Origin of the sequence: Halomonas sp. A29 (genome assembly GCF_046723295.1) — a bacterium.
Classification (GTDB): domain Bacteria; phylum Pseudomonadota; class Gammaproteobacteria; order Pseudomonadales; family Halomonadaceae; genus Halomonas.
Genome location: NZ_JAXQPR010000014.1, coordinates 1 through 57,022 on the forward strand (window position 1 = coordinate 1; position 57,022 = coordinate 57,022).

At 64.7% G+C, this 57,022-nt stretch carries 53 protein-coding genes and 2 tRNA genes (1 of these 55 cut by a window edge); 25 read left to right on the top strand and 30 right to left on the bottom strand.

The annotated features are described in order from the left end of the window. Positions 1-222 precede the first annotated feature (222 nt). Positions 223-1,422, bottom strand: a complete 1,200-nt coding sequence (gene tyrS / locus SPH52_RS20485; RefSeq protein WP_411796894.1) for a tyrosine--tRNA ligase — start codon at positions 1,420-1,422, stop codon at positions 223-225. Positions 1,423-1,534: 112 nt separating this feature from the next. Between tyrS and SPH52_RS20490 the strand changes: the two genes are divergently transcribed. Beyond that, positions 1,535-2,665 carry an anhydro-N-acetylmuramic acid kinase gene (locus SPH52_RS20490; RefSeq protein WP_411796895.1) on the top strand — a complete coding sequence of 377 codons (1,131 nt, stop codon included), beginning with the start codon at positions 1,535-1,537 and terminating at the stop codon, positions 2,663-2,665. 5 nt (positions 2,666-2,670) lie between these two features. Here SPH52_RS20490 and SPH52_RS20495 read toward each other — a convergent pair whose 3' ends face one another. Both SPH52_RS20495 and SPH52_RS20500 read right to left on the bottom strand, forming a co-directional pair. Further along, complete coding sequence (locus SPH52_RS20495) at positions 2,671-3,813, bottom strand: PilT/PilU family type 4a pilus ATPase (protein WP_411796896.1); 1,143 nt, start codon at positions 3,811-3,813, stop codon at positions 2,671-2,673. Positions 3,814-3,841: 28 nt separating this feature from the next. Continuing rightward, on the bottom strand, positions 3,842-4,876 hold the full coding sequence (locus tag SPH52_RS20500) for a type IV pilus twitching motility protein PilT (protein ID WP_411796897.1): 1,035 nt from the start codon (positions 4,874-4,876) through the stop codon (positions 3,842-3,844). A 78-nt stretch (positions 4,877-4,954) separates the two neighbouring features. Here SPH52_RS20500 and SPH52_RS20505 point away from each other — a divergent pair, with 78 nt between their 5' ends. The 7 genes from SPH52_RS20505 to SPH52_RS20535 are packed head-to-tail and all read left to right on the top strand — an operon-like array spanning position 4,955 to position 9,804. Further along, entirely contained in the window at positions 4,955-5,665 is a 711-nt protein-coding gene (locus SPH52_RS20505) for a YggS family pyridoxal phosphate-dependent enzyme (RefSeq protein WP_411796898.1), read from the top strand. Between the two features lie 60 nt (positions 5,666-5,725). Beyond that, a complete protein-coding gene (proC, locus tag SPH52_RS20510) occupies positions 5,726-6,550 on the top strand; it encodes a pyrroline-5-carboxylate reductase (protein WP_411796899.1) in 825 nt (274 codons plus the stop codon). A gap of 60 nt (positions 6,551-6,610) precedes the next feature. After that, a complete protein-coding gene (locus tag SPH52_RS20515) occupies positions 6,611-7,201 on the top strand; it encodes a YggT family protein (RefSeq protein WP_411796900.1) in 591 nt (196 codons plus the stop codon). A 31-nt stretch (positions 7,202-7,232) separates the two neighbouring features. Continuing rightward, positions 7,233-8,390, top strand: coding sequence for a homoserine O-succinyltransferase MetX (gene metX, locus SPH52_RS20520; RefSeq protein WP_411796901.1), 1,158 nt, complete (start codon positions 7,233-7,235; stop codon positions 8,388-8,390). Continuing rightward, positions 8,390-9,016 (top strand): methionine biosynthesis protein MetW, encoded by a 627-nt coding sequence (metW, locus tag SPH52_RS20525; RefSeq protein WP_411796970.1) that lies wholly within the window; start codon positions 8,390-8,392, stop codon positions 9,014-9,016. Before metX ends, metW begins: the two co-directional genes overlap by 1 nt. Next, positions 9,010-9,471, top strand: a complete 462-nt coding sequence (locus tag SPH52_RS20530; RefSeq protein WP_411796902.1) for a DUF4426 domain-containing protein — start codon at positions 9,010-9,012, stop codon at positions 9,469-9,471. Before metW ends, SPH52_RS20530 begins: the two co-directional genes overlap by 7 nt. Before the next feature lie 3 nt (positions 9,472-9,474). Beyond that, positions 9,475-9,804, top strand: a complete 330-nt coding sequence (locus SPH52_RS20535) for a Rieske (2Fe-2S) protein (RefSeq protein ID WP_411796903.1) — start codon at positions 9,475-9,477, stop codon at positions 9,802-9,804. Here the strand turns inward: SPH52_RS20535 and sfsA are convergent. Further along, positions 9,763-10,521 (bottom strand): DNA/RNA nuclease SfsA, encoded by a 759-nt coding sequence (sfsA, locus tag SPH52_RS20540; RefSeq protein ID WP_411796904.1) that lies wholly within the window; start codon positions 10,519-10,521, stop codon positions 9,763-9,765. The genes SPH52_RS20535 and sfsA overlap by 42 nt on opposite strands. 10 nt (positions 10,522-10,531) lie before the next feature. Beyond that, on the bottom strand, positions 10,532-11,692 hold the full coding sequence (locus SPH52_RS20545) for an aminotransferase class I/II-fold pyridoxal phosphate-dependent enzyme (protein ID WP_411796905.1): 1,161 nt from the start codon (positions 11,690-11,692) through the stop codon (positions 10,532-10,534). A gap of 226 nt (positions 11,693-11,918) precedes the next feature. Between SPH52_RS20545 and dksA the strand changes: the two genes are divergently transcribed. The 11 genes from dksA to SPH52_RS20600 all read left to right on the top strand — a co-directional run bounded on the left by dksA (position 11,919) and on the right by SPH52_RS20600 (position 24,082). Then, entirely contained in the window at positions 11,919-12,356 is a 438-nt protein-coding gene (dksA, locus tag SPH52_RS20550) for an RNA polymerase-binding protein DksA (protein WP_111415238.1), read from the top strand. Between the two features lie 88 nt (positions 12,357-12,444). Further along, positions 12,445-13,323 carry a tRNA glutamyl-Q(34) synthetase GluQRS gene (gene gluQRS, locus SPH52_RS20555; protein ID WP_411796906.1) on the top strand — a complete coding sequence of 293 codons (879 nt, stop codon included), beginning with the start codon at positions 12,445-12,447 and terminating at the stop codon, positions 13,321-13,323. A 9-nt stretch (positions 13,324-13,332) separates the two neighbouring features. Continuing rightward, complete coding sequence (locus tag SPH52_RS20560) at positions 13,333-13,509, top strand: hypothetical protein (RefSeq protein WP_197448823.1); 177 nt, start codon at positions 13,333-13,335, stop codon at positions 13,507-13,509. Then, a complete protein-coding gene (locus SPH52_RS20565) occupies positions 13,499-16,456 on the top strand; it encodes an ATP-binding protein (RefSeq protein ID WP_411796907.1) in 2,958 nt (985 codons plus the stop codon). Before SPH52_RS20560 ends, SPH52_RS20565 begins: the two co-directional genes overlap by 11 nt. After that, a complete protein-coding gene (locus SPH52_RS20570) occupies positions 16,434-17,825 on the top strand; it encodes a sigma-54-dependent transcriptional regulator (protein ID WP_411796908.1) in 1,392 nt (463 codons plus the stop codon). The genes SPH52_RS20565 and SPH52_RS20570 overlap by 23 nt, the downstream gene beginning before the upstream one ends. A gap of 864 nt (positions 17,826-18,689) precedes the next feature. After that, on the top strand, positions 18,690-20,090 hold the full coding sequence (gene pcnB / locus SPH52_RS20575) for a polynucleotide adenylyltransferase PcnB (protein WP_411796909.1): 1,401 nt from the start codon (positions 18,690-18,692) through the stop codon (positions 20,088-20,090). After that, positions 20,087-20,590 (top strand): 2-amino-4-hydroxy-6-hydroxymethyldihydropteridine diphosphokinase, encoded by a 504-nt coding sequence (folK, locus tag SPH52_RS20580; protein ID WP_411796910.1) that lies wholly within the window; start codon positions 20,087-20,089, stop codon positions 20,588-20,590. The genes pcnB and folK overlap by 4 nt, the downstream gene beginning before the upstream one ends. Before the next feature lie 109 nt (positions 20,591-20,699). Then, entirely contained in the window at positions 20,700-21,491 is a 792-nt protein-coding gene (gene panB / locus SPH52_RS20585) for a 3-methyl-2-oxobutanoate hydroxymethyltransferase (protein ID WP_411796911.1), read from the top strand. Between the two features lie 29 nt (positions 21,492-21,520). Then, positions 21,521-22,369 carry a pantoate--beta-alanine ligase gene (gene panC, locus SPH52_RS20590; protein WP_411796912.1) on the top strand — a complete coding sequence of 283 codons (849 nt, stop codon included), beginning with the start codon at positions 21,521-21,523 and terminating at the stop codon, positions 22,367-22,369. A gap of 36 nt (positions 22,370-22,405) precedes the next feature. Further along, a complete protein-coding gene (gene panD, locus SPH52_RS20595; RefSeq protein WP_411796913.1) occupies positions 22,406-22,786 on the top strand; it encodes an aspartate 1-decarboxylase in 381 nt (126 codons plus the stop codon). 120 nt (positions 22,787-22,906) lie between these two features. Beyond that, a complete protein-coding gene (locus tag SPH52_RS20600) occupies positions 22,907-24,082 on the top strand; it encodes an acetyl-CoA C-acetyltransferase (RefSeq protein WP_411796914.1) in 1,176 nt (391 codons plus the stop codon). Positions 24,083-24,170: 88 nt separating this feature from the next. Here SPH52_RS20600 and pnp read toward each other — a convergent pair whose 3' ends face one another. From pnp to rlmE, 15 genes are all read right to left on the bottom strand, one after another. Then, positions 24,171-26,303, bottom strand: a complete 2,133-nt coding sequence (pnp, locus tag SPH52_RS20605) for a polyribonucleotide nucleotidyltransferase (RefSeq protein WP_411796972.1) — start codon at positions 26,301-26,303, stop codon at positions 24,171-24,173. A gap of 204 nt (positions 26,304-26,507) precedes the next feature. Next, entirely contained in the window at positions 26,508-26,777 is a 270-nt protein-coding gene (rpsO, locus tag SPH52_RS20610; protein ID WP_263581617.1) for a 30S ribosomal protein S15, read from the bottom strand. Positions 26,778-26,879: 102 nt separating this feature from the next. Then, a complete protein-coding gene (gene truB, locus SPH52_RS20615; RefSeq protein WP_411796915.1) occupies positions 26,880-27,797 on the bottom strand; it encodes a tRNA pseudouridine(55) synthase TruB in 918 nt (305 codons plus the stop codon). Continuing rightward, positions 27,797-28,213: a 30S ribosome-binding factor RbfA gene (gene rbfA, locus SPH52_RS20620; RefSeq protein ID WP_411796916.1), complete on the bottom strand. Its 417-nt coding sequence runs from the start codon at positions 28,211-28,213 to the stop codon at positions 27,797-27,799. The genes truB and rbfA overlap by 1 nt, the downstream gene beginning before the upstream one ends. Before the next feature lie 18 nt (positions 28,214-28,231). Then, positions 28,232-30,760, bottom strand: coding sequence for a translation initiation factor IF-2 (infB, locus tag SPH52_RS20625; RefSeq protein WP_411796917.1), 2,529 nt, complete (start codon positions 30,758-30,760; stop codon positions 28,232-28,234). A 27-nt stretch (positions 30,761-30,787) separates the two neighbouring features. Continuing rightward, positions 30,788-32,281, bottom strand: a complete 1,494-nt coding sequence (gene nusA / locus SPH52_RS20630; RefSeq protein ID WP_411796918.1) for a transcription termination factor NusA — start codon at positions 32,279-32,281, stop codon at positions 30,788-30,790. 56 nt (positions 32,282-32,337) lie between these two features. Further along, positions 32,338-32,799 (bottom strand): ribosome maturation factor RimP, encoded by a 462-nt coding sequence (rimP, locus tag SPH52_RS20635; protein WP_411796919.1) that lies wholly within the window; start codon positions 32,797-32,799, stop codon positions 32,338-32,340. Positions 32,800-33,011: 212 nt separating this feature from the next. Beyond that, positions 33,012-33,088 (bottom strand) — tRNA-Met (locus tag SPH52_RS20640). Between the two features lie 138 nt (positions 33,089-33,226). After that, positions 33,227-33,313 (bottom strand) — tRNA-Leu (locus tag SPH52_RS20645). 25 nt (positions 33,314-33,338) lie between these two features. After that, complete coding sequence (gene secG / locus SPH52_RS20650; RefSeq protein ID WP_411796920.1) at positions 33,339-33,698, bottom strand: preprotein translocase subunit SecG; 360 nt, start codon at positions 33,696-33,698, stop codon at positions 33,339-33,341. Positions 33,699-33,702: 4 nt separating this feature from the next. Further along, positions 33,703-34,452 carry a triose-phosphate isomerase gene (gene tpiA / locus SPH52_RS20655; protein WP_411796921.1) on the bottom strand — a complete coding sequence of 250 codons (750 nt, stop codon included), beginning with the start codon at positions 34,450-34,452 and terminating at the stop codon, positions 33,703-33,705. A 72-nt stretch (positions 34,453-34,524) separates the two neighbouring features. Next, positions 34,525-35,874, bottom strand: coding sequence for a phosphoglucosamine mutase (gene glmM / locus SPH52_RS20660; protein WP_411796922.1), 1,350 nt, complete (start codon positions 35,872-35,874; stop codon positions 34,525-34,527). After that, positions 35,867-36,661, bottom strand: coding sequence for a dihydropteroate synthase (gene folP, locus SPH52_RS20665; protein ID WP_411796973.1), 795 nt, complete (start codon positions 36,659-36,661; stop codon positions 35,867-35,869). The genes glmM and folP overlap by 8 nt, the downstream gene beginning before the upstream one ends. Before the next feature lie 154 nt (positions 36,662-36,815). After that, positions 36,816-38,825 carry an ATP-dependent zinc metalloprotease FtsH gene (gene ftsH / locus SPH52_RS20670; protein ID WP_411796923.1) on the bottom strand — a complete coding sequence of 670 codons (2,010 nt, stop codon included), beginning with the start codon at positions 38,823-38,825 and terminating at the stop codon, positions 36,816-36,818. 202 nt (positions 38,826-39,027) lie between these two features. After that, positions 39,028-39,705 carry a 23S rRNA (uridine(2552)-2'-O)-methyltransferase RlmE gene (rlmE, locus tag SPH52_RS20675; protein WP_411796924.1) on the bottom strand — a complete coding sequence of 226 codons (678 nt, stop codon included), beginning with the start codon at positions 39,703-39,705 and terminating at the stop codon, positions 39,028-39,030. 164 nt (positions 39,706-39,869) lie between these two features. On the opposite strand from rlmE, the gene yhbY reads away from it, so the two are divergent. Next, the gene (gene yhbY / locus SPH52_RS20680; protein ID WP_411796925.1) at positions 39,870-40,196 is read left to right on the top strand and encodes a ribosome assembly RNA-binding protein YhbY; all 327 of its coding nucleotides are present in this window, start codon (positions 39,870-39,872) and stop codon (positions 40,194-40,196) included. An 81-nt stretch (positions 40,197-40,277) separates the two neighbouring features. Here the strand turns inward: yhbY and greA are convergent, their stop codons facing one another. The 4 genes from greA to dapB form a co-directional block, all read right to left on the bottom strand. Beyond that, a complete protein-coding gene (gene greA / locus SPH52_RS20685) occupies positions 40,278-40,754 on the bottom strand; it encodes a transcription elongation factor GreA (protein WP_411796926.1) in 477 nt (158 codons plus the stop codon). Further along, on the bottom strand, positions 40,751-43,996 hold the full coding sequence (gene carB, locus SPH52_RS20690) for a carbamoyl-phosphate synthase large subunit (RefSeq protein ID WP_411796927.1): 3,246 nt from the start codon (positions 43,994-43,996) through the stop codon (positions 40,751-40,753). Before carB ends, greA begins: the two co-directional genes overlap by 4 nt. A 51-nt stretch (positions 43,997-44,047) precedes the next feature. Continuing rightward, complete coding sequence (gene carA / locus SPH52_RS20695) at positions 44,048-45,193, bottom strand: glutamine-hydrolyzing carbamoyl-phosphate synthase small subunit (protein WP_411796974.1); 1,146 nt, start codon at positions 45,191-45,193, stop codon at positions 44,048-44,050. Positions 45,194-45,456: 263 nt separating this feature from the next. Beyond that, the gene (dapB, locus tag SPH52_RS20700; RefSeq protein WP_411796928.1) at positions 45,457-46,260 is read right to left on the bottom strand and encodes a 4-hydroxy-tetrahydrodipicolinate reductase; all 804 of its coding nucleotides are present in this window, start codon (positions 46,258-46,260) and stop codon (positions 45,457-45,459) included. Positions 46,261-46,392: 132 nt separating this feature from the next. Between dapB and SPH52_RS20705 the strand changes: the two genes are divergently transcribed. Both SPH52_RS20705 and SPH52_RS20710 read left to right on the top strand, forming a co-directional pair. Next, positions 46,393-47,940, top strand: coding sequence for a Clp1/GlmU family protein (locus SPH52_RS20705; RefSeq protein ID WP_411796929.1), 1,548 nt, complete (start codon positions 46,393-46,395; stop codon positions 47,938-47,940). Next, on the top strand, positions 47,886-48,356 hold the full coding sequence (locus tag SPH52_RS20710) for an MBL fold metallo-hydrolase (protein ID WP_411796930.1): 471 nt from the start codon (positions 47,886-47,888) through the stop codon (positions 48,354-48,356). The genes SPH52_RS20705 and SPH52_RS20710 overlap by 55 nt, the downstream gene beginning before the upstream one ends. On the opposite strand, the gene SPH52_RS20715 is transcribed toward SPH52_RS20710, so the two are convergent. The 5 genes from SPH52_RS20715 to grpE form a co-directional block, all read right to left on the bottom strand. After that, positions 48,335-49,267: a DMT family transporter gene (locus SPH52_RS20715; RefSeq protein ID WP_411796931.1), complete on the bottom strand. Its 933-nt coding sequence runs from the start codon at positions 49,265-49,267 to the stop codon at positions 48,335-48,337. The genes SPH52_RS20710 and SPH52_RS20715 overlap by 22 nt on opposite strands. Next, positions 49,264-49,545 (bottom strand): DUF2218 domain-containing protein, encoded by a 282-nt coding sequence (locus tag SPH52_RS20720; RefSeq protein ID WP_411796932.1) that lies wholly within the window; start codon positions 49,543-49,545, stop codon positions 49,264-49,266. The genes SPH52_RS20715 and SPH52_RS20720 overlap by 4 nt, the downstream gene beginning before the upstream one ends. 184 nt (positions 49,546-49,729) lie before the next feature. Next, positions 49,730-50,881, bottom strand: a complete 1,152-nt coding sequence (gene dnaJ, locus SPH52_RS20725) for a molecular chaperone DnaJ (RefSeq protein WP_411796933.1) — start codon at positions 50,879-50,881, stop codon at positions 49,730-49,732. A 105-nt stretch (positions 50,882-50,986) separates the two neighbouring features. Beyond that, entirely contained in the window at positions 50,987-52,918 is a 1,932-nt protein-coding gene (gene dnaK / locus SPH52_RS20730) for a molecular chaperone DnaK (protein ID WP_411796934.1), read from the bottom strand. 122 nt (positions 52,919-53,040) lie between these two features. Beyond that, positions 53,041-53,667: a nucleotide exchange factor GrpE gene (grpE, locus tag SPH52_RS20735; protein WP_411796935.1), complete on the bottom strand. Its 627-nt coding sequence runs from the start codon at positions 53,665-53,667 to the stop codon at positions 53,041-53,043. 221 nt (positions 53,668-53,888) lie between these two features. Between grpE and recN the strand changes: the two genes are divergently transcribed. Then, positions 53,889-55,565, top strand: a complete 1,677-nt coding sequence (gene recN / locus SPH52_RS20740; protein WP_411796936.1) for a DNA repair protein RecN — start codon at positions 53,889-53,891, stop codon at positions 55,563-55,565. Positions 55,566-55,632: 67 nt separating this feature from the next. Here recN and fur read toward each other — a convergent pair whose 3' ends face one another. Continuing rightward, on the bottom strand, positions 55,633-56,079 hold the full coding sequence (gene fur, locus SPH52_RS20745; RefSeq protein ID WP_228579209.1) for a ferric iron uptake transcriptional regulator: 447 nt from the start codon (positions 56,077-56,079) through the stop codon (positions 55,633-55,635). 72 nt (positions 56,080-56,151) lie between these two features. Between fur and SPH52_RS20750 the strand changes: the two genes are divergently transcribed. Both SPH52_RS20750 and SPH52_RS20755 read left to right on the top strand, forming a co-directional pair. Continuing rightward, positions 56,152-56,637, top strand: a complete 486-nt coding sequence (locus tag SPH52_RS20750) for an outer membrane protein assembly factor BamE (RefSeq protein WP_411796937.1) — start codon at positions 56,152-56,154, stop codon at positions 56,635-56,637. Positions 56,638-56,933: 296 nt separating this feature from the next. Beyond that, on the top strand, positions 56,934-57,022 hold the beginning of the coding sequence (locus SPH52_RS20755; protein ID WP_411796938.1) for a TRAP transporter small permease. Its footprint extends 406 nt past the window's final position; 89 of the gene's 495 nt are visible here — the first part of the coding sequence; it begins with the start codon at positions 56,934-56,936; its stop codon lies beyond the right edge, outside the window.

Sequence of the window (57,022 nt, forward strand, 5' to 3'; positions counted from 1 at the left end):
TCGGATGCCCCGCAAGGCCTTCCTGTAAAAAAGTTTCAGGCACGTGACGAGGCCGTGACGGGCCAAGGCAGGCAAGCTGTCCACCGGCGTTCTCCACAGGCCCGAACGGCGAGGGCCTGTGGATAGAAAACAGGAGGGGCAGAGACGACAACGCCCGCGCGCGGCGGGCGTTGGCAGGGCAACTGACTTGTCATCAGTCGCTCTGGGAGCTAGTGGAATGACTCAGCGTAGCGTCACCCGGGCATAGCGCTTCTTGCCTGCCTGGATCACGTAGCTTTCGCCGGTATCGAGCATGAGATCCTTGGCCGCTACTTCACCGTCGACCTTGACCCGACCGTTGCCGAGCATGTCCTTGGCCTGGGCACTGTTGTTGGCCAGGCCTGCCCGGTTGAGCACTGCCGCGATGGGTGCCTGGGTACTGCCTTCGAAGTCGACTTCCACCTCGGGCAGGTCTTCGGGCAGCTCGCCATCGGCCAGGCGGTTGCCAGCCGACTTGTGTGCGCTGGCCGCGGCTTCTTCACCGTGATAACGCCCGATCAGCTCACGCGCCAGGACCATCTTGATGTCGCGCGGGTTGGCTCCGGTCTCGACGTCACGCTTGAGCGCTTCGATCTCCTCGTTCGACTTCAGCGAAAGCAGTTCGAAGTAGCGCCACATCAGGCTGTCGGGAATGGAAACGAGCTTGTTGAACATCGAGCCTGGCGCCTCGTCGACGCCAACATAGTTGCCCAGCGACTTCGACATCTTCTGCACACCGTCGAGCCCTTCGAGCAGCGGCATGGTAATGACCACCTGGGGCTCCATACCGAAGTGCTTCTGGATCTCACGCCCCATCAACAAGTTGAACTTCTGGTCGGTGCCTCCCATCTCGATGTCGGCATCGAGGGCCACGGAGTCGTAACCCTGCACCAGCGGGTAGAGAAACTCATGAATGGAGATCGGCTGACCGGATTTGTAGCGCTTGTCGAAGTCGTCGCGCTCGAGCATGCGCGCCACGGTGCTCTGGGCCGCCAGCTCGATCATCTTGGCCGCGGTTAGCTCGCCAAACCATTCGGAGTTGAAGCGCACCTCGGTCTTCTCTGGATCGAGGATCTTGAACACCTGCTCCTTGTAGGTCTGGGCGTTGGCACGCACTTCGTCCTCGGTGAGCGGCTTGCGGGTGACGTTCTTGCCGGTGGGGTCGCCGATACGTCCGGTGAAGTCGCCGATCAGGAAGATGATCTGGTGACCGAGATCCTGGAACTGACGCATCTTGGTCAGTAGAACGCTATGGCCGAGATGGAGATCGGGAGCCGTGGGGTCGAAGCCCGCCTTGATGCGCAGCTTGCGGCCGGACTCGAGCTTCTTGATCAGCTCCTCCTCCAGCAAAATCTCCTGGGTGCCTCGCTTCAGCAGCGCCAGTGCGCTTGCGACATCACTCATCTTCTCCCACTCCAAATACGTTGTTCGCCCGTGCGGGCAGGGGCCATTAAATGGGGCACGATGTTAGCATGACTTGACGCCCCGCGGGGCGACCACGTTAGGGAGAGAAAAGATGGCACTGTTCGTGGGCTTGATGTCCGGCACCAGCCTGGATGGCATCGATGCCGCCTTAGTGGAAATTGATGCAACAAGCCCGCCGCGGCTGCTCGCCACACATGCGGTAGCGATGCCCGAATCTCTGCATGAGCGGCTGTTGCAACTTTGCCAGGCCGAGCGAGTTGCCTTCGCCGGACTGGCCAGCGCCGAGGATGCCTTCAGCCGGCTGCAGGCCGCTGCCGTCCTGCAGTTGCTCGAAGCCAAAGGCATCGCTGCCGAGCAAGTCACCGCCATCGGCAGCCACGGCCAGACCATCGAGCACGCTCCCTGGGGTCACGCCGAGGGCCCCGCCTATACGCTTCAGCTCGATAACCCCAGCCTGCTGGCCGAGCTGACCGGGTGCCAGGTCGTGGCGGACTTCCGCCGGCGCGACCTGGCCGCCGGCGGTCAGGCCGCGCCCCTGGCACCGGCCTTCCACGAAGCGCTGTTCCGTCGTACGGGACAGTGGCAGCTGGTGCTCAACCTGGGCGGCTTTGCCAACCTGACGCTGCTGCCGCCAGCCGAAAGCGAAGTCGCGGTAATCGGCTTCGATACCGGACCTGCCAATGCCCTGCTCGATGCGTGGCATGCCCGTCATCGTGGCGGGCGTTTCGACACCAACGGAGATTGGGCGGCATCGGGCCAGGTAGATGAGGCGCTCCTGGAACGCCTATTGAGCGAGCCTTTCTTTCATCGCCCACCGCCACGCAGCACCGGCCGGGAGCTGTTCCACCTAGACTGGCTCCAAGGCCACCTGAGAGGCAAAGAGAACCCCGTTGACGTACAGGCAACCCTGGCGGAACTGACCGCCACCAGCGTCGCCCTGGGTATCGAAATGGCGCGGGAAATCACCGCCGCACCAGCGGCCTCAGCGCTGATTCCCTGTGGCGGCGGTGCGCGCAATCACGATCTGCTCGGCCGCCTGGCCCGCCACCTGCCCGAGACCGCCCTGGTGCCCAGCAGCGACTGGGGCTGGCCGGCCGATTGGCTGGAGGCCGGTGCCTTCGCCTGGCTCGCCTGGCGCCGTCTAGAGGGGCTGCCCGGCAACCTACCCAGCGTCACCGGCGCCGCCGGACCACGCGTACTCGGCGGCGTCTATGCCCCCTGATCGCTCTAGAAGTCGTCGTCGTTGCGTAGCGATAACCGCTGGGCACTACTCTGAGCCTTGGCCAGCACGTCGCTCTTTTCGTCGCCGTACTTGATCATCATGCGCAGCTCATTGGCCGAGTCGGCGTGCACCATGGCCACCTCCTCGCTGATCTTGCCCGCCTTGTAGAGGTCGAACAGTGCCTGGTCGAAGGTCTGCATGCCCTGGTCGCGCGAGCGGGCCATGACGTTCTTGATCTCACCCACATCGCCCTTGCGAATGAGGTCGGCGATCAGCGGCGTGCGCAGCAGGATCTCGATGGCCGGGCAGCGCCCGCCGTCACGGGTGGGCAACAGTTGCTGGGCAACGATGGCATGCAGGTTGAGCGACAGATCGAGCCAGATCTGCTCGTGCCGCTCATGGGGGAAGAAGTGAATGATGCGGTCCAATGCCTGGTTGGCGTTGTTGGCGTGCAGGGTCGCCAGGCACAGGTGACCCGTCTCGGCGAAGGTCAGGGCGTGCTCCATGGTTTCGCGGGTGCGCACCTCGCCGATCAGGATCACGTCCGGCGCCTGGCGCAGGGTGTTCTTCAGCGCTACCTCGAACGATTCGGTATCGATGCCCACCTCGCGCTGGTTGATGATCGCCTTCTTGTGCGGGTGCACGTACTCGATGGGATCCTCCACGCTGATGATGTGACCACCCACGGTCTCGTTGCGTTGCTGGATCATCGATGCAAGGGTGGTCGACTTGCCGGTGCCGGTGCCGCCGACCACGAACACCAGGCCGCGCTTCATGTTGGCCAGCTCGCCCAGTTGCGGGGGTAGCGAGAGTTCCTCGAGATGAGGAATCTCGTAGGCGATGCGGCGGATGACCATGGCCCACTGGTTGCGCTGCTGAAAGGCACTGACCCGGAAGCGCCCACGGCCGGAGAGGCTCAGCGCAAAGTTGGCCTCGCGCTCCTGCTGAAAGCGCTCCCTGAGCCCCTCCGGCAAGGCCACGTTGACCAGCTCGCGGACCTGTTCCACCGAGAGACGCTGATCGCCAAGAGCGGTGAGCTTGCCGGCGGTCTTGATCGTGGGAGGCGCCTGCACCGAGATCAGCAGGTCCGAGGCCTCCTGGCGGGCCATGATATCGAGCAACTGCTCCAACCATTCTTGTGCTTTCATCTCCCGCTCCTCTCCGATAGCTTGGTGCTCAACCGGTCAGCGCACTCTTGGCGCGGGCCTGGGCCTCATCGCGATTGACCACATTCTCGGCCACCAGCTTGGCCAGGGCAGCGTCGAGGGTCTGCATACCCTGGCTGCCACCAGTCTGGATAGCCGAGTAGATCTGCGCCACCTTGTCTTCACGAATGAGGTTGCGCACCGCTGCATTGGCGACAAGGATCTCGTGGGCCGCCACGCGGCCGCCGCTGCGGCGCTTGAGCAGCGTCTGGGAAATCACCGCCTGCAGCGACTCAGAGAGCATCGAACGCACCATGGCCTTCTCCTCGCCAGGGAAGACGTCGATGATACGGTCGATGGTCTTGGCCGCCGAGGTGGTATGCAGGGTGCCGAATACCAGATGACCGGTTTCCGCCGCGGTGAGCGCCAGACGGATGGTCTCGAGGTCGCGCATCTCGCCGACCATGATCACGTCGGGATCCTCGCGCAAGGCGCTGCGCAGCGCCTGGGCGAAGCCATGAGTGTCGCGGTGCACTTCGCGCTGATTGATCAGGCAGCGCTTGCTGCGATGCACGAATTCTACCGGGTCCTCGATGGTGAGAATATGGTCGTATCGGTGATCGTTGATATAGTCGATCATGGCAGCCAGGGTCGTGCTCTTGCCCGAGCCGGTGGGACCGGTGACCAGCACCAGGCCACGCGGCAGCAGCGCCAGGCGGCGGAAGACATCGCCCAGCTCCAGGTCTTCCATGGTGAGCACTTCGCTGGGGATGGTACGAAATACCGCGCCTGCCCCACGGGCCTGATTGAAGGCGTTGACCCGGAAGCGCGCGACACCGGGGACCTCGAAGGAGAAGTCGGTCTCGAAGAACTCTTCGTAGTCACGGCGCTGGCGGTCGCCCATGATGTCGTAGATCAGCTTGCGGACTTCACGGTCTTCCATGGCCGGCACATTGAGACGGCGGATGTCGCCATCGACCCGAATCATCGGTGGCAGGCCGGCCGACAAATGCAGGTCGGAGGCGTTCTGCTTTGCCGAGAATGCCAGCAGTTCGGTAATATCCATGCGATTCCCCTGCTCCCCGGTTAAGGTTCTTGCGAGTATGACAGACCTTATGAACATGACGGACTTCATGTGGATGAGATGACGGATACCATGCTTTCCGAGTCGCTGGCCAGTGCCCGCAGGCGTCTGTCAGAGGCGTTGGCGGCGGCTGGGCGACCGGCCGATGCGGCCAGGCTGCTTGCGGTCAGCAAGACCAAGCCCGCCGGTATGGTCCGTGAAGCCTGGCAGCTGGGCCAGCGCGAGTTCGGCGAGAACTACGTGCAGGAGGCGCTGGAGAAGCAGGTCGAGCTTGCCGACCTGGACGATATCGTCTGGCACTTCATTGGCCCGCTGCAGGCCAACAAGACCCGCGCCGTGGCAGAGAGTTTCGACTGGGTACACAGCGTCGATCGCGAGAAGATCGCCCGGCGCCTGAATGACCAGCGCCCCGAAGGGTTGGGTCCGCTCGAGATCTGCCTGCAGGTCAACGTCAGCGACGAAGCCAGCAAGTCGGGTGTCGCTTTCGAGGAGCTGGAAGACCTAGCGAAAGCGGTACTCTCGATGCCCAGGCTACGCCTGCGCGGGCTGATGGCCATTCCGGCCCCGGCCGCTGACCTGGCAAGCCAGCGAGCGCCCCTGGCACGACTGCGCCAGGCCCTAGAGACGCTGCGCCAGCGCTTCCCCGAGGCACGACTGGATACCCTGTCGATGGGGATGAGCGACGATCTGGAAGCCGCCGTGCTCGAGGGCGCCACTCTGGTGCGGCTGGGCACGGCCATCTTTGGCGCACGGAGCTCCTCGCATCACTGAACGGCGCATCCGCACCGGTCCAATGCCGGGCGCACGATAACAGCAAAAGGACAGATCGCAATGGCCAGCAGAGTCACTTTCATTGGCGCCGGCAACATGGCCAGCGCCATCATCGGCGGCATGATCGACAACGGCCATCCGGCCACTGCCATCACTGCCACCTCGCCCAGCGATGCCTTCCTGGCACCGATCCATGAGCGCTTCGGTATTCGCACCAATACCGACAACGCCACAGCCGTGCGCGATGCCGATATCGTGGTGCTGGCAGTTAAGCCCCAGGTGATGCGCGACGTCTGCGAAGGGCTGCGCGATACCCTGCAGCGTCAGCGCCCATTGATCATCTCGGTGGCCGCCGGACTCACCGCCGAGTCGATGCAGGCCTGGATGGGCGGCGGCCTGCCACTGGTGCGCTGTATGCCCAACACGCCTTCACTGGTGGGTTGCGGCGCTGCCGGCCTGTTCGCCACGCCCGAGGTCAGCGCCGAGCAGCGCGACCAGGCCACCGAGCTGCTCGAGGCCGTGGGCCTGGTCGAGTGGGTGGAAGAAGAAGGCCTGCTGGATGCGGTCACCGCCGTCTCTGGCAGTGGCCCGGCCTACTTCTTCTTGATGTTCGAGGCCATGGAGGAAGCCGGGGTCAAGCTCGGCCTGCCGGCCGAAACCGCGCGGCGCCTGGCGATACAGACGGCCCTGGGCGCGGCCCGCATGGCACAAGAGAGCGAGCTGACCCCGGATCGCCTGAAGCGCAACGTGATGTCGCCCGGCGGCACCACCGAGCGCGCCGTGGAACATCTCGAGCAGGCCGGCCTGCGCAGCATGATGGCGGAGGCCATGGATGCCTGCGCCGCCCGTGCTCGCGAGATGGCAGAGGAACTCGGCAAGCGTTAGCCTTTCAGGCCGCTCGCGGTTCATCGGGAGCGGCGATCTTGACGACATGGAGGAGCCCACATGGGCCAAATGGGAAATGCCGGCCTGCTGCTGGTCAACACCCTGATCAATATTTACCTGTTCCTGATGATGCTGCGCTTCCTGCTGCAGGCATCCAAGGCCGACTACTACAATCCCATCAGCCAGTCGGTAGTGAAGATCACCCAGCCGGTGGTGCGGCCCTTCCAGGGCTTCCTCGGTCCGGTGATGGGACGCTTCGACCTGGCGACCCTGGCCGCGGCCTTCGTGCTCAAGGCGGTCAGCATCGTGGCGATTCTGCAGATCGCCGGCATCGGCATGCCACCGATCACCCAGGTGGCGATCGGTGCCGTGGCCGCCATTGCCAATGCCATTCTCAAGATCTATTTCTTCGCTCTGATCGTGATGATCATCCTGAGCTGGGTTGCCCCCAACGCGAGCCACCCCGGAGCCCTGCTGGTCATGCAGTTGGTCGAGCCGATCATGGCACCGGTGCGTAAGGTCATCCCACCGTTGGGCATGATCGATCTGTCACCTATCGTGGTCTTCATCGCCATCAGCATCATCGATGGTGTCGTGGTCGGCGCACTGACTCGTTCCGCCGGCATCGCCGGCGCCCTGGTAGGCCTGTAGGCGACCCCAACGACAGGACGTAGAACGACACATGCCCGAGTTTCCCGATGACTCGGTCGGCCTGGTGACGCCGCAGACGGCGCACTTCGACGACCCCCTGGCCCTTGCCTGCGGCAGGACCTTGCCAGCCTACGATCTCGTCTACGAGACCTATGGCTCACTCAACGCCGAGCGCTCCAACGCGGTGCTGATCTGTCACGCGCTGTCGGGGCATCATCATGCCGCCGGCTATCATGACGCCGACGAGCGCAAGCCAGGCTGGTGGGACGCCCATATCGGCCCGGGCAAGTCCATCGATACCAACCGCTTCTTCGTGGTATCGCTGAACAACCTGGGCGGCTGCCACGGCAGTACCGGGCCGATCAGCGAGAACCCCGCCACCGGGCGCCAATGGGGGCCCGACTTCCCCATGGTCACGGTCAGCGACTGGGTGCACAGCCAGGCACGCCTGGCCGAGCGCCTGGGCATCGAGCGCTTCGCAGCGGTGGTCGGTGGCAGCCTGGGCGGCATGCAGGTGCTGCAGTGGACCCTGGACTACCCCGAGCGGGTCGCCAACGCCGTGATCATCGCTGCCACCCCCAAGCTCTCGGCACAGAACATCGCCTTCAACGAAGTGGCACGCCAGGCGATCCGCTCCGACCCCGATTTCAACGACGGCTGGTATGCCGAGCATGGTACCGCCCCGCGCCGCGGCCTCAAGCTGGCGCGCATGGTGGGGCACATCACCTATCTCTCGGAAGATGCCATGGGCAGCAAGTTCGGCCGCGATCTGCGCAGCCAGGATCTCAACTTCGGCTATGACGTCGAGTTCCAGGTCGAATCCTACCTGCGCTACCAGGGAGACACCTTCTCCACGACTTTCGACGCCAACACTTACTTGCTGATGACCAAGGCGCTGGACTATTTCGACCCGGCCGCAGAGCACGAGGGCGTACTGGCCGACGCCGTTGCGCCCTGCCAATGCCCCGTCCTGGTGGTGAGCTTCACCAGCGACTGGCGCTTCCCTCCATCGCGCTCCCGCGAGCTGGCCAATGCCCTGACCCGCGCCGGCAAGCCGGTGAGCTACGTCAACATCGACTCGCCCCACGGCCACGACGCCTTTCTGCTGCCGGAGCCGCGCTACCAGGCGGTGTTCGCCGCCTTCATGGCGCGCGCCGCCCGTGAGCTGGGCCTGGAGGAGACCGCATGATGCGCGCCGATCTCGAGCTCATTCATCGTTGGGTACCCGAGGGCGCCCACATTCTCGATCTGGCCTGTGGCGACGGTACCCTGCTCGAGGCCCTGGCACGCGACAAGGGCGTCAGCGGCTACGGCCTGGAGATCGACCCGGACGGCATCACCGCCTGTATTGCCAAGGGGGTCAGCGTGCTCGAACAGAACCTCGACGAGGGCCTGGTCAATTTCGAGGATGATACCTACGACCTGGTGATCATGACTCAGGCGCTCCAGGCGCTGCGCCGCCCCGACCGCATGCTCGACGAGATGCTGCGTGTCGCCAAGGAGTGCATCATCACCTTCCCCAACTTCGCCTACTGGCGGCATCGGGTACACTTGGGCATTCGCGGCTACATGCCGGTCTCCAAGTCGTTGCCCCACGCCTGGTACGATACGCCCAACATCCACCTGTCAACCTTCAACGACTTCGAGCACCTGTGTCGTGAGAAGGGGCTCAGGATCACCGACCGGGCCGTAGGAATCGGCGATCACGAGGGTCACTGGGCCACGCGGCTATGGCCCAACCTGTTCGGCGAGATCGCGATCTTTCGCGTCGAGCGCCAGGACCGGCAGCCTAGTCAAGGAGAGCGTCAATGCTGACATGCATTCCCTTGTTCCAACGTGCTCTAGCGGCTGCCCTGCTGCTGGGGCTGATGCCGCTTTCGGGCCAGGCCCAGCAGTTTGAACAGATCGGCAATTATCAAATCCACTACAGCGCCGTGAGCACTGGCTTTCTGCCCCCGTCGGTGGCCGAGGCCCACGGCATCCAGCGCAGTCCGGCCATGGCGCTGCTCAATGTGAGCGTGCTCGAGGAGGTCGATGGCGAGCTGCGACCGGTCAATGCACCGGTCAGCGGCACGGTAGGCGAGGTTCAGGGCAACGAGCGGACACCGCTGGACTTTCGCGCCCTGCGCGAGGGCAACACTCAGTCCCAGGTGGCGGTCTTCCGCATTCGTGACGACGAGCCGATGCACTTCGCGCTCGAGGTACGCTACGACCGCAACCGTGAGCCGGCCGAGGTGAACTTCATCCAGCGCTTTCATATCGATCGTTGAACCGTGCCCGCCATTCTCGCCCATCTGCAGGATTTCGATGACGCCCCCTCACGGGGCGTTAAGCTAGCCGATGGCAGAAACGCCTTCCTCGTGCGTGTCCACGGACGGGTCAGCGCTTTCGTCAATCGCTGCCCGCACCAGCGGGTACCGCTGAACCTGCCGGATGGCCACTTCCTCGAACCGGGTGGCGAGCTGATCCAGTGCGGCATGCACGGCGCACTGTTCCTGCCCGAAAGCGGCGAATGCGTGTTCGGTCCCTGTCAGGGGCGCTTCCTGGAGCCGCTGGCAATATCAATCGACACCGAGGGCAATATCTACTTGGCGAGTGAGTGATACCGCAAGCTGGCCTCCCAGCGTGATCGACACCGGCTGCCCGTCGTGCCAGCCGACCTCGCAGCCATGGGCCACCACTTCCACCCCGCGTTCGGCTACCGCCTTGAGCGTCGCGGCATAGGCCGGATCGAGATGCGCCGCCGGCGCCACGTCGCGAATGCCGGTATGCGCCACGCAGAACAGCAGCACCGAGCGCTGGCCTTGCTCCGCCAGGGCCGCCAGCGCCAGCAGGTGCTTGCGCCCACGCTCGCTCACCGCATCGGGAAAGTAGCCATGGCCGTCCAACTCCCTGAGCGTCACCTGCTTGACCTCGACGTAGGCCGTGCCCTTATCGGCATCGTCGAGGCGAAAGTCTAGTCGCGCGCCCTCCACCTTGGCCTCGCGCTTGAGCGTGGCGTAGCCGACCAGCGACGGTACACGCCCGGCGTCCAATGCCTCCTCGACGATGCGGTTGGTGCGTCCGGTATGCACCGAAGCCAGCGCCACCCTGCCGTCGGGCTGGGTCAGCTCGATCAACTCCCAGGTCCAGGCCAGCTTGCGCGCCGGGTTGTCGCTCGGAGCCAGCCACACGCGGCAACCGGGGACGTTCACCGCCCGCATCGAGCCGGTGTTGGGGCAGTGCGCCACCACTTCACGGCCGTCGTCGAGAAGAATATCGGCCAGGAAGCGCTTGTAGCGGCGCAGCAGCACACCAGGCACCAGAACAGGATAATTCACGGCTTGCTCCCTACAGTCGTGCCAGGAAACGCTCGAGCCGGCTCACCGCCTCCTCCAGACGCGCGATGCCGGTGGTAAAGGCGATGCGCACGTGGTGCTCTCCACCGCTCACGGCAAAGTCGATCCCGGGCGTGATGGCGACGTTCTCCTCCTCCAGCAGGCGCTGGCAAAAGGCCTGGCTGTCGCGGCTGTAGCGCGAGATGTCAAGCCACAGGTAGAAGGCTCCCTGGGGTGGCAGCGACGGCACCAGGCCCAAGCGAGCCAGCCCGGCCAGCAGCGCATCGCGACGGCGTCCCAGTTCGTGGCGACGCTCCTCGAGCAGGCCTCTGCATTCGGGCGTGAAAGCCGCCAGCGCCGCGTGCTGGGCTGGCGTCGGTGCCGCGAGGAAGACATTCTGCGCCAGCCGGGTCAGCGGCTCCACGGCCTCCTGCGGTGCCAACAGCCAGCCCAGGCGCCAGCCGGTCATGCCGAAATACTTGGAGAAGCTGTTGACCACGAAGGCCTCGCTTGCAAGCGAGGCCACCGACAACGGCTCAATGTCATAGCTGAGCCCCTGGTAGATTTCGTCCACCAGCAGATAACCGCCCTTGGCTGCCACCGTATCGGCCACACTCTTTAATTGTGCCGCATCAAGCATATGGCCGGTGGGGTTGGAAGGCGTCGCCAGCATCGCCAGCCGAGTGGTCTCGCGCCAGTGACGTGAGACGAGATTGGCGTCTAGCTGCCAGCCGCTCTCCAAGCCGACAGGGACGGTGTCCACTTCGGCGCCGGCCAGGGCCATGAAGTGCCGGTTGCAGGGGTAGTTGGGGTCGGCCATCAGGACCCGGTCACCGGGGCCGACCAACAGCTGGCTGGCCAGCAGCAGCGCGCCGGAAGCCCCCGGCGTGACCAAGACGCGCCGGGGGTCGACGTCGGCGCCGAAGTGCTCGCCGTAGTGGCAGGCGATTGCCTCACGCAGTGCCGGCAGCCCCGCGGCCGGGCTGTAGCGCGTGTAGCCTGCCGCCAGCGCCGCCTGCCCGGCCGTCAATACCGGCTCCGGCGTAGGGAAGTCAGGCTCGCCCACTTCAAGGTGGATGACGTCGTGGCCGGCCGCCTCGCGTGCCTGGGCGGCCTCCAGCAAGCTCATCACACGAAAGGGGGCGACGCGGTCAACGCGTGGGTTCCACGACATGTCAGAGCTCCTGAACGCTAGATACATGACCGCCATTGGGCACTTTTTCCATTTCAGCGGTCAAAAAACCATACCATCGTTTCGCCCCTCGGGGAGGCCCCGGCCGTTTTCGTTGGGTATTGCAAAATCTGCCGAATTCCGATAAACAAGCATGCCTTTGGCGTGAGATACCTTGCACGATGGCGCAGGTATTGATCAGCAGTCACTCAAGTAATGAGGCAGTCCCATGCCAGTAGCAGACAAGAAAGCGGAAGCGCCCAAAAAATTCACCCCGTACGAGGCGGCACCGGGTGAAGAGTACATGAACGAGCAGCAGCTTGAGCACTTCCGACAGATCCTGCTGGGCTGGAAACAGGAGCTCATGGAAGAAGTGGATCGCACGGTGCGCCACCTACAGGAAGAGGCGAACAACTACGCCGACCCTGCGGATCGGGCCACCCAGGAAGAGGGGTTCAGCCTGGAGCTGCGCACCCGCGACCGCGAGCGCAAGCTGCTCAAGAAAATCAACGAGACGCTCGAGAAGATCGATGAGGACGACTATGGCTTCTGCGAAGCCTGCGGCGTCGAGATCGGCATTCGCCGGCTGGAGGCTCGCCCCACGGCCACCTTGTGCGTCGACTGCAAGACCCTGGCCGAGCTCAAGGAAAAGCAGCTCGGCGGCTGACGCCCACTCGCTGAGCATCGGCTCTCTGCGCAACGGGCACCCCTGGGTGCCCGTTTGCATGTCAGCCCCCCACGGTCAGGAGCCAGCCATGACCGGCTATCGCGGCCGTTTCGCCCCGACGCCTTCCGGCCCGCTGCACTTCGGCTCGCTGATTGCCGCCCTGGCCAGCTTTCTCGATGCGCGACGGGCCGGTGGCGAGTGGCTGCTGCGCATCGAGGACATCGACCCGCCGCGCTGCCCCGCCGGCGCGGCCGATGTCATTCTGCGCCAGCTCGAGGCCTTCGGCCTGCATTGGGACGGCCCGGTACTGTGGCAACATGACCGCGATGCAGCCTATGCCGCGGCGCTTGAGAAGCTCGAGGCGCTGGGTCTGGCCTATCCCTGCAGCTGCTCGCGCAAGCAGTGGCGCGAGCACTCGGTCTATCCCGGTTGGTGCCGCGAAGGCGTGCGCGAGCCGGAAAAACCCGTGGCCTGGCGGCTGCGCAGCGACCTCGGCCTGCGCCCGGTGGTATGGCAGGATCGTCTTTTCGGTGTGCAGCGCTTCGACCCGGCCGACCTCGGCGACGTGGTGCTCCAGCGCAAGGATGGCCTGTGGGCCTATCAGCTCGCCGTTGTGGTGGACGATGCCGACCAGGGCATCAGCGACGTGGTCCGCGGCTTCGACCTGCTCGACAACACGCCCTGGCAGCGCCAGTTGCAGCATGCGCTGGGATTGCCCGAGCCGCGCTACCTGCATTTGCCCTTGATCGTCAACCGCGACGGCCAGAAGCTATCCAAGCAGAATCTGGCCCCGGCGTTGCCATTGGAAGATCATGTTGTGCGGCCACTACTCCATCGCGCTCTGGTGGCACTCGACCAGACGCCACCCGCCGAGCTGGGCACAGCGCCGGTAGCGGAGCAGCTCGCATGGGCCAGCGGCAACTGGGAGCCGCAGCGCATCCACGCCGAGGCCCACCGCAGGGAGTGAGGAGCGCCAATGTACGTCTATCGCATCATGCTGTTTCTGGTCTTTGGCGGCTACCTGCTGTCACCGCTGCTGATGAGCGGCTGGTCGAGTCCGGGCGTCGCCTGGTATCGCCCCTTCGCCATCTGGGGCGTGCTGATTGCCTTGACGCTGTGGCTGGAGCAGAAGAGGAAACTCGATGAACGCTAGTCTTGCCAGCGTTTTTCTCCTCGGCACCGGCTACCTGCTACTGATGTTCCTTTGCGCCCTGGCAGTGGAGCGGGGCTGGCTCAGCCGCAGGGTGACGCGCCATCCTGCCGTCTACACCCTGGCACTCGGCGTCTATGCCAGCGCCTGGGCGATCTATGGCAGCCTGGAGCTGGCTGCCAGCTCGGGCTATGGCTATCTTGCCTACTACCTGGGCGCGGCGGGTGCCTTCCTGTTGGCGCCGGTACTGCTGGTGCCGATCCAGCGCATGGCTCGCACTCACCAGTTGGCCTCGCTGGCCGACCTGTTCGCCTTCCGCTTCCGCTCGCGCTGGGTCGGCACCCTGATCACCGCGATCAGCCTGCTGGCGGTACTGCCCTTGCTTGCGCTGCAGGTCCAGACCCTGGGCGACGCCATCTACTTGATGACCGGCGCCGCCTCGCCGGCCCTGCTGGCCCTGGCCCTGTGCGCCCTGATCGCGCTCTTCGCGATGACCTTCGGCACACGCCATGGCAAGGGCACCGCACGACATGACACCCTGCTGGCCGTGATTGCGCTCACCTCAGTGGTCAAGCTCGTCGCCATGCTGGCGCTGGGCGCCTTTGCCCTGTTCGTCGTCTTCGAAGGCCCCGCCGACCTGCAAGTCTGGCTGGATGGGCCAGGGCAGGCCTATCAGGCCAGCGTGGTGCAGCCGGACGCCGCACACTGGCGTACGCTGCTGTTGCTGTTCTTCGCCACGGCACTGTTGATGCCGCACATTTTCCACATCACCTTTGCCGAGACCCTGTCGCGACATACCCTGCTGCAGGCGAGCTGGTCGCTGCCACTGTTCCTGCTGCTGATGGCGATCCCGGTGCCGCTGATCCTGTGGGCAGGTCAACGGCTGGGTAGTCATGAGACGATCGGTGCCGCCTACCTGGCCTTCGGCCTGTCCGAGTCGTTCTGGGTCCAGGCACTGGCCTTCCTCGCCGGCCTGGCTGCAACCAGTGGCACCATGGTGATCATTGCCATGGCGCTGTCGGGCATGATTCTCAACCATGTGCTGCTGGTCGCCCACCCGCCCGAGGCGCAGCCCAACCTCTACCGCTGGCTGCGCTGGCTGCGGCGGGCGCTGATGGGCACGGTGATTCTCGGCGGTTGGCTGTTCTATCGCACGGTGGGCGTCCACCATGACCTGACCACACTGGGACTGGCGGCCTTCGTCGGCATGGCCCAGTGCCTTCCCGGGCTGCTGGCGCTGCTCTACTGGCCAGGGGCCAACCGCAAGGGCATGGTCTCGGGTCTGGTCGTGGGCGTGCTGGTCTGGCTCGCCGGACTGTGGCTGCCACTGCTCACGGGGTTGCCCACCCTGATCCTGATCCCGCCTGGCCTGGAGCTTCTCGCCGGCGAACCCGACTGGTACGTGGTGACCCTGGTATCGCTGGCGCTCAACGTGCTGGTGTTCATCATCGTCTCGCTGGCTACGCTCACTTCCGAGGGCGAACGCGCCGCCGCCGAAGCGTGCTCGGTGGATGCCGTGATAAGGCCCAAACGGCTGCCGCTGATCGCCACTACCGGCGAAGAGTTCAAGCAGCCCCTGGCCCAAGCGCTGGGCGAGGAAGTCGCACAGCGCGAAGTGGAACGCGCGCTCACCGACCTTGGTATGTCGCCGCTTGACGGCCGCCCCTACGCCCTGCGCCGGCTGCGTGACCGCATCCAGGCCAACCTTTCCGGACTGATGGGCCCCTCGGTGGCCCAGGACATCGTCGACCGCTACCTGCCCTACCGGCGCAGCGGCCAGGAGCCCACCGACGACATTCACTTCGTCGAGAGCCGGCTCGAGGCCTACCGCTCGCGGCTCACCGGGCTCGCTCGCGAGCTCGACGGCCTGCGCCGTTATCATCGCCGCATTCTCACTCGTCTGCCGGTAGGGCTGTGCGCCTTCGGCGTCGATGATGAGCTGCTGATGTGGAACGATGCCTTGGCTGAGCTTTCCGGCATCGATGGGGGCGGCGTCGTGGGAGCACGCCGCGACGGCCTGCCGACCCCCTGGGCCGAACTGCTGGGACGCGCCCTGGTCGAGCCCAACGACCATCTCTACAAGCAGCCGGTCGAACTCAAGGGCAGCCTGCGCTACCTGACCTTTCACCGCGCCGAGTTGCAGGCTGACGACGACGTTCGTGGCGGCACCGTGATCCTGATCGAGGATCACAGTGAAATGAAGTGGCTCGAAGACGAACTGGTGCATGCCGCACGACTGGCCTCGATCGGCCAGTTGGCCGCTGGCGTGGCCCACGAGATCGGCAACCCGGTGACCGGCATCTCGTCGTTGGCCCAGAACCTGCGCTATGACACCGATGACCCCGAGGTGCTGGAAACCGCCCATCAGATCCAGCAGTTGACCGACCGCATCTCACGCATCGTCAGCTCGCTGGTCGGCTTCGCCCATGGCGGTCGTCACGTCAATGGCACCATCCTGGCCCCGGTTTCGATTGCCGAAATCGTCGAGGAAGCCCTGCACTTGATCCAACTGGCGCGCTCAGGAGAGGATATCCGTTACCGCAATCGTTGCCCCGCCGAGTTGACGGTACTCGGCGACGCTCAGCGGCTGCAGCAGGTGATGATCAACCTGCTGAGCAATGCCCGCGACGCCAGCGAGCCGGGTAGCGAGGTGGTCGTCGATGCCGAGCCGGAAGGCGAGATGCTGAAGGTTACCGTTACCGATGAGGGGCATGGGCTCGACGACCGGGTTCGCGAGCACCTCTTCGAGCCATTCACCACGACCAAGCCGCCAGGCGAAGGCACCGGGCTAGGCTTGCCGCTGGTCTACAGCATCATTGCCGAGCATCATGGCAAGATCGAGATCGAATCACCGCCCCCAGGGCAGGAACGCGGCACCCGCATCTGCCTGTGGCTGCCCACCGAACGAGAGGATGGTGAACATACCAATGAGCCGGATTCTGATCGTTGAAGACGAAACCATCATCCGCACTGCATTACGCAGGCTGCTGGAGCGTCACGGTTATGAGATCAGCGAGGCCGGCTGCGTGGACGAGGCGCTGGCCCTGGAGCCCCGCGGCTTCGACCTGGTGATCAGCGATCTGCGTCTGCCTGGCGAACCCGGAACCGATCTGATCGAACACGCCGCACCGGTGCCGGTATTGATCATGACCAGCTATGCCAGCATGCGCTCGGCGGTGGAGTCCCTGAAGCAGGGCGCGGTGGACTACGTGGCCAAGCCCTTCGACCATGACGAACTGCTGGAGACCGTGTCCCGCGTGCTGCATCAGCAGTCGTCGCACCGTGCCCCGCCGCCCGACATCACCGATGCCGGCGGCTCGCGCCAGCAGATGATTGGCGAATGCCCCGCCATGCAGGCGGTCTACACACGCATCCGCAAGACTGCCCCGGCCGACGTCACCGTGCTGATCCAGGGCGAATCCGGCACCGGCAAGGAGCTGGTGGCACGAGCCATCCACCAGCAGAGCCAGCGCATCCACGCGCCGCTCATCTGCGTCAACTGTGCCGCCATTCCCGAGACACTGATCGAATCGGAGCTGTTCGGCCATGAGAAGGGGGCCTTCACCGGCGCCAGCGCCGCCCGCACCGGCCTGGTGGAAGCCGCCGACGGCGGCACTCTGTTCCTCGACGAGATCGGTGAGCTGCCGCTGGATGCCCAGGCCCGCCTGCTACGCGTGCTTCAGGAGGGCGAGATCCGCCGCATCGGCTCGGTGGAGACCCGCCACGTCGATGTGCGCCTGATCGCCGCGACCCACCGCGACCTGAGGGCCTTGTCCAAGACCGGCGAATTCCGCCTCGACCTCTATTACCGGCTCAACGTGATGCAGATCGACCTGCCACCGCTGCGCGAGCGCGAGGACGATATCCTGCTGATCGCCGAAGTGCTGCTGGAAAAGGCCTGCCGACGTCACCGCCGCGACGGACTGCGCCTGTCGCGGGCGGCGCACCGCGAGATCCGCGACTACCCCTGGCCCGGCAACGTCCGGGAGCTGGAGAACGCCCTCGAGCGCGGCGTGATCCTCGCCGAAGGCCACCTGATCCACCCCGACGACCTGGGCTTGAACCCGAGCTCCGCCCCCCAGCCTCGCAGTATCGTCGAGCCCAGGCCGATATCCAGCCAGCCGTTGGACGTGGAAGAAGAGACCGAAGAGGATCTTTCACTGGAGGATTATTTTCAGCACTTCGTGCTGGAGCATCAGGATCACATGAGCGAGACAGAGCTCGCCCAGAAGCTGGGAATCAGCCGCAAATGCCTGTGGGAGCGGCGTCAACGCCTGGGCATCCCACGCAAGAAGCAGGCTCGGCGCAGTAGCGCCTGACGAGCCCCCTTCTACGACTAACGTTCAAGCGCCTCGGCCGGCTCACCGAAGGCGCTTTTTCATACCCATGCAGACTCGATTGCACCAGGTGTTACCTTCCCACCCAGAATTTGCCCCGACATGGCGCAACATGGGTAACACATCAGCCATGCCGAGCAGGAGCCCATCGGGAGCATACATGTAAGCCTATGTTTTAAATTACCTAAAAAGCACCTTGGCATGTGCCGTGCAATATTCAGTGCAAGAAAAACAACATCCGGCTGCCACCCTGGCCATCAACAATAACAAGGCATAGGGGAGGCGGGGCCTGCGCCAATAATAACAATGGCAGGCTGTGAAGAGGATGCGGCCAGGGGCAACAACAACAACACGCCCCGGAGAGAGCCGCCCTTCGCTTTATTCGCCCAACAACAACAAGAGCTGAGCGAAGCACCGGATCCATCAGGACGCGACGCGCCAACCCCGGCCCAAAACAAGAACAACGGCCGCAAAAGCGCACCTTCGGCAACAACATCAACAAGCCGAAGGCAGGCATATCTCCTATGCCGTCGTGGTTGGATTATTGTTTTGAATACGAGGCGGTCGCAACCAGGAACGTCAACAATCACAACAACACTGTTTACCTGTGATTCTTGGTGACTGTGGTGCGTATTCAAGGCGATGCGCCATCACGAAGAAGAAACAGCCGCAAGGACGCAGCACCGTTTAGCTTGTCAGAGGAGGCCCAACGGCCTCCTCTTTTGCTATGCGTTTGCTATGCGCTCTCCTGCCAAGGCCGTGCACTGAATCCACCCGCCGCTTTGCAAGGTGTCGGCGGTCGGCTACACTCTACAACTTTCGCACACTGCGAGTCGAAATCGCCGCATGTTAAAAGGATTTACCCGCTTTCTGCAGAGCCCTGGCACACACCTCAGGACACTCTTCGGCCCCCAAGATGCTTCTGGAGGGCAGGCCGGCCCTCGAATCATTCCTCGCGATCAGCATCCCGTTTCGCGTCAGCACTTCAGCGAAGCGGCACTGAAGGTACTCTATCGCCTGCACAATGCCGGGTTCGAAGCCTATCTGGTCGGCGGCTGCATTCGCGATTCGCTGCTGGGCAAGATGCCCAAGGATTTCGATGTCGCCACCGATGCCACGCCGGAGCAGGTGCGCGAACTGTTTCGCAACTCACGCATCATCGGCCGCCGCTTTCGCATCGTGCATGTGCGCTTCGGCCGTGAAGTGATCGAGGTCACGACCTTCCGCGGTACCCATAACGACGATCACGGCGACCAGATCGCCCAGCAGTCGGAGCATGGCCTGCTGCTGCGCGACAACGTCTGGGGCAGCATTCAGGAAGATGCCATCCGCCGTGACTTCACCGTCAACGCCATCTACTACAGCATCGCGGATTTCTCGATCCACGACTTTGCCGATGGCATGCGCGATATCGAGTCGCATACCCTGCGCCTGATCGGCGACCCTGCCGTTCGCTACCGCGAGGATCCGGTGCGCATGCTGCGCGCGATACGCTTCGCGGCCAAGCTCGACTTCCATATTGCGCCGAGCTCGGAGGCACCGATCAAAGAACTGGCGCCACTGCTGCTGCAGATCCCGCCAGCTCGGCTGTTCGACGAAGTGCTCAAGCTGTTCATGGCCGGCAACGGCGTGGAAACCTTCCGCCTGCTGCGCCATTACGGCCTGTTCGCCATGCTTTTCCCCGAGACCGACGAGGCCATGGCCGAGCTGCCCTGGGCAGAGCCGCTCATCGAGCAGGCCCTGGCCAGCACCGACAGGCGCATTCGGGAAGAGAAGCCGGTTACACCAGCCTTCCTCTTCGCCGCCCTGCTGTGGGGCCCTGTACAGCTCCGCCAGGCCGTTCTGGAAACCGATGACATGCCGCCCATCCCGGCGTTGCAGCTGGCCTCTCAGCAGGCCCTGTCTCGCCAGCTGAAGCATATCTCGATTCCCAAGCGCTTCAGCATGCCGATGCGCGATATCTGGGACCTACAGCAACGCCTACCCCAGCGGCGCGGCAAGCGCGCCTTGCAGACCCGCGAGCATCCCCGCTTTCGTGCCGCCTATGACTTCCTGCTGCTGCGCGAAGCGGCCGGCGAGATCGAGTCCGGCCTCGGCGACTGGTGGACGGCCTATCAGGAGGGCGACGAGCACGAGCAGCGCCGCCTGCTGGAGAAAGCCGGCGCCGACACCGGTCCCAGCGGCAACGACACGCGTCGCCGCCGCCCCCGTAAACGTCGGCGGCGTGGCCCTCCCAACCCTTCATGACACCTCTTGCCGATGTCTATGTCGGGCTCGGCAGCAACCTCGCCGATCCCGTCGTTCAGGTCCGCCGTGCTCTGGATGAACTCGATTCGCTGCCGCTGACCCGGCGTGTGGCCGCCTCGCGGCTGTATGCCAGCCGCCCGGTCGGTCCTCAGGACCAGCCGGATTTCATCAATGCCGTCGCCCACCTGCGCACGCGACTCTCACCGCTGGCCCTGCTCGACCAATTACAGGCACTGGAGCAACGTCATCGACGCATCCGCCAGCGCCACTGGGGACCCCGCACCCTCGATCTCGACCTGCTACTGTACGGGAACGAGACCTTGAAGCTGCCAAGGTTGCAGGTACCCCATCGTGAAATGGAGTCCCGCGCCTTCGTTCTGCTGCCGCTCGCCGAGCTGGCGCCGCGGCTGCTGATGCCGAACGGACGCCGCATCGCCGACCTGGCGGAAACTCTTGCCACGACAGGAGAGGTCGAAGTGTTACCTGGCAACGCAAACTGAGGGGCAGGTGTTACCAGTCGACACGACCTCTGCATTCTGGTAACAATCAGGCGCAGCCTTGGCACCACTGCTCCCAGCCAGGCGCCCCGAAACATAACGAGAGCACGCCATGAAAACCGTCACGCTAAGCACGCTGCAGGCCTACAAGCGCGCAAGTGAAACCTTCAGCTGTCTGACCGCCTATGACGCCTCCTTCGCGCGCACCGCCGCCAATGCGGGCATCGAGGTGCTGCTGGTCGGCGATTCTCTTGGCATGGTGCTGCAGGGTCACGCCAGCACCCTGCCGGTGACCCTCGATGATATCTGCTATCACACCCGCTGCGTGGCAGGTGCCAAGGGTGCCAGCCTGCTCATGGCCGACCTGCCTTTCATGAGCAATGCCACCACCGATCGCATGCTGAACGATGCCGGTGAGCTGATGCGTGCTGGTGCCGAGCTGGTGAAGGTGGAAGGCGAGGCGTGGATGGCCGAAGGCATTCGTGAACTGACCCGCCGTGGCGTACCGGTGTGTGCCCACCTGGGCCTGACACCGCAGACGGTCTATCAGCTCGGCGGCTACAAGGTGCAGGGCCGCGACGCGGAGCGTGCCGCTCAGATCCTCGAAGATGCACGCACCCTGGTCGACGCCGGGGCTTCGGTTATCCTGCTGGAGTGCGTACCGGCAAGCCTCGGTCGCGAGATCACGGCAGCTCTCGACGTACCGGTCATCGGTATCGGTGCTGGCCCCGACACCGACGGCCAGATCCTCGTCATGCACGACGTACTCGGCGTTACGCACGGCCGCACCCCGCGCTTCGTCAAGAACTTCATGACCGAGGCCGACGACATCGCCGGCGCGTTCCTTCGTTATCATGAAGACGTCAAAGCGCGTCGCTTCCCGGCCGAGGAACACAGCTTCTAGTTCCGTTCGCTCCATCCCGGAGGCTAATGATGCGTACCCTGCAAGACATTCCTGCGCTGCGTGAAACCCTCGGCGAATATCGCCGTCGTGGACAACGCATCGGACTGGTGCCGACCATGGGCAACCTGCACGCCGGACACCTCGCCCTGGTCGAAACCGCTCGACGGCATGCCGACGTGGTGGTAGCCACCGTTTTCGTCAACCCGCTGCAATTCGGCCCCCATGAGGACCTCGATGCCTATCCGCGGACCCTGGCCGATGACCAGGCAAAGCTCGAGGCCGCCGGCTGCGACCTGCTGTTCACGCCTACCGTCGCGACCCTCTACCCGCGCGGCCTGGACGCTCAGACGCAGGTCTGCGTCCCGGCCGTCAGCGAGGGGCTGTGCGGCGGCTCACGACCCGGGCATTTCGACGGCGTCTCCACCGTGGTCAGCATCCTGTTCAACCTGGTGCAGCCCGACGTAGCCTGCTTCGGCGAGAAGGACTACCAGCAGCTGGCAGTGGTCCGCAAGCTGGTTGAAGATCTGCATTTCCCCATCGAGATCGTCGGCGTTCCCATCGTACGCGCCGAGGATGGCCTGGCGCTCTCGTCGCGCAACGGCTATCTCGATGCCGCCGAGCGCACCACGGCGCCCGCGCTGCAGCATACCCTTGCCATGCTGCGCGATGCGCTTGAGGCCGGCGAGTCCGTCGAGGTCACTCTGGCAACCGGCCTGGCCCGACTGCGCGAGACCGGCTTCGAGCCCGACTATCTGGAGCTGCGCGCCGCTGACCTGGGGCCGATAACCGCCACTACCCGCGAGGCCGTGCTACTCACCGCCGCCCGCTTGGGCACGACCCGCCTGATCGACAACCTGACCCTGACCCTGCCGCGCTGAGGCGGCGCTAGTACGCACCCGGAGGAAAAAGCCCGCATGTTCACCGTCATGCTCAAGGCCAAGCTGCACATGGCCCGCGTTACCCACGCCGTCCTCAATTATGAAGGCTCCTGCGCCATAGACGGCGAGCTGCTGGACATGTCCGGCATCCGCGAAAACGAGCAGATCCAGATCTACAACGTCGAGAACGGCCAGCGTTTCACCACCTACGCCATTCGCGCCGAGGAGGGCTCGCAGGTCATCTCGATCAACGGCGCTGCCGCTCACCTGGCCGGCCCCGGCGACCGCGTGATCATTTGCAGCTATGCTCACTACAGCGAGGCCGAGCTGGAAAACCACCAGCCGAGCCTCGTCTACTTACAGGAAGGCAACGTCGTCAGCCACACCAGCAACGCCATTCCCGTCCAGTTCGCCTGACGACCTAGGCGGCAGGTTGACGACACGCCTGGGGCCATCTCCCCATGAGACATTGCCGCGACGCACAATAGTCGCCTATGCTGACCTCTCAGCGTCCGCGAACGACTCAGGAGAATTCCAATGCAAGATGTGGTGATCGTTGCTGCTCGCCGTACCGCCATCGGCGCCTTCGGGGGGTCGCTTGCCGGCATTCCCGCCAGCGACCTTGGTGCGCTGGTGATCAAGGACATCCTGGCTTCCACCGGTGTGGCTCCCGACCAGATCGACGAGGTGCTCCTCGGCCAGGTACTGACTGCTGGCGTAGGCCAGAACCCGGCGCGCCAGGCCGCCATCAAGGCCGGCCTGCCGCATACCGTACCCGCCATGACCATCAACAAGGTGTGTGGATCCGGTCTCAAGGCCATCCACCTGGCCACCCAGGCCATCCGTTGCGGCGATGCCGAACTAATCATCGCCGGCGGTCAGGAGAATATGTCGGCTTCGCCCCATGTGCTGCCCAACTCGCGTAACGGACAGCGTATGGGCGACTGGAAGGCCATCGACACCATGGTGCATGACGGCCTGTGGGACGCCTTCAATAATATCCACATGGGCATTACCGCCGAGAACCTTGCCGAGAAGTACGGTATCACTCGCGAGGCCATGGACGAGTTCGCCGCCGCTTCACAGCAGAAGGCCGCCGCCGCCATCAAGGAAGGCCGCTTCAAGAGCCAGATCGTCCCGGTGGAAATCCCTCAACGCAAGGGCGACCCGGTTGTCTTCGATACCGACGAGAATCCCCGCGAAGTCAGCGCCGACAAGCTCAGCACCATGAAGCCCGCCTTCAAGAAGGACGGTACCGTCACTGCCGGTAACGCCTCTTCCCTCAATGACGGCGCCGCCGCGGTGATGATCTGCTCCGCCGAGAAAGCCAAGGAGCTCGGCCTCGAGCCTCTGGCACGCATTGCCGCCTACAGCAATGCCGGCGTCGATCCCGCCATCATGGGTATCGGCCCGGCACCAGCCACCCGCCTTTGCCTGAAGAAGGCCGGCTGGAACCTGGACGATCTCGATCTGGTCGAGGCCAACGAAGCGTTTGCTGCCCAGGCTCTCTCGGTCAACAAGGAGCTCGGCTGGGATACCTCCAAGGTCAACGTCAACGGCGGCGCCATTGCACTGGGCCACCCCATCGGCGCTTCCGGCTGTCGTGTGCTGATCAGCTTGCTCCACGAGATGATTGCCCGCGATGCCAAGAAGGGCCTGGCCACGCTGTGTATCGGTGGTGGGCAGGGCGTCGCCCTGGCAATCGAGAGGTAAAACCGCTTCGCTAGCGTGGAAGCAATCAAAAAAACCGCCCCCATGGCCAGGCCATGGGGGCGGTTCGCTTTTCTGCTTCGAGTGACGCTTACAGCGCGGTCTCGGTCTGCTCGGCTTCGAAAGCGGCCTTCTCTTCCGGCGTGATCTCCTTGATGGTGAGCTTCACGCGGTTGCGGTTGTCGATGTCGAGTACCTTGACCACCACCTCGTCACCCTCGTTGAGGAAATCGCGCACGTCGTTGACCCGCTCGGGCACGATCTGCGAGATGTGCACCAGACCGTCGGTACCCGGCATGATGTTGATGAAGGCACCAAAGTCGGCGATGCGCACCACCTTGCCGCGATAGAGCTTGCCGATCTCGGCCTCGGCGGTGATCGACAGCACGATATCGATGGCCTTCTTGGCCGCCGCCTTGTCCTCGGCGTAGATGCGCACGGTGCCGTCGTCGTCCAGGTCGATGGAGGCTCCGGTATCCTCGCAGATCTTGCGGATGGTGGCACCGCCCTTGCCGATGACGTCGCGGATCTTCTCCGGGTCGATCTTGATGGTGGCCATGGAAGGCGCGTTCTCGGAAACCTCGGAACGACTCTGCCCGATCACCTCGTTCATCTGCTCGAGGATGTGCAGGCGGGCCTCGTGGGCCTGCTGCAGGGCGACCTCCATGATCTCCTCGTTGATACCCTCGATCTTGATGTCCATCTGCAGGGCGGTGACACCTGCAGCCGAACCAGCCACCTTGAAGTCCATGTCGCCCAGATGGTCCTCGTCACCGAGAATGTCGGTGAGTACGGCAAAGCCGTCGTCGTCCTTCACCAGGCCCATGGCGATGCCCGCCACCGGTGCCTTCATCGGCACGCCGGCATCCATCAACGCCAGTGACGCACCGCACACCGAGGCCATGGAGCTGGAGCCGTTGGACTCGGTGATTTCCGATACCACGCGGATGGTGTAGGGGAAATCCGCCTCGTCGGGCAGCATGGCCTGTACGCCACGGCGTGCCAGACGGCCATGGCCGATCTCGCGACGCTTGGGGCCGCCCATGAAGCCTGCCTCGCCCACGCTGTAGGGAGGGAAATTGTAATGCAGCAGGAAACGATCCTTGCGCTCGCCTTCCAGCGACTCGATCAGCTGGGCGTCACGCAGGGTGCCCAGGGTAGCGATGACGATCGCCTGGGTCTCGCCGCGGGTGAAGATCGCCGAGCCGTGAGTCTTGGGCAGGCTGCCCACCTCGATGGCCAGCGGCCGCACGGTCTTCTGGTCGCGACCGTCGATACGCGGCTCGCCCTTGATCACGCGTGAGCGCACCACACGCTTCTCGAGGCCGGCGAAGGCGCCCTTGACCTCGTCGGCGTCGAACTGCCCCTCTTCCTCACCGGCCAGCTGCTCTACCGCCTGCTCCTTGAGTGCAGCCAGCGCGTCCTGGCGGGCCATCTTGTCGGTGACGCGGTAGGCTTCGCCGACCTTGGCCTCGAAGGCCGCAGCGACGGCCTGCTTGAGCGCGGTATTCTCGGCGGGCGGCTGCCAGTCCCACTTGGGCTTGCCGGCTTCGGCGACGAGTTCGTTGATCGCGCGGATGGCGATCTGCATCTCCTGGTGACCGAAGAGCACGGCACCCAGCATTTCGTCCTCGAGCAGCTCATCCGCCTCGGACTCGACCATCAGCACGGCCTTCTCGGTACCGGCAACGACCATGTCCAGCTCGGAGCCGGTGAGCTCTTCCACGGTGGGGTTGAGGAAATACCCCTTGTCCTCGTTGAAGCCGACGCGTGCTGCAGCAATGGGGCCCTTGAACGGCACGCCGGAGATCGACAGTGCCGCGGAGGTGCCGAGCATGGCCGCAATGTCCGGGTCATGATTGCGATCGGTGGAGAGCACCGTACAGATGACCTGGACCTCGTTCATGAAGCCCTTGGGGAACAGCGGCCGGATCGGGCGGTCGATCAGGCGCGAAGTGAGGGTCTCCTTCTCGGTGGGACGCCCCTCGCGCTTGAAGAAGCCACCGGGGATCTTGCCCACAGCGTATGTCTTCTCCTGATAGTGGACCGACAGCGGGAAGAAATCCTGCCCGGGCTTGGTGTCCTTGCGAGCGACCACGGTGCACAGCACCACGGTTTCATCCATGGTGACCAGAACGGCACCAGTGGCCTGGCGAGCGATGCGCCCGGTTTCCAGGGTGACGGTGCTGCGACCGTACTGAAACGTTTTCTTGACCGGATTCACGGCGACTTCCTTCAACTTGTCTCTACTCATGTATGGGTCGTTTTTTGACTCGGCGACCATTTTAGGTGTTGACGCGCACGAGAGCCACCTATACCACCGTTTTCGCCCCTGGAAACGCAAAACGGGCAGCCCCCTGAGGGGACTGCCCGTTCACACGTCGAGAACAAGGAAAGGAGGGATCCGCGTTACGCGCCCCCCTTTACTTTAGCGACGCAGGCCGAGGCGCTGGATAAGTGCCTGATAGCGCGAGAGGTCCTTGCGCTTCAGGTAGTCCAGCAGCTTGCGGCGCTGGTTGACCATGCGGATCAGGCCACGACGGGAGTGGTGATCCTGCTTGTTGGTCTTGAAGTGATCCTGCAGGCCGTCGATGTTGGCGCTCAGCAGGGCCACCTGAACCTCGGGGGAACCGGTGTCGTTGTCGCCACGGCCGTATTCCTTGACGATTTCGGCCTTCTGTTCAGCGGTAAGTGCCATCTGTTTCTCCAGTAAGCAATATGCCTGAAACGTGAATGTGTGAGACCACGCATATTTGCAGTCTCGGGCCTTTCTCCTTGTGAAACGCGGGCAGGCCGCGTCTCAGTCGACTGCCGTACTGAGCAGCCGCTTGGGAGCCACTTCCTGTGCCCCCTTCACCACGCCGAGACCGATGAAGACCTCGCCGCTGTAGAGTCTCGCCGTCGCCCCAGGGGCGATGGCGGTAGGCTCGACGTCGGCCGCCTGGCCGTGCATGAGCCGCTGTCTTGCCGCTTCATTTACATCGAGCCGCGGCAGGTGCGCCACCAGCACGTCGACCGGCAGCAGCGCCGCCTCACGCTCATCCTGTCCCGCCAGCGCTTCCAGCGCCTCCAGGGGCAGCATCCCCTCGCTGCCGAAGGGGCCGGTGGCGAGCCGGCGCAGGGCGGTGATATGTGCCCCACAGCCAAGGGCTCGACCGATATCCTCGGCCAGGGTACGGATGTAGGTACCCTTGCTGACCCGTACCTCGAGTTCGAAGGCATCGTTCTCGAAGGCAAGAAGGCGGGCATCATACACCGTCACACGCCGTACTGCACGCTCGACGCTCTTGCCCTCGCGGGCCAGCTCGTAGAGCTTGCGACCCTGATGCTTGAGCGCCGAGTACATCGGCGGTACTTGCTCGATCTCACCGCGAAAACGCTCGAGCACCCGTTCGACGTCCTCGGCCGTGAGTGGCGGCACCTCGTAGCGCTCGACCACCTCGCCCTCGGCATCACCGGTATCGGTCACCGCCCCGAGCTGCACTCGGGTGCGGTAGACCTTGTCGGCCTCGAGCAGGTGAGCCGAGAACTTGGTCGCCTCCCCCAGGCACACCGGCAACAGCCCGGTTGCCATGGGGTCCAGCGTACCGGTGTGGCCCGCCTTCTGCGCCTGCAACAGGCGCCGTGCCTGCTGCAGGGCATGATTGCTCGACGCGCCCCTGGGCTTGTCGAGCAGCAGCACGCCATTGACCGGCAGGCCGCGACGGCGACGCGCCATCAGCCGCGCTCTCCCTCGTCGCCGCCACCGGACTCATCTTGCTCGCCGGGATGACGGGCACGGTCGCTTTCGACCGCCTCGTCGATCAGCGAAGAGAGCCGCTGGCCGCGCACCACGCTCTCGTCGTAGTGGAAGCGCAGCTCCGGCACGTGGCGCAGCTTGATGCGACGGGCGATCTGGCTGCGCAGGAAGCCTGCCGCCTGCTTGAGGACCTTGAGGTTTTCCTTGATGCGCTCGGGACTGTCCTCACCCAGTAGGGTCACGTAGACGTCGGCATAGCCGAGGTCACGGCTGACCGTGACCCCGCTGACGGTGACCATGCCCAGGCGCGGATCCTTGACCTCGCGCTGGATCAGTACGGCCAGCTCCTTCTGCATCTGATCGCCGACCCGGTCGGTACGCTTGAACTCGCGCATGCTCAACTCCCGCTGCGATTACAGCGTCCGCTCGACCTTGACCTGGTCGAAGACCTCGATCTTGTCGCCGACCTGGACGTCGTTGTAGTTCTTCACGCCGATGCCACACTCCATGCCGTTACGCACTTCGTTGACGTCGTCCTTGAAGCGACGCAGCGACTCGAGCTCGCCCTCGTAGATGACCACGTTGTCGCGCAGCACGCGGATCTTCTTGTTGCGATGCACGCTGCCCTCGATCACCATGCAGCCGGCCACGGCGCCGATCTTCGGCGCGCGGAAGACGTCGCGAACCTCGGCCACGCCGACGATCTCTTCCTTCCACTCCGGTGCCAGCATGCCGCTCATGGCCTGCTTGACCTCATCGATCAACTGGTAGATGACGCTGTAGTAGCGCAGATCCAGCCCCTCGCGCTCGATGATCTCGCGGGCAGCGGCGTCGGCACGTACATTGAAGCCGACCACGATGGCCTCGGAGGCCAGCGCCAGGTTGGCGTCGGTACCGGTGATACCACCCACGCCGGAGGAGACCACGGCCACCTGAACTTCGTCGGTGGAGAGCTCTTCCAGGGCGCCCTTGATCGCTTCCAGCGAGCCCTGCACGTCGGCCTTGAGCACGATGTTGACCTTGGCCACCTCGTCCTGGCCCATCTGGCTGAACATGTTCTCCAGCTTGGCCTTCTGCTGGCGCGCCAGGCGTACTTCGCGATACTTGCCCTGACGGAAGTTGGCGACCTCGCGGGCCTTCTTCTCGTCGGCCACAACCATGAAGTCGTCACCGGCATCCGGGGTACCGTCGAGGCCCTGGATCTCCACCGGCATGGCGGGGCCCGCCTCATCGACCTGTTGACCCAGTTCGTTGGTCAGTGCACGCACACGACCGTAGTGCAGGCCGGCCAGCACGATGTCGCCCCGCTTCAGGGTACCGTTCTGCACCAGCACGGTGGCCACCGGGCCACGGCCCTTGTCGAGACGCGACTCGACCACCACGCCCTTGCCGGGAGCTTCCGGCACCGCCTTGAGCTCGAGTACCTCGGAGACGAGCTGGATCGCTTCCAGCAGGTCCTCGATACCTTCACCGCTCTTGGCCGAGACGTGCACGAACTGAGTATCGCCGCCCCACTCCTCGGAGATGACGCCGTACTGGGACAGTTCGTTCTTGACCCGGTCCGGGTCGGCCTCAGGCTTGTCGATCTTGTTGACCGCCACCACCATGGGCACGTCGGCCGCCTTGGAGTGTTCGACCGCCTCGATGGTCTGAGGCATGACGCCATCGTCAGCCGCCACCACCAGGATGACCACGTCGGTGGCCTTGGCACCGCGTGCACGCATGGCGGTGAACGCCGCGTGGCCCGGGGTGTCGAGGAAGGTCACGCCGCCGTGCTCGTCTTCGACGTGATAGGCGCCAATGTGCTGAGTGATGCCGCCGGCTTCACCGGTGGCCACCTTGGCCTTACGGATGTAATCGAGCAGCGAGGTCTTGCCGTGGTCGACGTGGCCCATCACCGTAACCACCGGTGAGCGGGTGATCTCCTCGCCCTCGTAGGAGATGCCTTCGAGCATTTCGGTCTCGAGGGCGTCGTCCTTGATCAGCTTGGGCTTGTGGCCCATCTCCTCGACCACGATGGCCGCGGTATCCTGATCGATGGTCTGATTGATGGTCACCGCAGCGCCCATGGTGAACATGGTCTTGATGACCTCGTTCGCCTTGATCGACATCTTGTCGGCAAGCTCGGCAATGCTGATCGATTCGGGAATCGAGACTTCGCGCACGATAGGCTGCGTTGGCTTCTGGAAGCCATGCTTGCCGCCACCGCTCTGGCTGGAACCACGACGGCCACCGCGGCGCTCGGCACGCTTGACCTTCTTGCCACCGCCACGGCGACGCTCCTCGCGGTCACCGCGATCGTCGTCGTCACGATCGTGACGCCCTTTCTTGGCCGAAGCCTTCTTGGGCGGCGCGGTACGGCGGTCGGTGCGACCCTCCTTGGGCGGGGCGGGCGGCTCGGGCTCGCCGGCCGGCTCCGCAGCGCTCTCCAAAGTGGGCACCGGGATCTCGGCCTCGGCCACAGGCTTGGATGCCTCGGCCTTGTCCGCTTCCTCACGAGCGGCCTGCTCGGCGGCACGCGTCTTGGCCTGCTCGATCTCCAGAGCCTCTTGAGCCTCACGCCTGGCCTGAGAATCGGCCATATCGCCCACTAGCTGACGTGGCCCGGCCTCCTCCACCAGCTCGGGTGAAGGCGCCTCTTCCTCCTCGGCGCGCTTGACGTAGGTACGCTTCTTGCGCACCTGCACTTCGATGGTCTTGCCGCGCTCGCCGGTCTTGATCCGGCTCTTGGTCTTGCGTGTCAATGTGATGCGATTGCGCGCGCCAGCACCGCCGCCACCATGGCTCTTGGTCAGGTAGTCGAGCAGCTTGCGCTTGTCCTCCTCGGACACGGCGTCGCTCTCCGACTTGTGCTCGAGCCCGGCTTCTTTCATCTGTTCCAGCAGGCGAGGCACATCGCGCCCCACCTTCGCTGCAAAATCCTTAACGGTCATTTCCGACATCTCGACCCTCCTCAGCCCGTGACCCGTTTACTGTTCGTTCTCGAACCAGGGCGCACGGGCAGTCATGATCAGTGCTGCAGCGCGCTCCTCGTCCATGCCCTCGATGTCCATCAGATCGTCGACGGACTGCTCGGCGAGGTCCTCCATGGTGACGATGCCCCGGCTCGCCAGGATGAAGGCCAGGTGACGCTCCATGCCATCCATCTCCAGCAGGTCGTCGGCCGGCTGTGCGCCGTCCAACTCCTCCTCGGAGGCAATGGCGAGTGTCAGCAGCTCATCCTTGGCACGCGCACGCAGTTCTTCTACCAACTCTTCGTCAAGCTCCTCGATCTCGAGAATCTCCTCGAGGGGCACGTAAGCAATCTCCTCCAGCGTGGTGAAGCCCTCTTCCACCAGCAACCGGGCGAGGTCATCCTCGATCTCCAGATGCTGGATGAAGTGCTCGACCAGGCTGTCGATCTCCTGCTCGCGCTTGTCTTCCGCCTCCCCCTCGGTCATGACGTTGATTCGCCAGCCGGTGAGTTCGGAGGCCAGACGCACGTTCTGTCCGCTGCGGCCGATGGCCTGAGCGAGGTTGTCCTCGGCCACCGCCACGTCCATGGCGTGGGCGTCCTCATCGACCAGGATCGAGCCGACATCCGCAGGCGCCATGGCATTGATGACCAGTTGAGCCGGGTTGTCATCCCACAGGATGATGTCGACCCGTTCGTTCTGCAGCTCACTGGACACCGCCTGGACACGGGAACCGCGCATACCGACGCAGGCGCCAACCGGATCGATGCGGCGGTCGTTGGTCTTGACCGCAATCTTGGCCCGCGAGCCGGGATCGCGAGCTGCACCCTTGATCTCGATGAGCTGCTCGGCAATTTCCGGCACCTCGATCTTGAACAGCTCGATGATCAGCTCGGGGCAGGTACGCGAAAGAATCAGCTGAGCGCCGCGCGCGTCGGCGTCGACCTTGGTCAACAGCGCACGCACGCGGTCGTTCATGCGGTAGCGCTCGCCAGGGATCATCTCGCTGCGCGGCAGGAACGCCTCGGCGTTGTCACCCAGGTCGATGATCAGGCCGTCGCGGGTGGTCTTCTTGACGATGCCGGCCACCAGCTCACCTTCGCGTTCGGCGTACTGACGCACCACCTCGGCACGCTCGGCCTCGCGCACTTTCTGCACGATGACCTGCTTGGCGGTCTGGGCAGCGATACGGCCGAAAGCGGCGTTCTCGATCTGCTCCTCGACCACGTCGCCCAGCGTGAGCGGCGGGTCGCGGCGCTCGGCGAAGGACTGCTTGATTTCGGCGTCCGGGTTCTCGAACTCGTCGTCTTCCACCACTTCCCAGCGGCGGAAGGTCTCGTATTCGCCCGTTTGGCGATCGATGTGCACGCGTACGCTGACCTCGCGACCTTCGAAACGCTTGCGTGAGGCGCTGGCCAGCGCCGCCTCGACGGCTTCGAAGATGACTTGGCGGGGAACGCCCTTCTCGTTGGAGATCGCATCCACGACCGTCAGAATTTCTTTACTCATGCCTATGCCTCGCCAGAAAACCTGTTCTTGTGCACCAGCAACCTTGGCCGGCGACCTCAGTCTTCGAACCGGGGAACTACCCGTGCCTGATCGATGCTTTCGATCGGAAAGCAGTACTCTTCACCATCCAGCTGCAGCAGCACCTCGTCCTCCTCGATGCCGGCCAGCAGTCCCTGGAACTTGCGCCGGCCATCGAACGGTATGCGCAGCTTCAGCGCCACCACGTGTCCGGCGAAGCGCGCGAACTGGTCGAGGGTGAAGAGCGGACGGTCCATGCCCGGCGACGATACCTCCAGGCGATATTCACCCGGAATGGGATCCTCCACATCGAGCACGGCACTGACCTGGCGACTAACGTCGGCGCAGTGGTCCACGCTCACACCGTCGGCATGATCAATGTAGATCACCAATTGGGAATGCTTGCCCTGAGAGCGATAATCGATGCCCCAGAGCTCGAATCCCATGGCGGTGACCACCGGTTCGATCAGCGCATACAGCGCAGCGTCCTTGAGTGCCACAGAGAAAGCTCCTACAGCCGTTGCATCAGGCACCTGGCCGGGAGTGAACAGGAAAGCTAGGTGGCTGATTGGCGTTGCCCGGATAAGCACTGTCGACCCATGCCGACAGTAAGCTGCTAACAAAAAGCCCCTTCGCAGGAAGGGGCCTTTCACAAGAAACCTGTAGTACCACTTTCGGCATCTTGCATCCCATTCGGACGCCTGCCGGAAGATGGTAGCGGGGACCGGATTTGAACCGATGACCTTCGGGTTATGAGCCCGACGAGCTACCAGACTGCTCCACCCCGCAACATTCCAGGTCGGCGATTGTAGGCGTGATACGGGCTTGAGTCAAGGTAACATGAGCCAAGCAGCCGCCCGCAATCTTCCTGGTGCCAATCCTGCTTCTGACGACTCGCGATCTCGCTTCAGACCGCAGCACTTCAGATGGTGCCGAAGGCGGGACTTGAACCCGCACGACCTTACGGTCACTACCCCCTCAAGATAGCGTGTCTACCAATTCCACCACTTCGGCTTGCTTGATTGCCGGAGCCGCGACCTCAGTCGTCGCTTTCCTCCAGCACTGGCGCGGTATTATCCACATCACGGGCCTCATCGTCAAGCGTCGGCAGCCCGCGCTGCTGTTCGATCAGGCGCGCATCGGGGATACCCGCTTCCGGTGCCTGCCCCGCCTGAGTGGCAAAGTAAGCCAGGGTCAGCGAGGTAGCAAAGAAGGCTGCCGCCAGTATCGCCGTAGTCCGTGAGAGGAAGCCGCCGGTGCCGCGCGAACCGAATACGGTCTGCGAGGCACCGCCACCGAAGGCGGCACCGGCTTCGGCACCCTTGCCCTGCTGGAGCAGGATGAGTACGACCAGGGCGATGGCGATCGCCACGTGGATCATGAGAATGGCAACTTGCATGAGTTCAACCTGCTGACTGACAAATGGCTAGGAAATCGTCGACCTTGAGCGAAGCACCGCCCACCAGGCCGCCGTCGATGTCGGGCTGGGCCAACAGCTCAGCCGCATTGCCTGCGTTCATGCTGCCGCCGTACAGCAGGCGCAGGCCTGCCGCGAGTTCTCGGTCGAAGCCGGCCTGGTACTCCCGGATACCGGCCATGACCTCTTGTGCCTGCCTGGGCGTAGCGGTGCGCCCAGTACCGATGGCCCAGACCGGCTCGTAGGCGATGATGACCCGCGCACGCTGGTCGGGCTCCAGGCGGGCCATCACGTAGCCCACCTGACGCAGCACCACCTCCATGGTCTTGCCCGCGTCGCGCTCCTCGAGGGTTTCGCCCACGCACAGGATCGGCGTGATATCGGCGCTCAGCGCCGCCAGCAACCGATCATGCACGGCCTCGTCGTCTTCGCGGTAGAGCTGCCGACGCTCGGAGTGCCCCACCAGCGCATAGGCAACGCCGAACTCCTTGAGCATATTCCCGCTCACCTCACCGGTGCGGGCACCGGAGTGGAGCGGATTCAGCGTCTGGGCACCCAACCGCAGCACGGTATCGGCGAAGGCGTGGCGCGCGGCGTCCAAGTAAGGAAAAGGCGGCAGAATGACCACGTCGAGCGATGCCGGGAGCCGAGCGTCGGTAAAGACACGACCGAACTCTTCGACCAGCGCAGCCGAACCGTTCATCTTCCAGTTCCCGGCGATCAGCGGCGTTCGCATGCTGCGTCCTCTTTCAAAGTGGAGCGAAATGGTATAGGAGGCGCCGAGTCAAGACAACCGTTGGGGCGGATGTCAACCCAACTGCCCCTCGACCTGGGCGGCCAGGCGGTTCGCCAAGCCCTCGACGTCGAGGTGCGCCCGCCCCTCGACCATCACCCGGATCAACGGCTCGGTGCCGGACGGGCGCAGCAGTACACGCCCCTCGTCGCCCAGCTCCGCCTCCACCTCGGCTATGGCGTCCTTGACCGCAGGACTCGCCATCAATGCCTTGGCGTCGCTGCCCGGCGTCAGGCGTACGTTGACCAGCACCTGGGGCACCTTCTCCAGATCGGCGAGCAGCGACTGCAGCGGCTTGCCCTCGCTGATCATGATCGCCAGCACCTGCAACGCCGAAACGATGCCATCACCGGTACTCTGCACGTCGGCGCAGACGATATGGCCGGAGGACTCGCCGCCGAGCTGCCAGCCATTGGCCACCAGTCGTTCCACCACATAGCGATCGCCCACCTTGGCGCGCTCGAAGGGAATGCCCATGCGCTCGAGCGCCATGGCCAAGCCGAAGTTGGTCATCAGAGTACCAACCACGCCACCTACCAGTTGGCCGCGCTCATGACGGTCCCGGGCGATCAGGTAGAGAATGTCGTCGCCATCGATCTCGCGGCCGTCGGCGTCGACCATCAACACCCGGTCGCCGTCACCGTCGAAGGCAATACCTAGGTCGGCACTCTGCTGGATCACCGCGGCGCGCAGGGTGGCCGGGGAGGTCGAACCAACCTCGCGATTGATGTTGAGACCGTCGGGGGTGGCCCCCACCAGGCTGACCTCTGCACCCAGCTCGCGAAACACGCTGGGCGCGATGTGGTAGGTAGCGCCATGGGCACAGTCGAGCACCATGCGCAGCCCGTGCAGACTCACGCGATTGGGGATGGTCGACTTGCAGAACTCGATGTAGCGCCCGGCAGCGTCGTCGATACGCATCGCCTTGCCCAGCTTGCCCGCAGCCACCGTGGTCAGCGGCTCGTCGAGCATCGCCTCGATGCGCTCTTCGATCGCGTCGGCGAGCTTGGTGCCCTCGGTGGAGAAGAACTTGATGCCGTTGTCGGCAAAGGGGTTGTGCGACGCCGAGATGACAATCCCGGCGTCGGCGCGGAAAGTCCGCGTCAGGTAGGCGATACCGGGCGTGGGCATCGGACCCAGCAGCGCCACGTCGACGCCGGCCGCAGAGAGCCCGGCCTCGAGCGCCGATTCGAACATGTAGCCCGAAATGCGCGTGTCCTTGCCGATCAATACCCGCGACCGTCCCGACTCGCGGGCCAGCACACGCCCCATGGCCCAGCCCAGTTTGAGCATGAAGTCCGGCGTGATGGGATACTCCCCGACCGTTCCACGAATGCCATCCGTACCGAAGTATTTTCTAGTCATGCTCGCAGCCTTCCCTTAGCACGGCCCAGGTCATGTTCACCGCATCCATGACCGGGCCAACGTCATGGACACGCAGGATACGGGCGCCACGCTCTACCGCCAGCGACGCCAGTGCCAGCCCGCCAGGCAACCGCTCCTCTACCGGTCGGCCCAGCACCTTGCCGATCAGGCTCTTGCGCGACATGCCCACCAGCAGCGGCAGGCCGAGAGCAGCCAGCCGCTCCATGCGGTTGAGCAGGCGCAAGTTGTGTTCGACGGTCTTGCCGAAGCCGAAACCGGGGTCGATCAGCAGCCGCTCACGGCGCAGCCCCACGGCCTCACAGGTCGCCACCCGGTCGGCCAGGAAGCCACTCACGGCGTCCTCGATGGGCTCATCATAGCGGGGCGCCTGCTGCATGTCCTGCGGCTCGCCCTGCATGTGCATCAGGCACACCGGCAGGCCGGTACCCAGCGCCGCTTCCAGCGCACCCTCGCGCGTGAGGGCGCGCACGTCGTTGATCATGCTCGCGCCCAGCGCCGCGGTTTGCTGCATTACCTCAGGGCTGCTGGTATCCACCGACACCAGCGCATCGAGCTCGCACACCAGGCGCTCGACCACTGGCGCCACCCGGTCCAGCTCCTGCTGCGCCGTGATCGCCTGAGCCCCCGGACGGGTCGATTCGCCGCCTACATCGATGATGGCAGCCCCCTCGGCCAGCATGCGCTCGGCGTGACGCAGCGCGTCGTCGATGGCGACATGGTGGCCACCATCGGAAAAGGAGTCGGGAGTGACGTTGAGTATTCCCATGACACGGGGATAGGAGAGGTCGAGGCGATGCCGCCCACACGGCAGCCAGGTCGGCGAGGGGTTGTCTGTCATGTCATGAATCCTGTGGCGCACGGGCTCGGGCGCCCCCACGGCAAAGGCGCCCCGGAGGGGCGCCTGGCTTCTCGCATGGTCGTCACGACCCGGCTGGGCCACCCAGCGGATCGGAGGGGCGACGACGAGGCTCCTCGTCTTCGTCCTCGTCACCGTGATTGTCATCGCCGCCGTTGTCAGTCGGCTGCGGGGAGGCCTCCTCCTCAGAAGTGGGCTCGGCGTCGCCGACGACAGGAGCACCGCTGCCGGAGTCACCGTCCTCCCAATCCTTGGGCGGGCGCGGCGTGCGCCCCTCCATGATGTCCTTGAGCTGGTCGGCGTCGATGGTCTCGTACTGCATCAGCGCTTCGGCCATGGCGTCGAGCTTGTCGCGATTCTCCTCAAGGATCTGCTTGGCCTTGGCATAGCACTCGTCGATGACCTTGCGCACTTCCTTGTCGAGCCGCGAGATGGTCTCGCCGGACTTCAGCTTGCCGCCACCCTGGCCCGGGCCGCCGAGGAACTGGTGCGACTCGTCCTCGTCGTACATGATCGGTCCCATCTCCTCGGAGAGGCCCCATTTCGCCACCATGTTGTGGGCCAGCTCGGTGGCGCGCTTGATGTCGTTGGAGGCCCCGGTGGTGACGCCGTTCGGCCCCAGAGTCATCTCCTCGGCGATGCGACCGCCGAACAGCGAGCAGATCTGGCTGAGGATCTGCTGACGCGACAGGCTGTAGCGATCGGCCTCGGGCAGGAACATGGTCACGCCCAGGGCGCGGCCACGCGGGATGATGGTGACCTTGTAAACCGGGTCGTGTTCAGGCATCACCAGGCCGATGATGGCGTGGCCCGACTCGTGATAGGCGGTGTTGAGCTTCTCCTTGTCGGTCATGACCATGGAGCGGCGCTCAGCGCCCATCATGATCTTGTCCTTGGCCAGCTCAAGCTCCTCCATGCCCACCAGGCGCTTGTTGCGACGCGCGGCGAACAGCGCCCCTTCGTTGACCAGGTTGGCCAGGTCGGCGCCGGAGAAACCGGGCGTGCCGCGGGCGATCAGCGAAGGCTTGACGTCGTCGGCCAGCGGCACCTTGCGCAGGTGCACGTTGAGGATGTGCTCGCGGCCGCGGATGTCGGGCAGCGGCACCACCACTTGGCGGTCGAAGCGGCCCGGGCGCAGCAGCGCCGGGTCGAGCACGTCGGGGCGGTTGGTGGCGGCGATGACGATGATGCCTTCGTTGGCCTCGAAGCCGTCCATCTCCACCAGCAGCTGGTTCAGCGTCTGCTCGCGCTCGTCGTTGCCGCCGCCCATGCCGGCGCCGCGCGAACGGCCCACGGCATCGATCTCGTCGATGAAGATGATGCAGGGCGCCTGCTTCTTGGCCTGTTCGAACATGTCGCGCACGCGGGACGCACCCACACCGACGAACATCTCGACGAAGTCGGAACCGGAGATCGAGAAGAACGGCACCTTGGCTTCACCGGCGATGGACTTCGCCAGCAGCGTCTTACCGGTACCCGGCGGACCCACCATCAGCACGCCGCGAGGGATAGTCCCGCCCAGGCGCTGGAATTTGGAGGGGTCGCGCAGGAAGTCGACCAGCTCCTCGACCTCTTCCTTGGCCTCGTCACAGCCGGCCACATCGGCGAAGGTGGTCTTGATCTGATCCTGGGAGAGCAGCTTGGCCTTGGACTTGCCGAAGCTCATCGGCCCACCCTTGCCGCCGGCACCGCCCTGCATCTGGCGCATGAAGAACATGAAGATGGCCAGAATCAGCAGGATCGGGAAGCTGGCGATGAGCAGCCGCGTCCACAGGCTCTGCTGCTGCGGCTCACGGCCGATCACGGTGACGTTGTTGGAGAGCAGGTCGTCCATCAACTTGGGATCTTCCGCCGCCGGCCGGATGGTCTGGAACTGCGATCCGTCGCCACGCTCACCGGTGATGGTGTAGCCATCGATGGTCACGCTGCGGATCTGCTGGTTCTGCACCTGCTGGACGAACTGCGAGTAGTTCATCGTCTGCGGTGTGCCATCGACCGTGAAATTGTTGAACACCGTCAGCAATACCGCCGCGATGACCAACCACAGGATCAGGTTCTTCGCCATATCGTTCAAGGGACCACCCTCATTGCAAGCATCTCTCGGCCGTACGCCTGGCACTATGACCATGAGCGGGCATGGCATGTTCCGCCCAGCCCCAGCCTTCCTGATCACACTGTGACACAGTTGGGCCGCGCTGTCCGGTCATTGGGCCGTTAGTCTGTCGCTATCAGGACCAGCCTGGCTGGTCGGGAAGCGCCGAACCGATGGAATCGGCTCAGCCACGGAAACCATCCGCCAGCAGGTAGACCTCGCGCGAACGGGCGCGGGAGGCTTCCGGCTTGCGGGTCACCACCTTGGCAAAGCTGCCGCGCAGCTCTTTCAGGTAGGCATCGAAACCTTCGCCCTGGAACACCTTGGCCAGGAATCGGCCCTCGGGCCGCAGGGTCTGGCGCGCCAGATCGAGTGCCAGCTCCACCAGATACATGGCCTGGGGCTGATCGATGGCGCTCATACCACTCATATTGGGGGCCATGTCGGACATCACAAGGTCTACCGGCCGTCCATTCAGCATGGCGAGGATCGCCTCCAGCACGGCCTCCTCGGTGAAGTCGCCCTGAACGAACTCGACCCCGGCCAGGGCATCCATCTCGAGAATGTCCGAGGCGATGACCAGCCCTTCCGGCCCGACCTTGTCCGCCGCCACCTGGCTCCAACCCCCGGGGGCTGCGCCGAGGTCGATGATGCTCATGCCCGGCTTGAACAAACGGTCCTTCTCATCGAGGGCGAGCAGCTTGTAGCTGGCGCGGCTGCGGTAGCCGTCCTGCCAGCTCTGCTGCACGAAGCGGTCGTCGAAATGCTCCTTGAGCCAGCCGGCACTGGTCTTGCTGGTGCCACGCTGACGACGTGAGCTGTCGGACGCACCGTCGCGGGAGGAGGAAGTGGATCGAGCCACACGATCACCTTGATTGAAGATGCCGAACTGCGTGCAGGCACGCGGCCTGGTTCGGTATGACGCGGAGCTGGCCGAGGCCAAACTCAAGCCTCACCATGCTTTCGCCGACGCGCAATTCACCGTACCATGTCAGGTTACGCGCAACCGGGAAGACGCAAGATACCATGAGCTTGTCACAGGCACAAAAGAAAGCATTTCGCAGCATCGGCCACCACCTCAACCCGGTGGTGACGGTCTCGGAGAACGGTGTTTCCGAGGGCGTGTTGGCCGAACTCGACCGGGCGCTGTCCGATCACGAACTGATCAAGGTGAAGCTGGCCCTGGCCGAGCGCGACGACCGCACCGCCATGCTCGAGGAGCTGCTGGCCGCCAGCGGCGCCGAGCGCGTGCAGACCATCGGCAAGATGGCCCTGCTCTACCGCAAGAGCCCCCAGGCCAACCCGAAGTTGTCCAACGTCAAGCGCTTCGAGAACCACCACGGGCGGCACTGACGCCCGCTGCGTCAGCCCTCAGCGCGAAAGCCCGCGACACGATGTCGCGGGCTTTCGTGTAGATAGGGCAGCGTATCGCGATCAGCGATGCTCGACGCTGGCGATCTCGTACTCGACCTCGCCGCCGGGCGTGGCAACCACCACCACGTCACCCTCCTCCTTGCCGATCAAGGCACGGGCAATGGGCGAGGTGACGGAAATCTTGCCGGCCCGGATCTCGGCTTCGTCCTCGCCGACGATCTGGTAGCTGACCTGCTCGTCGTTGCCGAGATTAATCAGCTCCACCGTGACGCCAAAGATCACCTTGCCGGTCTGCGGCAGCTTGTGCACGTCGATCACCTGGGCGTTGGAGAGCTTGCTCTCGATCTCCTGGATCCGCCCTTCGATGAAGCCCTGCTGTTCGCGCGCGGCGTGGTACTCGGCGTTCTCCTTGAGGTCGCCGTGTTCACGGGCCTCGGCGATCGCCGCGATCACTCTGGGACGCGCCTCGCCTTTGAGCTCCTCGAGCTCCTTGCGCAGGCGTGCCTCACCGGCAACGGTCATCGGGACCTTGTTCATTGCGTTGCTCCTGCATGCAGTTCCTGTAGCCGCCGTACCGTGATTTCATTGCCATATTCCAGCGCCATGCAAACGGCACTCGCCCCTGCCAGGGTGGTGGCATAGGGCACCTTGCGGGCCAGCGCGGTACGACGAATCACCGAGGAGTCGTTGATCGCCTGGCGACCCTCGGTGGTGTTGACGATGTAGGCGATGTCGTCGTTCTTGAGCAGATCGACGATATGCGGACGACCTTCGTAAACCTTGTTGACGACCTCGACCTCGAGGCCGGAGGCTTCGAGGGCAGCGGCGGTGCCGCGGGTCGCACATAGGGTGAATCCCAATCCTAGCAGAGAACGAGCGATCTCGATAACACCCGCCTTGTCCGGCTCACGCACCGAGAGGAACGCCTTGCGCTCGCCTTCGAGCTTGGGGATCGCCTCGCCCGCACCCAGTTGCGCCTTGTAGAAGGCCTCGGCGAAGGTATCGCCAGAGCCCATCACCTCGCCGGTGGACTTCATCTCCGGCGACAGGATGGGATCGACACCGGGGAACTTGTTGAACGGGAACACCGCCTCCTTGACGCTGTAGAAGTGCGGCACGATCTCGCGGGTGAAGCCTTGCTCGGCCAGGGTCTTGCCGGCCATACAGCGGGCAGCGATCTGGGCCAGCGAGGTACCGATGCACTTGGAGACGAAGGGGGCGGTACGCGAGGCGCGCGGGTTGACCTCGATGACGTAGATCTCGCCATCCTGCCACGCCAGCTGCACGTTCATCAGCCCCACCACGCCGAGCTCGACCGCCATGCGCTTGACCTGGTCGCGCATCTCGTCCTGCACGTCTGCCGGCAGCGAGTAGGGCGGCAGCGCACAGGCGGAGTCGCCGGAGTGCACGCCGGCCTGCTCGATGTGCTGCATGATACCGCCGATCACCACCTCGTGACCGTCGGAGACGGCATCGATATCGATCTCGATGGCGGCATTGAGGAAGTGGTCGAGCAGCACCGGCGAGTCGTTGGAAACCTTCACCGCGTGGGTCATGTAGTTTTCCAGCTCGGAGGCGTCGTAGACGATCTCCATGGCCCGGCCGCCCAGCACGTAGCTGGGGCGCACCACCAGCGGATAGCCGATCGCCTCTGCCTTGGCGAAGGCCTCGTCGAAGCTGCGCGCGGTGGCGTTGGGCGGCTGCTTGAGGCCCAGCTTGTCGATCATCTGCTGGAAGCGCTCGCGGTCCTCGGCGCGGTCGATGGCGTCCGGCGTGGTGCCGATGATCGGCACGCCGGCGGCCTCGAGCTCGCGAGCGAGCTTGAGCGGGGTCTGGCCGCCGAACTGCACGATCACGCCGACCGGCTGCTCCTTGTCGGCGATCTCCAGCACGTCCTCCAGGGTCACCGGCTCGAAGTAGAGACGGTCGGAAGTGTCGTAGTCGGTGGAGACGGTCTCCGGGTTGCAGTTGACCATGATGGTCTCATAGCCGTCGTCGCGCATGGCGAAGGCGGCGTGGACGCAGCAGTAGTCGAACTCGATGCCCTGGCCGATACGGTTGGGCCCGCCGCCCAGCACCATGATCTTCTGGCGGTCGCTGACCTCGGCCTCGCACTCCTCCTCGTAGGTGGAGTACATGTAGGCGGTGTCGGACGCGAACTCGGCGGCGCAGGTGTCGACGCGCTTGTAGACCGGGCGGATGCCGGCTTTCTGCCGCGTACGACGGAACTCCTTCTCGGAGACGCCGAGCAGCTTGGCCAGGCGAGCGTCACTGAAGCCCTTGCGCTTGAGGCCGAACAGTTCCCGCGGAGAGAACTCGGAGAGCGAGCGCTGGGCCACCTCCTGCTCGATGCGCACCAGGTCCTCGAGCTGGACCAGGAACCAGGGGTCGATCTTGGTCAGGGCGAAGACCTCTTCCACGCTCATGCCGCTGCGCATGGCATCGGCAACGAAGAAGATGCGGTCGGCGCCGGCTGCCTGCAGCTCGCCCTTGATGTGGGCCATGGCGTCGTCGCTGAATTCGCCGGCCTTGAATTCGGGAAACTTGGGATCGAGGCCATCGTTGCCGGTTTCGAGGCCACGCAGCGCCTTCTGCAACGACTCCTGGAAGGTACGCCCGATGGCCATCACCTCGCCCACCGACTTCATTTGGGTGGTGAGGCGGTCATTGGCCTGGGGGAACTTCTCGAAGGTGAAGCGCGGAATCTTGGTGACCACATAGTCGATCGACGGCTCGAACGACGCTGGAGTGCGCCCGCCGGTGATGTCGTTGGAGAGCTCGTCCAGGGTGTAGCCCACCGCCAGCTTGGCGGCGATCTTGGCGATTGGGAAGCCGGTGGCCTTGGAGGCCAGCGCCGAGGAGCGCGACACCCGCGGGTTCATCTCGATCACCACCATGCGCCCGGTATCGGGGTCGACACCGAACTGCACGTTGGAGCCGCCGGTCTCGACGCCGATCTCGCGCAGCACCGCAAGCGATGCGTCGCGCATGATCTGGTATTCCTTGTCGGTCAGGGTCTGCGCCGGGGCCACGGTGATGGAGTCGCCGGTGTGCACGCCCATGGGGTCGAAGTTCTCGATCGAGCAGACGATGATGCAGTTGTCGTTCTTGTCACGAACGACCTCCATCTCGTACTCCTTCCAGCCCAGCAGCGACTCGTCGATCAGCAGCTCGTGATTGTTGGAGAGCTCGAAGCCACGAGTACAGATTTCCTCGAACTCCTCCTTGTTGTAGGCCACGCCACCGCCGGAACCACCCATGGTGTAGGAGGGGCGGATGATCACCGGGAAGCCCAGCGACTCCTGGATGCGCCAGGCCTCTTCCATGCTGTGGGCAACCTCGGCCTTGGGACACTCCAGGCCGATGCGCTTCATGGCCTGGTCGAACAGGTCGCGATCCTCGGCCATGTTGATGGCGTCGGCGTTGGCGCCGATCATCTCGACGCCGTACTTCTGCAGCACACCGTGCTTGTCGAGGTCGAGCGCACAGTTGAGCGCGGTCTGGCCGCCCATGGTGGGCAGGATGGCGTCGGGGCGCTCGGCCTCGATGATCTTCTCCACCGCCTGCCAGGTGATCGGCTCGATGTAGGTGGCGTCGGCCATCGACGGGTCGGTCATGATGGTGGCCGGGTTGGAGTTGACCAGGATGACCCGGAAGCCCTCCTCGCGCAGCGCCTTGCAGGCCTGGGCGCCGGAGTAGTCGAACTCGCACGCCTGGCCGATGACGATGGGGCCGGCGCCAATGATCAGGATACTGTTGATGTCGGTACGCTTGGGCATGTCGGTTCCCGCAAAATATGGTGACGAATGGCGACGTTCTCGGGGCTCGGCCTAGCGGCGGGCCTTCATCATCTCGACGAATCGATCGAACAGCGGCGATACATCGCGCGGGCCGGGGCTCGCTTCCGGGTGGCCCTGGAAGCTGAAGGCCGGACGGTCGGTCAGCTCGATGCCCTGCAGCGTGCCGTCGAACAGCGAACGGTGAATGGCGCGCACGTTGCTCGGCAGGCTCGCCTCGTCGACGGCGAAGCCGTGGTTCTGGCTGGTGATCATCACGCGGCCTGTATCGAGGTCCTGCACCGGGTGGTTGGCGCCATGGTGGCCGTGGTTCATCTTCACCGTCTGCGCGCCGGCCGCCAACGCCAGCAGTTGGTGACCCAGACAGATGCCGAACACCGGAACGTTCGTCTCGAGAATCTCGCGGATCGCCGTGATGGCGTAGTCGCAGGGCGCGGGATCGCCGGGGCCGTTGGCCAGCAGGATGCCGTCGGGGTTGCGCGCCAGCACCTCGCTGGCCGGGGTCTGGGCCGGCACCACGGTGAGCCGGCAGCCGCGCGAAGCCAGCATGCGCAGAATGTTGTACTTCACGCCGTAGTCGTAGACCACCACGTGGAAGGGGCGCTCACTGCCGCTGGCATCGATATTGCCCTGGCCCAGCACCCACTCGGCCTCGTTCCACTCGTAGGCCTGCTTGCAAGTGACTTCCTTGGCCAGGTCCATGCCCTTGAGACCGGGAAACTCCCGCGCCGCGGCCAGCGCGCGCTCGACGGCATCGTCACCCTCTGCCTCGGCACCGGCCAGGATCGCCCCGTTCTGGGCGCCCTTGTCGCGCAGGATGCGTGTCAGGCGGCGGGTGTCGATGTCGGCGATGCCGAGCACGTTCTGGCCTTTGAGGTAGTCGGAGAGCGACTGCTCGGAGCGGAAGTTGCTGGCGATAAGCGGCAGGTCGCGGATCACCAGGCCGGCGGCGGCGATCGAGCCCGATTCGACGTCCTCGGCGTTGACGCCGGTGTTACCGATGTGCGGGTAGGTGAGGGTCACGATCTGTCGGGTATAGGAAAGATCGGTGAGGATCTCCTGATAGCCGGTCATGGCCGTATTGAACACCACCTCACCGCTGGTTCGCCCATCGGCGCCGATGGCCGTACCGTGAAAGATGCTGCCATCCTCCAGGGCCAATATCGCGGGTCTGTTCAATGCGGGGCTGTTCAAGACAAGGGTCCTCCCATGCTGAAGCGAGCCTGAGGGGCGCAGGCTCGGCGGCTATCGTCACTGCGACAGATTCGGCTCGTAAAAAAGCGGGACGAAGCCGATAAGGAACCGGTTTCATCCCGCTTGTTGTCTTTGCTCGGGGGCTGGCCACGCAACAAGCGCGCAGTGTTGGACTGCTGTATTTCAGGCGCCCGGCCAAAATTTTGGAGATGTTACAGGATTCGATCTCATTTGGCTACCGCGATGGCTCACAAACCCAATACATCCTGCATGGCATAGCGGCCGGTGCCTTGCTCGGCGACCCAGCGCGCCGCACGCACCGCGCCCTTGGCGAAGGTCATGCGGCTCGACGCCTTGTGGGTGATCTCGATGCGCTCGCCCTCGGTGGCGAACATCACCGTGTGTTCGCCGACAATATCGCCGGCGCGCACCGTGGCGAAGCCGATCTCCTTGTCGGCCCGTGGCCCGCACTGGCCGACACGCTCGAACACGCCGTGCTCCTTGAGCGTACGCCCCAGCGCCTCGGCCACCACCTCGCCCATCTTCAGCGCGGTGCCGGAGGGTGAATCGACCTTGTGGCGATGGTGGGCCTCGATCACCTCGATGTCATAGCCTTCGTCGCCCAGCGCCTTCGCCGCTGTCTCGAGCAGCTTCAGGGTCAGGTTCACCCCCACGCTCATGTTGGGGGCGAAGACGAAGGGCAGCCTGTCACGATAGCCATCGAGTTCGGCCAGTTCGTCGTCGGAGAGCCCGGTGGTGCCGATCACCATGCGCTTGCCGTGCTCGGCGCAGAAGGCCAGGTTGGCCAGCGTCACCTGGGGGGCGGTGAAGTCGATCAGCACGTCGAAGTCGTCGACGATGGCATCGAGCGAATCCACCGCGGCCACGCCCAGCTTGCCGAGGCCTGCCAGCTCACCGATGTCGGCGCCGGCCAGCGTGCTGCCCGGCTCGACGATGCCGCCGGCCAGGGTGGCACCGGCATCCTGCTGTACGGCGTTGACCAGGGTGCGGCCCATGCGGCCGGCGACACCGACGATGGCGATACGGGTCATGCGGACTCCTGCGAAATCTGACGAGTAGGGATCGAGGCAGTATATCAGAGCCAGGGCTCGCCTGGCCGAGCGCTTGGGCAGCGACGGCGGAATCGCCCACACTGGGCATGACGACACCACACAAGGAACGCCATGTCTGAGCCGATGCCGCCCGACACCCCCCGCACGGCTGCCCTGCTCGAGCTGCTCGAACGTCATCCGCGCGCGCTGCTAACCGGCCCGCCTGGCAGCGGCAAGAGCACCCTGGCGCGAAGTGCGGCGGCAGCCCTGGCCGAGCGCGGCCAGGTGTGCCGCTGCCTGGCCGCCGACCCCGGCCTGCCCGGCTTCGGCCCGCCCGGCGCAGTATGCCTGGGGCGCTGGAATGAGCGCCTGGGCGACTGGCAGTTAGAGGCCATCGAGGCGCTGGCCACCCTGGACAGCGCCCGCTTCCGCCTACCGCTGACAGAAGCCGTACGCCGCATGGCCGCGCAAGCCGACGAGGGGCCGCTGCTCATCGACGCCCCCGGCGTGGAGCGAGGCATCGGCGGCGCCGAGCTGCTGCCGACCCTGGCCGGCGCCGGCCGGGTGAGTGCCGTGGTACGCCTGGCGCCGGCGCAGGTGAGCGACCCGTACTCACATGAGCGCGCCGCCCTCGGCCTGGCGACGCTGAGCCTGCCTGCGCCCCCTCAGGCGCGCCACCCCGGGAAGCAGCAGCGTCGCCTGTGGCGCACCGCCGCCTGGGATGAATACCTCCACAGCGCCGAGGCGCGGGAGCTCGACCTGTCGGCACTGACCATCGTCGGCGCCCCTCCGCCCGGCGACGCGCCTCATGCCTGGCCGGGGCGCCAGATCGGCCTGCTCGATGCCGGCGGGGCGACTCTGGTCATGGGCGAAGTGTTCGCTCTGGTGGGAGACCGGCTCACCGTGCGCACTCCGCCCCTGACGGGTACGCCGCGCACCCTGTTGATTCGCGATGCCCGGCGCAGCGCCGAGGGACAGCTCGGCACGGCGCGTCATCATCCTCACTCCTCGTCCGCATCCAGTGAAGAGCCGGCGCTCTCGTACGCCCTTCAGGAGAGCGCCACCGGCCCCCGCCCGACACTTCGCCTCGATGGGGTACGCGCCACACTGGCCAATGGCGTGTTCGGTGACCCGCTGCTGCATCTGCGGCTGCGTCATCGCAAGCGCAGCCTGCTGTTCGACCTGGGCGATCCTGGTCGGCTCCCGGCGCGGCTGGCCCACCAGGTCAGCGACGTTTTCATCAGCCACGCCCACTTCGACCATATCGGCGGCTTCCCGTGGCTGCTGCGTTCACGCATCGGCGACTATCCGCCGTGCCGGATGTATGGGCCGCCAGGGCTGGCCGGGCACCTGGATGGTTTCATGCGCGGCATCCTGTGGGATCGCGTCGAAGAGAAGGCGCCCCGCTTCGAAGTCTTCGAGCTGCACGGGGAGCAGCTGGCCCACTATCGCCTGGTCGCTGGCCAATCGATGAAGGCCCTCTCGCCACGCGAGGTCGGAGACGGCGTACTGCATCAGGAGATCGGCTTTCGCATACGCGCAGTCACGCTGGATCACGGCACGCCGGTACTGGCCTTCGCCTACGAGCCCGACACCCAGGTAAGGTCCGCAAGGAGCGTCTGGAGGTGCACGGCTGGCTCCCTGGCCCGTGGCTCGGCGAGCTCAAGCTGCGCGTACTAGCCGGCGAGAACGAGGCGATGATCCCACTGCCTGACGGCAGCCAGCGGACGGTCGCGGAACTGGCCCAGCTCCTGCTGCTAGCGCAGCCCGGGAAGCGTCTGGTCTATGCCACCGACTTCGGCGACACCCCCGCGAATCGCGAGCGCCTCCTCACGCTGGCCCACGGCGCCCAGCTGCTGCTCTGCGAGGCCTCGTTTCGAGAGGACCAGGCCGAGCAGGCCAGGCGAACCGGGCACCTGACTGCCCGCGCCTGCGGCGAGATAGCCGCCACAGCCGGAGTTGACCAACTGGTGCCGTTTCACTTCTCGCGCCGCCACGTCGACGACGTGGGCGAACTCTACGCCGAGATACGCCGCCATTTTCCGCGCCTGGCCGCCACACCCGGCAGCGAACCCTATTCCGAAGACCTGGATTGACACTTCTGGGCACCCTTGCCGTTCTGGCGCAACAGCATGCCGATGGCGGCCAGCACCAGCGCGCTGCCCGGCAGCCACTGCCAGCCGATCTGCTCGGGGGCGGTGGCGAACAGCAGCAGCATGGAGACGAAGGGCACCATGTAGCCGTAGGCGGTCACGGCACCGGGCGTGAGCACGGCGGTGGCTCGCTGCATCAGCCAGAAGGTGAGCGCGCTGGAGAAGAGCCCCAGATAGACCACCAAGATAAAATCCTGCCAGCGCATACCGGTTAGTTCAGCAGCGGGTTCGATGGCAAGACCCAGCAACCCGATGGCCAGCCCCCCCAGCCCCAGACTCCAGAAGGTACGCACCGCCGCGGACTCTGGCAGCCACTCCCGGGCCAGGCCCCACTTGCTCAATACCGGATAGAGCGCCGACGACACGCAGCCGAGGAAGAACACCGCCTCACCCACGCCGAGCTGCAGGCCCTCACCGTGGCTGAGCGCCTCGGCGAAGGCGAGCGCCAGCGCCCCACAGGCCCCAAGTGCAAGAATGGCCGGCAACTGCCAGTTAAGCCGCTCGACGCGAAACCCGAGCCCCAGCAGATAGGCCAGCAGCGGCACGGTGACATAGAGCGTGGCCATGGAGAGCGCAGTGGCATGATGGGCGGCCCAGAACATGGCACCGAAGAAGCCGGCCAGGCACAGCCCCATCAGCGCATAGAGCGGCAACACCTGCCATGGTGGCAGGAAGTCGGCCGAGCGCCGCGCCAGCCACCACAGCCCGGCGCAGGCAACGGCGAAGCGCAGGGCGGTCAGCGACAGCGGCGGCAGCTCGCTCATCAGCCCCACCGCGGGAAACGACAGCCCCACCAGCAGCGCCCACAGCAGCATGCCCAGGTGGGCGAGGCGGGGCGTGATGGGTGCGCTCAATTTTCCCAGACGATCGCCAGTTCCTCGTCGCCCGCCATGCGCTGCAGGTGGGAATCCACCACGCCCTCAAGGCGGTCGAGGCTCTCCTCTTCCAGCGCCTCGATGGCCACCAGCAGCTTGCCCGGCTCGACGCGCATCACGCAGGAGCCCTCCTCGAACACCACGCGGCTCTCCTGCTCACCCTGCTCCACCTCCAGCTTGTGCGCCCAGTGCTTGCACAGCCGGTTCATCACCCTCGCCCCAGACTCGGTGGCGATCTCGGCACGCGACATCGGCATTGAAACGATCTCCATTCGTATTGGAGCCAACAGACTAAGACGCCCATCGGGGCGATGCCAGCCCCGTCTCGTTCAAGTATCGCAACATCATGTTCGACAAATGCGGCCAAGACACATATCGGCAAGCAGAAAAAAGCCCCCGATGCTTTGAACACCGGAGGCTAGCGAACCTACGTGGCGAAATTTAGGGCTTCATGTCCTCGAAGAACTTCTTCACGCCGTCGAAGAAGCCGCTCTTCTTGGGTGAGTGGTGGGCGCTGTTGCTGCCCCCCAGGCTCTCCTGCAGCTGACGCAGCAGGGTCTTCTGCTCCTCGCTCAGGTTGACCGGGGTCTCCACCACCACCTTGCACAGCAGGTCGCCGGGCGGGCCGCCGCGCACCGGCTTGACGCCCTTGCCGCGCAGGCGGAAGAGCTTGCCGGTCTGGGTCTCGGCGGGAATCTTGAGCTTGACCCGGCCGTCCAGCGTGGGCACTTCGAGTTCGCCGCCCAACGCAGCATCGACGAAGTTGATCGGCACCTCGCACTGCAGGTGCTTGCCATCGCGCTGGAAGATGTGGTGCGGCTTGATCGCCACCTGCACGTAGAGGTCCCCGGGCGGGCCGCCGTTGACGCCGGATTCGCCCTCACCGTTGAGACGAATGCGGTCGCCGGTATCCACCCCGGCGGGAATCTTCACCGACAGGGTACGGGTCTCGCGCACGCGGCCCTCGCCGTGGCACTTGTGACACGGCACCTTGATGTGCACGCCGCTACCGTGGCAGGTGGGGCAGGTCTGCTGCACGGCGAAGAAGCCCTGCTGCATGCGCACCTGGCCATGGCCGTTACAGGTGGGGCATGTCTCCTTGGTGGAGCCCGGCTCCGCACCGCTGCCGTCGCAGCGGCTGCACTCCACGTGACGCGGCACGCGAATGTCCACCGTGGTGCCGGCCACTGCGCTCTCGAGATCGAGTTCGAGGTTGTAGCGCAGATCGCTGCCGCGCTGCGGTGCATGAGGGCTGCGCCGTCCGCCGCCGCCACCGAAGATATCGCCGAATACGTCGCCGAAGATGTCGCTGAAGCCACCGGCACCGGCGCCGCCGAAGCCACCGCCGCCGAAGCCACCGGCCTGGCCGTCTACCCCGGCATGGCCGAACTGGTCGTAGGCAGCGCGCTTCTCGCTGTCGGAAAGAATCTCGTAGGCCTCGGAGACCTCGCGAAATTTTTCGGCCGCGGTGTCGTCATCCGGGTTGCGGTCCGGGTGATACTTCTGCGCCAGCCGTCGGTAGGCCTTCTTGATGTCTTTGGTGTCGGCCCCACGCTCTACGCCGAGCACCTCGTAATAATCGCGTTTGGACATGGGTCCATGCGCCTCCTGGTCTAGGCAGCTCTGCCCGATCCGCGGAAACGGCAACGCGGGAGTCGTCCCCCCGCGCTGCCGTCGTCCGTGGCATCGCCTTGGCGATTACTGCTTCTTCTGGTCGTCGTTGACTTCTTCGTATTCGGCGTCGACCACGTCGTCTTCCGATTTGGCGCCGGCCTCCTGACCTTCACCACCGCCCTGCTGGGCAGCCTCGGCCTGAGCGGCGTACATCTTCTGCGCCAGGTTGCCGGAGGCTTCGGTCAGCTTGTCCAGCTTGGCCTGGATGTCGTCCTTGTCGTCGCCCTTGAGGGCCTCCTCGAGCTCGGAAGCGGCCGTCTCGATGGCCTGCTTCTCCTCGTCAGTGGCGTGCTCGCCGGCTTCCTGCACGGTCTTACGCGCCGCGTGGACCATGCCGTCGGCCTGGTTGCGCAGGGCCACCAGCTCCTCGAACTTCTTGTCCTCGTCGGCGTGGGCCTCGGCGTCGCGCACCATTTGCTCGATCTCTTCATCGGTCAAGCCGCTGGAGGCCTTGATGACGATCGACTGCTCCTTGCCGGTTGCCTTGTCCTTGGCCGACACGTTGAGGATGCCGTTGGCATCGAGGTCAAAGGCGACCTCGATCTGCGGCACGCCGCGCGGCGCCGGCGGAATGTCGGCCAGGTCGAAGCGGCCCAGCGACTTGTTCTGGCCAGCCTGCTTGCGCTCGCCTTGCAGCACGTGAATGGTCACGGCCATCTGGTTGTCGTCCGCGGTCGAGAAGGTCTGGGTCTTCTTGGTCGGGATGGTGGTGTTCTTCTCGATCAGCGGCGTCATCACGCCGCCCAGGGTCTCGATACCCAGGGTCAGCGGAGTGACGTCGAGCAGCAGCACGTCCTTGACGTCGCCACCCAGTACGCCGCCCTGAATCGCCGCACCCACGGCCACGGCCTCGTCCGGGTTGACGTCCTTGCGCGCCTCCTTGCCGAAGAAATCGGCGACCTTCTTCTGCACCAGCGGCATGCGGGTCTGGCCGCCGACCAGGATCACGTCGTCGATCTCGGAAGCGGACAGGCCGGCATCGGACAGCGCGGTCTTGCACGGTCCCAGCGAACGCTGCACCAGCTCTTCCACCAGCGACTCCAGCTTGGCCCGGGTCACCTTCACGTTGAGGTGCTTGGGCCCGGTGTTGTCGGCGGTGATGTAGGGCAGGTTGACGTCGGTCTGCTGGGCGCTGGAAAGCTCGATCTTGGCCTTTTCGGCGGCTTCCTTGAGGCGCTGCATGGCCAGGTTGTCGCCAGTCAGGTTGATGCCGCTGTCGGACTTGAACTGGTCGACCAGGTAGTTGATCAGCGCCATGTCGAAGTCTTCACCGCCCAGGAAGGTGTCGCCGTTGGTGGCCAGCACCTCGAACTGGGTCTCGCCATCGACGTCGGCCACTTCGATGATGGAGATGTCGAAGGTACCGCCACCCAGGTCGTAGACCGCGATGGTCTTGTCGCCGCGCGATTTGTCCATGCCGTAGGCCAGCGCCGCCGCGGTGGGCTCGTTGATGATGCGCTTGACCTCGAGACCGGCGATGCGACCGGCGTCCTTGGTGGCCTGGCGCTGGCTGTCGTTGAAGTAGGCCGGCACGGTGATGACCGCTTCGGTGACCGGTTCGCCCAGGTAGTCCTCGGCGGTCTTCTTCATCTTCTTCAGCACTTCGGCGCTGACCTGCGGCGGTGCCAGCTTCTTGCCCTTCACCTCCACCCAGGCGTCGCCGTTGTCGGCCTCGACGATGCCGTAGGGCACCATCTTGATATCCTTCTGCACCACGTCGTCCTTGAAGCGACGACCGATCAGGCGCTTGATGGCGTACAGGGTGTTCTGCGGGTTGGTAACCGCCTGGCGCTTGGCCGACTGCCCCACCAGCGTCTCGCCATCATCGGTATAGGCGATGATGGAGGGCGTGGTGCGGGTGCCTTCGGCGTTCTCGATCACCTTGGCGCTGTCGCCGTCGAGCACGGCCACACAGGAGTTGGTGGTCCCCAGGTCAATACCGATGATGCGTCCCATAGGAAATCCTCGAAAATTCGTTTGCCTTGAATCCATCTCAGCGGCATCTGCCGCGGTTGACGTCTATCTGGGGGGCGGTGAACGGCTTTTCAAGCCCCGCCCCCGTTTTCATCCTCTCGGCCTCAGCCGGCGGCCTGACTGACCACCACCATGGCCGGGCGCACCAGGCGACCGTTGAGCAGGTACCCCTTCTGGATCACTTCCATCACGCTGTTGGGTTCGAGCTCCGGGTTGGGCACCATGGCCATCGCCTCGTGGAACTGCGGGTCGAACGGCTCGCCGGCCGGCTCGACCATCTCGACGCCGAACTTGGCCAGCACGTCGTGCTGCATCTTCAGCGTCATGGCCACCCCTTCGCGGTGAACGTCGCTGGCATCCTCGCCCATGGCATCCAGCGCCTTTTCCAGGCTGTCGACCACCGGCAGCAGCTCCTTGACGAAGCGCTCCAGAGCGAACTTGCGTGCCTTCTCGGCTTCCTGCTCGGCGCGGCGACGCACGTTCTGCGCCTCAGCGGCGGCACGCAGCGCCTGGTCCTTGGCTTCGGCCAGGCTCTGCTCCAGCTCCTCGACCTGCGCGGCAAGCATGTCGGCCTCTGGATTGTCGCTCTCCAGCGCCGGCTCCTCGGACGCTACCGCTTCGTCATCCGCCATGATGACATCGTCCAATTCACCTTCCATCGGTTCCGGCCGGGCCTCTTCCTCGCGCCTTGCCAGCTCGTCGTCAAGCGGGGTCTGGGGTTCTTTAGCCATGCGCATCTCCTGAAGCAACGTCGGCCCAGCGGGGCCGGAAATATCGAATCGGCAAAAGCCTTGAAGGTCTGCCGCCTATATGGGGGTCCTTGCGCCAATCTCAAGACGTCAAGCGCCAACGATATCCTCGTGTATTGAGAGCGAACCTGAACTACTGTATAAAAACTCAATTAATGTGTATGGATATCCAGCCAACAGGATACCGATCGCCGGGAGGTCCCATGCTGACGCAGCTTGCCATTCGCGATTACGCCATCGTCGAAACGCTCGATCTCGAGCTTGCCGGTGGCATGACCGCCATTACCGGCGAGACCGGGGCCGGCAAGTCGATCCTGCTCGGCGCCCTGGGGCTGTGCCTGGGCGAGCGTGCCGATGCCGGCAGCGTACGCCACGGCTGCGAGCGCGCCGACCTCTCGGCACGCTTCGATATCGCCGCACTGCCGGCTGCCCAGGCCTGGCTCAATGAGCGCGAACTCCCCGCCGACGACTGCCTGTTGCGCCGAGTGGTGACCGCCAGCGGCCGCTCCAAGGCGTGGATCAACGGCCAGCCGGCCACTGTCACCGACCTCAAGGAGCTGGGCGAACGCCTGGTCGAGATCCACGGCCAGCACGCCCACCAGCTGCTGCTGCGCGAGGAGACCCACCTGCGCCTACTCGACGACTTCGCCGGCAATCGGGCTGCCGTGGGCGAGCTTATCGAGACCTTCCGCCGCTGGCAGGCGACCCGCCGCCGCCTGAAGCAGCTGACCGAGAGCGGCGACGAGGTACAGGCGCGCCGCCAGCTGCTGCGTTATCAGGTCGAGGAACTCGATCTTCTGGCCCTGGGAGATGGTGAGCTCGCCACCCTGGAGCACGAGCAGGAGCAGCTCGCCCACGCCGAGGAAACCCTGCGCGAGGCACAGTTTGCCGCCGAATGCTGCGACAGCGACGAGGGCGGCGTGCTGGCCCTGATCAACCAGGCAATGCAGCGGCTCGACCCGCTTCCGGGCAGTGATCGCGGTGCCCTGGCCGACGTACTGGGCATGCTGGGCGACGCCCGCATCCAGGTCGAGGAAGCCGCGCGTGAGCTGCATCGATTCGCCGACGCCACCGAACTGGATCCGGAGCGCCTCGCCTGGGTCGAGTCGCGTCTGGGTGAGGTGCACCGCATCGCGCGCAAGCATCACGTCATGCCCGAGGAGCTTCCTGCGCTTCACCACCGCCTGCAGACCGAGCTGGAGAGCCTCGAAGGTGGCGAACACGACCTCGAGGCGCTGCGCGCCGAGGTTGAAAGCCTGCGCGATGCCTGGCGCGAGCAAGCGCGCAGCGTCGGCGAAGCCCGCCGCCAGGCGGCGGAAAAGTTCGGCAAGGCGGTGCAGGAGCAGCTCGCCTTCCTGGCCATGGGCAAGGCACGCTTCGAGGTGGAAGTGGAGACTCGCCAGTCACCTCAGCCGGACGGCATGGAGGAAGTTCGCTTCCTCATCAGCGCCAACCCCGGCCAACCGCCGCGGCCGCTGACCAAGGTCGCCTCCGGCGGCGAGCTGTCGCGCATCAGCCTGGCCATACAGGTGGTCGCGGCACGCCATTCGACCATTCCCAGCCTGGTGTTCGACGAGGTGGACGTGGGTATTTCGGGCGCTACCGCCGAGATCGTCGGGCAGCTGCTGCGCCGGCTCGGCGAGAATGGCCAGGTGATGACCGTGACCCACCTGCCCCAGGTGGCGGCCCAGGCTCATCACCACCTGCACATTGCGAAGCAGGCCAAGCGCAACACCACCCTGACCCACATGGCACTGCTCGATGAAGCCGGCCGGGTCAGCGAGCTGGCGCGTATGCTGGGCGGGGTCCATCTTTCCGACCGCACCCTGGCCCACGCTCGCGAGATGCTCGATGCCAGCCAGCAGGGTGCTTCCCACTGAGCCAGGCCCACAAGCGAATCGGCCCCGATCGATGATCGGGGCCGTCAGTCGCGAGGAGAGGCAGCACTTACTTGCGCGGCATGCCGTCCTGGCGTGTGGTGTTGGAGCCACGCGGACGCACATAGAGCACCAGCGCGTGATCGACGAGCTCGAAGCCGTGCTCCTCGGCCAGCTCCTGCTGGCGGCGCTCGATGGTTTCGTCGAAGAATTCGATGATCTCGCCGCTGTCGAGACACACCATATGATCGTGATGCTCCTCTTGGGAGATCTCGAACACGGCATGGCCGCCATCGAAGTTGTGACGGATCACCAAGCCAGCAGACTCGAACTGGGTCAGCACGCGATAGACGGTGGCCAGGCCGACGTCTTCCCCGGCTTCCAGCAGGGTCTTGTAGACATCCTCGGCGCTCAGATGATGCTGGCCCGTGGCATTCTCGAGGATCTGCAGGATCTTCACTCGGGGCAAGGTGACCTTGAGGCCTGCCTTGCGCAGTTCATGGTTCTGGTCGGCCATGTTCGCTCTTCGCAGTATCAGGTAGGGTCGGGTATGATCGACCGAATCCACGATAGTGAAGAACGGACACAAATGCAAAAGCTGATCAAAACCCTACCCCTCGTCATCGCCCTGACCATGGTCAGCGGCTGTGTCTACAAGCGCGACCTTCCCCAAGGAAACTACATCACCGAGGGCATGGTCCAGCAGCTCCAGCCCGGCCTGAGCCGCAGTCAGGTCGTCGATCTGCTGGGCAGGCCGCTGCTGGAAGCGCCCTTCAATGCCAACCAGTGGGATTACGTGTTCCGCCTCGACGAAGCCTACGGCGGCGTGCAGCAGCGTCGGCTGACGCTGACCTTCGACGGCGATCGCCTGGTCAACGTCCAGCAGGAAGGCGACTTCTCCGAGGACATCGAACTGCGCCAGCAGAACGGCGTCGGCCCGGCCATCGAAGGTGCCGAGCCCATGGATGAGATGCCCGCCAGCCAGCCGGAAGCGGCACCGGAGTCTGCACCGGACGCGGGCGGCACCCTGCCCCAAGGCGGTGAGCCGGCTGCTACCGAGCCACTCGCCTATTAAGCCAGCCAGCAAGCCCCTCTAGCACGCCCCGGCCTGGTCCGGGGCGGCATCGTTTGTTGCGCACCGCTCGGTCAATTTCCCCTTCCATCCGGCGCACGATCTTTAGCCAAAAGTCTTAGATGCCTTGAATTGACAGGCTTTGAATTTGGCGTAATGTTAACGATAACATGCAAGCCAAGCCAAACTCTGCATCGCAGCAAAAGGCATTCCCCGGCATCTGCCAGATTTACGAGTGCATTTATATCCATGAATGTCATCAATAGACGGCTAGCGTCTATTCGATCGGGAGGTAGTGAATGGGCGCGCTGCGATTACTCTGGCGAATCATTGATGTCGTGATGGCGATGCTGCTCTTCTGCATGATTCTGCTGGTATTCACGAATGT

Excerpts from the sequence above, each read along its gene's own strand:
- SPH52_RS20705 (WP_411796929.1), top strand. The coding sequence starts at position 46,393 with ATGTCTGAGCCGATGCCGCCCGACACCCCCCGCACGGCTGCCCTGCTC.
- secG (WP_411796920.1), bottom strand. The coding sequence starts at position 33,698 with ATGCAAGTTGCCATTCTCATGATCCACGTGGCGATCGCCATCGCCCTG.
- SPH52_RS20600 (WP_411796914.1), top strand. The coding sequence starts at position 22,907 with ATGCAAGATGTGGTGATCGTTGCTGCTCGCCGTACCGCCATCGGCGCC.
- dksA (WP_111415238.1), top strand. The coding sequence starts at position 11,919 with ATGCCAGTAGCAGACAAGAAAGCGGAAGCGCCCAAAAAATTCACCCCG.
- fur (WP_228579209.1), bottom strand. The coding sequence starts at position 56,079 with ATGGCCGACCAGAACCATGAACTGCGCAAGGCAGGCCTCAAGGTCACC.
- SPH52_RS20500 (WP_411796897.1), bottom strand. The coding sequence starts at position 4,876 with ATGGATATTACCGAACTGCTGGCATTCTCGGCAAAGCAGAACGCCTCC.
- tpiA (WP_411796921.1), bottom strand. The coding sequence starts at position 34,452 with ATGCGAACGCCGCTGATCGCCGGGAACTGGAAGATGAACGGTTCGGCT.
- SPH52_RS20720 (WP_411796932.1), bottom strand. The coding sequence starts at position 49,545 with ATGCCGATGTCGCGTGCCGAGATCGCCACCGAGTCTGGGGCGAGGGTG.
- greA (WP_411796926.1), bottom strand. The coding sequence starts at position 40,754 with ATGAACAAGGTCCCGATGACCGTTGCCGGTGAGGCACGCCTGCGCAAG.
- rpsO (WP_263581617.1), bottom strand. The coding sequence starts at position 26,777 with ATGGCACTTACCGCTGAACAGAAGGCCGAAATCGTCAAGGAATACGGC.
- proC (WP_411796899.1), top strand. The coding sequence starts at position 5,726 with ATGGCCAGCAGAGTCACTTTCATTGGCGCCGGCAACATGGCCAGCGCC.
- dapB (WP_411796928.1), bottom strand. The coding sequence starts at position 46,260 with ATGACCCGTATCGCCATCGTCGGTGTCGCCGGCCGCATGGGCCGCACC.
- SPH52_RS20565 (WP_411796907.1), top strand. The coding sequence starts at position 13,499 with ATGAACGCTAGTCTTGCCAGCGTTTTTCTCCTCGGCACCGGCTACCTG.
- SPH52_RS20490 (WP_411796895.1), top strand. The coding sequence starts at position 1,535 with ATGGCACTGTTCGTGGGCTTGATGTCCGGCACCAGCCTGGATGGCATC.
- folP (WP_411796973.1), bottom strand. The coding sequence starts at position 36,661 with ATGGGAATACTCAACGTCACTCCCGACTCCTTTTCCGATGGTGGCCAC.
- infB (WP_411796917.1), bottom strand. The coding sequence starts at position 30,760 with ATGTCGGAAATGACCGTTAAGGATTTTGCAGCGAAGGTGGGGCGCGAT.
- recN (WP_411796936.1), top strand. The coding sequence starts at position 53,889 with ATGCTGACGCAGCTTGCCATTCGCGATTACGCCATCGTCGAAACGCTC.
- carB (WP_411796927.1), bottom strand. The coding sequence starts at position 43,996 with ATGCCCAAGCGTACCGACATCAACAGTATCCTGATCATTGGCGCCGGC.
- panC (WP_411796912.1), top strand. The coding sequence starts at position 21,521 with ATGCGTACCCTGCAAGACATTCCTGCGCTGCGTGAAACCCTCGGCGAA.
- SPH52_RS20495 (WP_411796896.1), bottom strand. The coding sequence starts at position 3,813 with ATGAAAGCACAAGAATGGTTGGAGCAGTTGCTCGATATCATGGCCCGC.
- metX (WP_411796901.1), top strand. The coding sequence starts at position 7,233 with ATGCCCGAGTTTCCCGATGACTCGGTCGGCCTGGTGACGCCGCAGACG.
- SPH52_RS20560 (WP_197448823.1), top strand. The coding sequence starts at position 13,333 with ATGTACGTCTATCGCATCATGCTGTTTCTGGTCTTTGGCGGCTACCTG.
- dnaJ (WP_411796933.1), bottom strand. The coding sequence starts at position 50,881 with ATGTCCAAACGCGATTATTACGAGGTGCTCGGCGTAGAGCGTGGGGCC.
- nusA (WP_411796918.1), bottom strand. The coding sequence starts at position 32,281 with ATGAGTAAAGAAATTCTGACGGTCGTGGATGCGATCTCCAACGAGAAG.
- panB (WP_411796911.1), top strand. The coding sequence starts at position 20,700 with ATGAAAACCGTCACGCTAAGCACGCTGCAGGCCTACAAGCGCGCAAGT.
- rbfA (WP_411796916.1), bottom strand. The coding sequence starts at position 28,213 with ATGCGCGAGTTCAAGCGTACCGACCGGGTCGGCGATCAGATGCAGAAG.
- SPH52_RS20515 (WP_411796900.1), top strand. The coding sequence starts at position 6,611 with ATGGGCCAAATGGGAAATGCCGGCCTGCTGCTGGTCAACACCCTGATC.
- metW (WP_411796970.1), top strand. The coding sequence starts at position 8,390 with ATGCGCGCCGATCTCGAGCTCATTCATCGTTGGGTACCCGAGGGCGCC.
- dnaK (WP_411796934.1), bottom strand. The coding sequence starts at position 52,918 with ATGGGACGCATCATCGGTATTGACCTGGGGACCACCAACTCCTGTGTG.
- tyrS (WP_411796894.1), bottom strand. The coding sequence starts at position 1,422 with ATGAGTGATGTCGCAAGCGCACTGGCGCTGCTGAAGCGAGGCACCCAG.
- SPH52_RS20505 (WP_411796898.1), top strand. The coding sequence starts at position 4,955 with ATGACGGATACCATGCTTTCCGAGTCGCTGGCCAGTGCCCGCAGGCGT.
- SPH52_RS20750 (WP_411796937.1), top strand. The coding sequence starts at position 56,152 with ATGCAAAAGCTGATCAAAACCCTACCCCTCGTCATCGCCCTGACCATG.
- gluQRS (WP_411796906.1), top strand. The coding sequence starts at position 12,445 with ATGACCGGCTATCGCGGCCGTTTCGCCCCGACGCCTTCCGGCCCGCTG.
- SPH52_RS20530 (WP_411796902.1), top strand. The coding sequence starts at position 9,010 with ATGCTGACATGCATTCCCTTGTTCCAACGTGCTCTAGCGGCTGCCCTG.
- SPH52_RS20545 (WP_411796905.1), bottom strand. The coding sequence starts at position 11,692 with ATGTCGTGGAACCCACGCGTTGACCGCGTCGCCCCCTTTCGTGTGATG.
- SPH52_RS20570 (WP_411796908.1), top strand. The coding sequence starts at position 16,434 with ATGAGCCGGATTCTGATCGTTGAAGACGAAACCATCATCCGCACTGCA.
- grpE (WP_411796935.1), bottom strand. The coding sequence starts at position 53,667 with ATGGCTAAAGAACCCCAGACCCCGCTTGACGACGAGCTGGCAAGGCGC.
- pcnB (WP_411796909.1), top strand. The coding sequence starts at position 18,690 with ATGTTAAAAGGATTTACCCGCTTTCTGCAGAGCCCTGGCACACACCTC.
- truB (WP_411796915.1), bottom strand. The coding sequence starts at position 27,797 with ATGGCGCGTCGCCGTCGCGGCCTGCCGGTCAATGGCGTGCTGCTGCTC.
- panD (WP_411796913.1), top strand. The coding sequence starts at position 22,406 with ATGTTCACCGTCATGCTCAAGGCCAAGCTGCACATGGCCCGCGTTACC.
- yhbY (WP_411796925.1), top strand. The coding sequence starts at position 39,870 with ATGAGCTTGTCACAGGCACAAAAGAAAGCATTTCGCAGCATCGGCCAC.
- folK (WP_411796910.1), top strand. The coding sequence starts at position 20,087 with ATGACACCTCTTGCCGATGTCTATGTCGGGCTCGGCAGCAACCTCGCC.
- glmM (WP_411796922.1), bottom strand. The coding sequence starts at position 35,874 with ATGACTAGAAAATACTTCGGTACGGATGGCATTCGTGGAACGGTCGGG.